Genomic DNA, 56,491 nt, shown 5'->3' with positions numbered 1-56,491 from the left:
AACAAAGCTTTTCCTGGGGCGCTTTCTGGTTCGGACCCTTCTGGCTCGCCGCGCGCGGCCTCTGGCTGTCGCTCGGCCTCTGGATCCTCGCCATGCTGGCCGTTTCGCTGCTGCTCGTTCTCGGCACATTCGGCTCTGTGCTTTTTTCAAGCTTCGCCATAATGCTCGCGATCTTTCTCGGCCTGGAAGGTTTTGGCCTTTGTGAGCGCCGTTTCCGGCGCCAGGGCTATCAACTCGAAAACATTGTCGCGGCGCCGGGGCGAGACACCGGCGAAAGCCGTTTCTTTTCGCTTTTCGACGCCGATCTGGAACAGCTTGGCGATGACGACGTGCCTCCCGCGCGTCCCCCGGAACGTCCGCCGGCAGCCCGCGCCGCCACCACCCTGGCCCATCAGGGAGAAACCGGACGCGATCTTCTCGGGCTGTTTCCGTCACGAGGGCGGCGCCAGTGAACGAAGCAAAAACAGCCGCGTCACGCCTCGGCGTCGCCATCGTCGATTATGGATCGGGCAATCTGCATTCGGCCCATAAGGCCTTCGAACGGGCAGCGAGCGAGACGGGCTATGCCGGAACGATCGCCGTCACCCATGATCCCGAGGCAGTGGCCCTGGCCGACCGCATCGTCCTGCCAGGCGTTGGCGCTTTTGCCGATTGCCGGCGCGGCCTGAATGCCGTCCCCGGCATGATCGAGGCCATGGAGCACGCGGTGCGGCGCGAGGGCAAGCCGTTTCTCGGCATTTGCGTCGGGATGCAATTGCTGGCAACGCGCGGGCTCGAACATGAAACCACGGCCGGTCTCGATTGGATCAAGGGCGAGGTGGCGGCGTTGGAGCCCACCGACAAGAGCCTGAAAATCCCGCATATGGGATGGAACACGCTGACGGCCTTACGCCCGCATCCTCTGCTGGCCGGCATTCCGCTTGGGGCTGAGGGGCTGCATGCCTATTTCGTCCATTCCTATGCCTTCCGGCCCCAGCGGGAAGCGGACCTTATCGCCACGACCGATTACGGCGGGCCGGTCACCGCCATGATCGGCGAGGCCAATATCGCCGGCACGCAATTCCATCCCGAAAAGAGCCAGACACTCGGCCTGGCCCTGATCAGCAATTTTTTGAAATGGCACCCATGATCCTCTATCCGGCGATCGATCTGAAGGAAGGCCACTGCGTGCGTCTTCTGCAAGGCGACATGCAAAAGGCCACGATCTTCAACGATGATCCCGCCGCCCAGGCGGCAGCTTTCGAGGCCCAGGGTTTTACCGCCCTCCATGTCGTCGATCTCGACGGCGCTTTCGCCGGCAAGCCGATGAATGCGGCGGCCGTCGACGCCATCCTCGCGCGTGTCAAAATGTCTGTGCAGCTCGGCGGCGGCATTCGTGACGAGGCGACGATCGAGGCCTGGCTCGGCAAGGGCATTGCCCGCGTTATCATCGGCACGGCGGCGGTGCGCGATCCTGATCTGGTGCGCCGCGCCGCGGCGCGTTTCCCGGGCAAGATTGCTGTCGGCATCGATGCGAAGGATGGTTTCGTCGCGGTCGAGGGCTGGGCCAAGACCGCGCAACTCTCGGCCGTCGAACTCGGCAAAAAATTCGAGGATGCCGGCGTCGCCGCGCTGATCTATACCGATATTGCCCGCGATGGTGGCCTAACCGGCCTCAACATTGACGCGACACTGGCTCTCGCCAAGGCTGTTCATATTCCTGTTATCGCCTCGGGCGGTCTCGCCTCGCTCGCCGATATCGAACGGCTCACCGCGCCCGATTGCGCGATCCTGGCCGGCGCGATCAGCGGTCGCGCCCTGTATGACGGGCGCATCGATCCCGCCAAGGCCCTCGCGCTGTTACGCAAGGACTGAAACATCAGAGCATCACGGATCATGGAATGAGATCCAATGCCTCGCCTTTTCATCAACCCGCGCTTGTCCATCGACGAGGCCGAACTGCTCTTCTCCTTCGCGCGGGCGAGCGGACCGGGAGGACAGAATGTCAACAAGGTCGAAAGCGCGGTCCAATTACGCTTTGATGTTTACAATTCTCCATCCCTCGACGAAACGGTCAAAGAGCGGCTCTCCCTCTTGTCCGGCAGCCGGATAACCAAGGATGGAATTCTCGTGATTTTCGCGCAGAATTTCCGTTCCCAGGAACTCAACCGCCAGGATGCGCAAACGCGCTTGCTCGATCTGATTGGCGCGGCGGGGAAAAAACCGAAACCACGGATCAAAACCAGGCCGAGTCTTTCCGCGAAAAGACAACGCGTCGATTCCAAAGTGAGGCGTGGAGAAACCAAACGGCTCCGCAGCGGGCCAATCGATTGAGGAAGGATCGGCTTTCTCATACCAACGGTCATAATAAATGACCGTTGGACCGCTCTTGAATTTTCGCTTTTTCAAAGCGATAGTGAAAATTCAAGAAAGGAACCAAAGGTCGTTCTTTACGACCCTTGGTATCACTGCGTGGGCGGGGGCTCGATCGCGGATCGTTTTCGGTTGTAGAGAATTGATCCGAGCAGCGACAAGCCGATGAGGCAGGCGCTGATCAGGCCAGTCACCACCTCAGGGATGTCATAACGGGCGGACAAGAGCATCACGCCCGCGAGCGCGAGAATGGCGTAGAAGGCGCCATGTTCCAGATAGCGATATTCGGACAAGGTGCCACGATCGACCAGCATCACCGTCATCGAGCGGACGAACATGGCGCCAATGCCAAGTCCAAGAGCAATCACAAACAGATTGTTCGTCAGCGCGAAGGCGCCGACCACCCCGTCGAAGGAAAAGGACGCGTCGAGCACCTCCAGATAGAGAAAGCCGCTCAATCCAACGCGCGCCACCTCGCCCGTTCTCCCTCCTGGCCCACCGAGCACGTTGCCGATCACCTCGACACCCACGAAGGTCACGAGCCCGAATATGCCCGCGACAATCAGTTCGGCGGCGTCCTCGGGCGCCAGCAGGCGGGACACAGCATAGAGCGCCAGCAGCACGATCGTATGAGTGATCGCGTCGAGATCGCCGAGCCGGGCCAGCCTTTTTTCGAAAAGGCCAATCCAATGCACTCGTTTGGAGGAATCAAAGAAGAATTTAAGGCTCACCATCGCGAGAAAGGCACCGCCGAAACCCGAGATGGTAATATGGACGTCGGTGATGATCTGCTCGTAATGACGCGGCTCGAGAATGGCGAGAAAGAGAGCGTCGAGCGGCCCGATATGAGCGGCGATGGCGACAATCATCAGCGGGAAGAGGATGCGCATACCGACGACGGCGATCAATATGCCCCAGATCAAAAAACGCCGCCGCCAAACGGGATCCAAGCCACGCAATACGGTCGCATTGACAATGGCATTATCGAAAGAGAGCGAAATTTCCAGAACACCCAAGACCAGCGCGATCCAGAGCGTCGACAAAACACCGCTGATCGTGCCGGTAAGAGACCAGCCGAGCCATCCTGCGAGAAAAAGGCAGAGGATCGTGAACAGAAGCGACCCTCGAAAATAGCGCATGATCACTCGTCGTTCTCTTCAGCAGGCCTCCTCAACGCCAGCGATCCCGCATCGCGGCAAGACCCCTTGCTCATCAAAAGACCTGTGGCTGGCAGGAAGCTGAAAACCTCAAAACGCCGTGCAATTCGGCGTGATTTCAACATGCTTTAAAGGACGGTGCGCCGAGAGGAAATCCTTATCATGCGTCACCCCCTTGATTACAGTCACTTTCGTCACGGGAAAATCGTAAAGCCGATGATATTTGCGCCAGGGAAAATTTACTGTTACAGAGCAGAGCCGAATAGAATACAGCCAAAATGATGATCGAAAAGGCATTGCTTTTCTCGCTCATCATGCGCGCTCTTGAGATGCGCGAGCAAGACTGCGAATGGGGCCAGCCGGGATGGAAAGCGCATTGATGACAGGGCGGCAAGCCTGCCCTTCCTTCTTCCCTTCGAGCCGCTGAAGGGTCCCCCCATGCTCAAGGCCCGCGTCATTCCCTGTCTCGACGTGAAAGACGGCCGTGTCGTCAAAGGCGTCAATTTTGTCGATCTGCGCGATGCCGGCGATCCAGTGCAATGCGCCATCGCCTATGATGCCGCCGGTGCCGATGAACTCTGCTTCCTCGACATTACCGCGAGCCATGAGGATCGCGGCATTCTCCTCGATGTCGTCGAACGGACGGCCGCCGCCTGCTTCATGCCGCTGACGGTCGGCGGCGGCGTCCGGACCGAGGATGATATCCGCAAGCTCCTCCTCGCCGGCGCGGACAAGGTTTCGATCATGTCGGCGGCGGTGACGGATCGCGATTTCGTGCGCCGCGCGGCGGAAAAATTCGGCAGCCAATGTGTCGTCGTCGCCATTGACGCGAAGGAAGTACGTCCCGGCGCCTGGGAAATCTTTACCCATGGCGGCCGCAAGCCGACAGGAATCGATGCCATCACCTATGCGCGGGATGTCGCTGAGCGCGGCGCCGGCGAAATCCTCCTGACGTCGATGGATCGCGACGGCACCAAGGCGGGTTTCGATCTTGCTCTCACCCGGGCGGTCAGCTCTGCCGTATCGATTCCGGTCATTGCCTCGGGCGGTGTCGGCACGCTCGATCATCTGGTCGAGGGCATTGCTCAAGGGGGCGCCCAAGCCGTCCTCGCGGCCTCGATCTTCCATTTCGGCACATTCACCATCGCCGAGGCCAAACATTACATGGCGCAGCATGGTCTACCGATGCGCCTCGACACCGGCGCGGCCATGCCGCCTGGTCCGTTCCCGGCTCCATCGCCTCCTGTATCGCCTGCTGCAACCGGATGACAGGATGAAACGTTTTACACTCGAAGATCTCGCGGCCGTCATTGCCGATCGTGCCAAGGCGACAGCGGAATCGTCCTATACCAAATCCCTCCTCGAAGGGGGACCTCCCCGTGCCGCCAAAAAACTCGGCGAGGAAGCGGTCGAAGTGGTGATCGCAGCGCTCGGTACGGACCGCGCCGCGCTCACCGCGGAAACCGCAGATTTGCTTTACCACCTTTTGGTCGTCTTGCATCTACGAGACATATCCTTGCAAGATGTCTTGGATGAACTCGGGCGGCGGACCAGCCGTTCGGGGCATGAAGAAAAGGCCTCGCGTGCTCACTAGCCAATTGCCCCGGATCGACGCGGCGGGAGAGGACGAGCTTAACCTTTCACCGCTTTCTCCCTACCATCGCTTCACCCGTGAGCAATGGGCAAGGTTACGCGCTGACACGCCGCTGACCTTGACACTCGATGATCTCGCGCGATTGCGCTCGATCGACGATCCGATCTCGCTCGAAGAAGTCATCGCGATCTATCTGCCGCTCTCGCGATTGCTGGCGCTTTATGTCGCCGCGACACAGGGCCTCTTCAAAGCGACCCAGCGCTTTCTCGGCGCCGGTGACGGGAAAGTGCCCTATATTATCGGTGTCGCGGGATCGGTTGCCGCCGGCAAATCGACGCTCTCGCGCGTCATGCAGGCCTTGCTCCTGCGCTGGCCCAACACGCCCAAGGTGCAGCTCATCACCACGGACGGCTTTCTCTATCCCAATCACATTCTTCAGCGCGAAGACTTAATGGATAAGAAAGGCTTTCCCGAAAGCTATGACGGCACCGCGCTTTTGTGTTTTCTTTCCGATATCAAAGCGGGCAAGCGCAATGTTCGCGCGCCGGTCTATTCGCATATTTCCTATGACATCATGCCGGGCGAAAGTGTCACCGTCGACCGTCCCGATATTTTGATTGTGGAGGGTCTCAACGTTTTGTTGCCCAATCGTCCGAACAAGGACGGCATGGCAATTCCCTTCGTTTCGGATTTCTTCGATTTCTCCATCTATCTGCATGCCGACGAAGATGATCTCGAACGTTGGTATGTCGCCCGCTTCATGCGGCTGCGCGAGACCGCTTTCCGCGATCCGCGTTCCTATTTCAAAAAATACGCCGATATTGATGACAGCGCGGCGGAAGCCGCGGCGCGCGACATCTGGCGCCGCATCAATCTCGCCAATCTGCGGGAAAATCTATTCCCGACGAGAGCCCGCGCCAATCTCATCCTGACCAAGGGACCGAGCCACCACATCGAAACGGTGGAATTACGCAAACTTTGAATTCGGGCTTTTTCCCGGCCATCTTGCTTACCCGCCACCCTTCCGCTGTCGCCAAACCCGCGACAACGTTTCCATACGGCTTTATCGGAACGGATGCTTCCATCAGGCGTTTGCCAGACGAGTCACTAGCGTCTGATGATGGAAGGAAAGACCATGAATCTTCATGAGATCGAAGGCGCGGCGCGCGGTTTTACCGGCAAGGCCGAGACTAAGTTTGGCGAAATTACTGGCGATCGGGATGCGGAAGCGCAAGGCCTGATCGATCAGGCGAGCGGCAAGGTTCAAGACCTTTATGGCCGCATCAAGGAAAGCGTGCAGGATGCTAGCGCGCAAGTGCCGGACTCCGTTTCCGAGACCGTCGAAAAAGGTCAGGAAATCTATAAGCATGGCGTCGAACAGCTCGGCAAGCGCGTGGGCACTCAACCCTTTGAGGCTTTGTTGCTTGCTGGCGCTCTCGGCTACCTTCTCGGTTGGGCGATGCATCGCCGCGCCTGAAGAGCTTCGCTCTTCCACATTGTCTCCCCATTCGTTCGCCCCGTCGGGGGCGTCACTCCTTAAGCGAAAGGCTTGAGTGACGCCCTAAGGCTCCATAACGCATCCCATTGATCCAAAAGTGGGCTCCACTTTCTGGTGCGATGATTGATGCCGTAAAAGGAACGGGTCATGTCGCGAGATACATGCTCGCATGCCGCCTTGCAGCGTATTTGCCTGCACTCTCTGAAACAGATCAAAGGTTTTGAACATGTAACCGAAATTCTCGTGCAATGGCGAGAGCCGGTTGGACGCGATCCATGCGGGCGCGAGAATTTGGGACAGAACCCATCCTCACGGGACGAGGCTGAGTATGAAGCGAATTGGACCTTGGCAGCGGTACGGCCGCGTGTCGATAATCAGGTCTTACGCTCGGCCAGGGCGATGATCGAATGGCTGCAGCAAACCTACCGGCTGGACGGCCCCCCAGACTCTCTACGCGAGAAAACCAGAAGGCAACGCCATAGTACGGCTTTTCCCAGGGATGTCCTCGACAAGGATTTCCCTGGGTGAGCAAAACTTACCAGTGCAGTCTTGCCGTCAACTGGAGAGACCGTCCAACCCCTGGCACGGCAAAGCCAGCGCCGGCGATCGATTCATAATTGGTCGTGTTGAGCACGTTGAAGAGATTGGCTTGCAGCGAGAAATTCTCGGTAACCTGATAGCTCGTCATCAAGTCCCAACGCCAATAACTCGGCACCCATCCCGCATGTTGGACATTCGTCCAGCGTGAATCCACGAAATACACGCTGGTGCCAATTTTCCAGTCAGGCGTCACTTGATAGGTTGTCGAGAAGGACGCCTGATTGCGCGGCACATTCTGAACGACATTACCGACAAAGTTCGCATATTGTTGGCTCTGGAGAAGCCGGCCATCGAGATAAGTATAGCCAGCAAAGACATTCCATCCAGGTGTCACTTCACCGGTGGCACCAACTTCGATCCCCTTGACCCTGGTTTTACCAACAAGCGCCACGGTGGGCGGGCTGGTCGTGGCATCGATCGTTTCGACGGCATTGTTCTGGGTGATCATGAATGCAGCGCCGGTCAGGCTCAACCGGCTGTCGAAGAGATCAATCTTGGCACCGACCTCATGCGATTCATTCGTTGTCGCGCCGAGATTCTGTCCACCATTGGTGATGGTTGTATATTCCGCAAGCGGATTTACCGATGTGCCAAAGCTATAATAAAGCGTGGCATTGGGAGCCGGATGGAACAGGGCGGAGCCATTCCAGCTTGCAAAATTATTGGTGGATGAAAGATTGAATGGAGTGGTGCCATTCTGGCTCAGCGATCCATCCGCCCGGCTGCTATTGGCGGTAAATTGCCAAGCCTTGTAGAAATCATAGCGGAAGCCGCCCTTCAGTTCGAAATAATCATTAAACTTGACCTGATCGGACACATACATACCAATGTCACGCGCCTCAGTGCGTGTCAAAGTTGTATTCGGCCCGAAATTATTGCCAAATGGATAAGGGTCTGGATAGAGAAGATTGATGCGCTGGTTGGTCGTGGCCGCTGTCGTGTTATTCGTCGCCTGCCTCGCATTGTAGCGATCTTCCTTACTGAGATCGAGGCCCATCTGGATTGTATGTTTGAGTCCCCAAGTCTCCTCATGTCCGACAACATTGGTCAGATTGCTGATCATGCTATTGATCGTATGATTTTGAAAATGATTATTGTCGATCGAATAGAGACTGCCGATCGGCACACCCGCGAGCGAGGTCAGAGCCGTTCCACCGACGGGCTGCGCGTAAATAGCTGAGGTGGAAGCCACCCATTGAGGCGCGCGGGCACGCAGGAACCGATCGACATTGGAAAAGCGCGTCCCATTGGTGAGCATCCAATCCTTGTTGAATTCATGCTCCAGCTTAGCGGTGACGATATGCGCATCGACCTTTTCGGTATCGTTGAAGCCCGGCGTCTGCTGCCCGTAATAGGTCCCTCTCGAAACCGGCGCGGGTTTGCCATAAGACGTGCCGAAGATGGACCCCGGAACGATCGGAATGCCATAATCAGGCACATTATCATCATGTTGATAGATGTAGGAGAGCGTCAACTTCGTTTGCTCGGTGAACCGAAAAGCAATCGAAGGGGCCGCACCGACACGTTTGGTCCCGATGAAATTACGTCCCGCCGTATCCCAATCGGTGCCGAGAATGATAATACGCGCCGCAATGTCACCAAAGGTTCTGTTGACGTCAATCGTCGAACGCACGCCCGGCGCCGTATTGCCGGACAGTGAAAAATCCGTGAAATTTGTGAAAACCGGCAATTTGCTCACGACATTGATGACGCCACCCGTCGAGCCGCGACCGAAGATGAACGAGGACGGACCTTTATACACATCGATATTTTCGACGCTGAAGGAATCGCGCGAATACCAGGCAGGCTCACGGATACCATCACGATAGATGTCATTGCGCGCCGAAAATCCGCGAATGTTGATATTGTCGCCCTGCGTGCCGCCCTCCGCGCTATTGATCGAAATGCCCGGCACATTGCGCAAGGCCTCGACCATGGTTGTCGTCTGCTGATCGCGCAGCAATTGCTGCGGAATGACATTGATGCTCTGCGCCGTATCGAGGATCGGCTCCGGCAGACGGTCGAGCCCCGTGGAGCGGGGATTGTAGGCGCTGCCGTTGTTGCTGGCATTGCCGGCTTCAACCTCGATCTGTTCAAGCGCGAGATTCGTGCTCTCCTGGGCGGTCGCGGCGCCACCGCCGAGCATGAGCGAGGCAAGCCCGACAACCGCGTTCTTGAGCGGCGGACGCGCCTTGGCCTTGATGTAAAGTTCTGTCGCCGGAGTATTTGCCGCGCTTCCCTCAAAAATCTCGAACTCGTCCCGTTTCATTGCGGCCTACTCCTTCAGGCTATGCCAACGGTCGGAGGCGCGACCGTCGGGAATGCTCGAAGCCGGCCCGCGCCGTGCATCCGCACGTGCCAACCAAGCTTTCGCGCATGCAACCAAGAGCCCCACGACTCTCGGGTATTCTTTGACTCTTGCGTATTCTTTTGGACTTAGAATAATTCTAATCGAATTACTTCCATACGATTCGATATCATAGAATTATACGTTACACAAACGGACTTATTCTTTTTCTATTCTTAATTAGAATAATTAAAAAACAGGCTCTACTTGCTTTTTGAAAGCCAGGCGCCCATAAGATGGTCATGCGGCGCGATCATGTTGGAGCCATGGCTTTTTCTCACTCTTCCAGACCTTCTCTCGCAGAGGCGTCCCCGATCAAAAAACGCCCCGGGACCTGGCGACCGCTCTGGCGCAAGATTCATCTCTACCTCGGTTTCGGCTCAGGATTGGTGCTCCTGGTCCTCGCGCTGAGCGGGATCACCTTGATCTTCAGCGATGATCTCGATCGTCTCCTGCATCCGGATTTTTACGCAACGACCGGCGCCGAAGCCGCGCTCACGCCCGACGTCTATCTCGCCGCCGCCACAGCCGTCGTGCCGGAGGGCGCGGCAACGCAATTGCGCTGGCCACGGACGACCGGCGCGCCGGTGACCGTCCTGGTTCGGGCGGAGCCCAAACATCGCGCAACTGATCAAGGCGCCGATCACACCGCCACGAAGAAAGATATGGACGCCGCCCCCTCCGGGGAACGTCGCAACGAGGCGCGCCAGTTTCTCGTTTTTCTTGATCCACCGACCGCGCGGGTCCTCGGCACCGTCAATTATCGCGAGCGTTTCGCCGCTATTGTCCTCAGTCTGCATCGCAGTCTTTTGGTGCCGCAATGGTTCGGGGCCGATATCGTCGGCTTCTCCGGCATCGGTCTCGCGATCCTCTGCGTGACCGGCCTGGTGCTTTGGTGGCCGCGCGGCCCTTTCCTTAAGGGTCTGTATTTCCATCGCGGCCGCTATCTGCGCACCAATTTGCATTATACGACCGGTTTCTGGGTCCTGGCGCCGCTCACCATCATGGTCGTGACTGGTTTGACACTGAGCTATCCGCGACAGGCGCGCGGCCTCGTCAATGTGTTCGCAGAGCTCTCGCCACGTCCGCCCGAGCGGCCTGGTCGCGATGCTCTGTTGCTGGCGCCGCATCTCGACCCCGCCGAGATTCTCGATCGAGCCCTGGCGCAGATCCGCCAAGAGGCCCCGGAAACGCTGCTGCGGCCCGTGTCACTCACTTGGCCATCCATGAGCGGTAAGGTGTGGCGCGTCCAACTAGATCTCGGGCAAGAAGAAAGCACTCTGCTGATCGATGATGCGACGGGCGAGGTCGCACGCGCCCCAGAAACACTCTCGGGTGAGGCTTTGCTGCTCTTCCTGCGGCGTCTCCATGGCGCGACCCATCACGGCCTCGTCTGGGAAGGCCTCGCTCTTCTCGCCGGCCTCGGCATCCCCCTGCTTCTCGTCACCGGCATTCTGATGTGGCTGCGTCGGCGCCCACACGCAGTGGAAAACCTGCCGGCCACGGCTGTCTGCTTGCCTGAATCCGAGCAAAGCGCAGCCTAATCCACAGTCTTATCTTTCGGCCTCATTCAGGGGCCAGCCGCATGTATCGTCATCGAGAGCGTTGCCTTTTCCGAGAAGAATTGTGACATGATCGTTCACATCCCCGCAGTTCTCAATGCCGAGCAGATCGCGCGCTGTCGCGCGGTCATGCAGACAGGTGACTGGATCGACGGTCGTGTGACTGCCGGCCATCAATCGAGACTCGTGAAGAACAATCTGCAATTGCCGGAAAGCAGTCCCGAACATCAAGAACTCGGCGAAATGATCGTGCGGGCCTTGTGGCATAATCCCCTCTTCATTTCCGCCGTCCTGCCGCATACGATCTTTCCACCCTTGTTCAACCGTTACGATGTTGGCATGGGATTTGGTACACATGTGGATACGGCCGTGCGACGGAACTTGGATGGCAGCTTGCGTATCCGTACCGATGTTTCGGCCACTTTGTTCCTGGCCGGCCCCGAAGATTATGACGGTGGCGAACTGACCATCGAGGATACTTACGGCACGCATAGCGTGAGATTGCCTGCTGGCGACCTCATCATCTATCCGGCGGATAGCTTGCATTTTGTTTCACCGGTGACGCGCGGTTCGCGCATTGCGTCGTTTTTTTGGATTCAGAGTTTGATTCGTGACAAGACGCAGCGAAACTTGCTATTCAATTTAGATACAGCAATTATGCGCCTGACCGAAGATGTAGCGGGCAACCCCGCGCTGGTCTCTTTGCAGGGCGTTTACCACAATCTGCTGCGTCAATGGGCTGAGATCTAAGCAAAACGCACGGCTCATAAGCAATCGCGACGCGTTTGCTCAAAGCGAAAATCCGGGAGGCTGCACAATCCGGTCGCTCGCTGATTCATTTAGAACGCAGGCATAATCAATTTGGCGTGAATGAGACCGGACCCGTGGAATGATGGAGACGAGGAAGGATATGCGATGACCGACTGTAGACATGTGCTTAACCTGCAGGAGCGCTTGCCGCAGCGCCCCGCGCGAACGAGGCGGGAGAGAAGAACAACGCTTCTGCCGCTGGTCTGTCTCACTCAATTCGCTCTCGTCTCGGCGCCCGTGCTGATCCTGGGGCCGAGCCTAGCGCTTGCACAAACCGCGTCTCAACAGCCGTCAGCGTCAAGCCCTTCTCCTCTGGCTCCCTCTTCTCAAACCGCGTCTTCTCAAGCCACGCCGGCCGCTGAGCCGGCGGCACCAGCGGCAACCGCCGCCTCCGAGGCTCCCGCTGTTGAACCCGGGAGCGTCGCCGCTGCCGTCGATCCTTCCAACATTCCGCATGATCTTTCGCCTTGGGGCATGTTCACGCATGCCGATATCATCGTCCAGGGCGTCATGCTGGGCCTCCTGTTCGCCTCCCTGGTGACCTGGACCATCGGCATCGCCAAATGCCTCGAACTCATGGCGGGCGACCGCAATGCCCGGCGTGGGCTCAATATTCTCTCCGGCGCGCAGAGCCTGCGTCTCGCTGATAGTGCTCTTGAAGGCACGCTCGGACGCGGCAAGGGCGTCGTGGCGAAGCTGGTCAGCGCCGCCATTGCCGAGGCCGAACGGTCCCAGGGCCTGCCGGCGGATGGTGTCAAGGAACGCGCCGCCGCGCTTTTGAGCCGGATCGAGATCCGCGCCAGCCGGGCGATGACACGCGGCACCGGCCTCCTCGCAACCATCGGCGCAACCGGTCCCTTCGTCGGTCTGTTCGGCACCGTCTGGGGCATCATGAACAGTTTCATCGGCATTTCGAAATCCAATACGACCAATCTCGCCGTCGTCGCGCCTGGCATCGCCGAGGCTCTTCTGGCGACCGCCTGCGGTCTCGTGGCCGCCATTCCCGCCGTCATCATCTACAATGTCTTCTCGCGCGCCATCGCCGGCTACAAAGGCATTCTCGGTGATGCCTCGACCGAAGTGTTGCGGCATCTCTCGCGCGACCTCGACCGTGCCGCCCTCAAGGATCAAAAGGACTGGCGCGTCACCAATCTGCGGCAGCCGGCGGAATAATCATGGGCGCGAAACTCTCGACAGGCGATAGCGACGATCTCGAGGAAAACCACGAGATCAATGTCACCCCCTTCATCGATGTCATCTTGGTGCTGTTGATCATTTTCATGGTCGCGGCGCCCTTGTCGACGGTCGATGTCAAGGTTGATCTGCCGGCCTCCTCGGCACAACCGGCGCCGCGACCAGACAAGCCCGTCTTCGTCACCCTCAAGCCGGATCAATCCATCTATGTGGGTGACGCGCAGGTGGCACGCGACAGGCTCGGCGCCATGCTCGATCAGACAACGCAATCGGATCATGAGCAACGCGTCTTCGTGCGCGCCGATAAAACCGTCCCCTATGGTGATCTCATGGAAATGATGAATCTGCTCCGCAAGGCTGGCTATTTGAAGATCGGTCTCGTCGGTCTTGAAACCGTGCCCAGCGCGTCGGCAGCTTCCGTTCCTGGAACTTCCGTTCAAGGGACCTCCACTTCGGGCACCGGAGCCGCGCCCGGAAGTTCCGGCGCACCGTCATCGGTGAAGTCGCCTCTTTGAAACCATCATCCCCGCGATGTCATAGGAAGATTTGATGAGTTTCATCTCGGACCGCCCTTTTCTGCCGCCTGAGGAGGAGGGCCTCGACACCAAGAAATGGGTCCTGGCCGGAACGCTGGTGCTTTTGGCGCATGCGGGTCTCGTCTTCTGGTTGACGCGTCCGCACGAAGATGACCTGGCCGCCGGTCAACTCGAACCGGCGGTCATGATCGATCTCGGGCCCGAGGCCATGGCGCCGCCGGTGGATACGCCAGCGGAAGTCGCGCCGCAGCAGATGACCGAGGCTGATCCAGAGGAGAACAAGGAAAAACCGGATCCTGATCCGGTCCCCGACCAACCGGTGCCACCGCCAGAACTACCACCCTTGCCGGAAACACCGGTCGTGCCCAAGGCGGAAGTGGTGATGCCGGCCAAACCGGTCGTCAAAAAGCCGCCGCCGAAGAAAAAAGACGTCAAGAAGGAGCATGCACCGAAAACCACGGCTCCGGTGCAGACCAATGCCAGAGCATCAAACGCGGCCGCCTCGGCGGCGACGGGCGCTGGCGGCTCATCCGCGGCCGCGAATGATTGGAAAAGCCGGGTCTTTTCGCAACTCGCCCGCAACAAACGCTATCCCGATTCCGAACGTCAGAATGGCGTGCAAGGTGTTGTGGGCCTGGCTTTCACCATTGATCGCTCTGGCAATGTGCTTTCCGCGCATGTCTCCCGCAGTTCCGGTTCCTCGGCCCTCGACAATGCGGCTGTGGAAATGGTTCATCGCGCAAGCCCGCTGCCCGCACCGCCCGATGACATCGGCGGCAGCCGGATCACCCTCTCGGCGCCGGTCCGCTTCAGCGTGCATTAGACCCGACATGAATTCAGGTGATTGTATCTGAACAGGTCTTAACACCAACGGTCACAGAAACTTGACCGTTGGTGTTCACGAGCAAAGAGCTTCTGATCTCTTTCCGCCTTTTTCATCATGCGCTCTGAATCAGGGTTTGCGGCTGGCTTTGCTTCGGCTCAAACAATTGCAAACACAATCGAATCGAAAGAGTGATCGTGAGAATTGAAAAGACGATCTGTGTCCCGGCCAGCCAATATTCGGGAGATGAATGGAAGACTGCCATATAATATTTCATGGCCACGGCTTTGCCTTCGTTAACTTCGACTCCCATTTGAAATTGGGCGTTTTGGAAAAATTTGCCGGCCCACGGCACAGCTGAGATTAGCACACTATAGACAGCATCGATTGTGTTGCGCCCAACGATGAGCATCAAGGGAAAGACCATCATAAAATATTCTGGGTTCACGTGATAAAATAAAGAAAAGAATATCAAAATGGTGGCGGAACTGGCGGTGATGACACGCATACTATCCGTCGGTCCAAAACCCTTGATGAAAATAATGAGAGCGGGAATCAGGGAAGCCGATAAGGCAAGCATTCCTGAAAAAGGACCATAATCCTGGAAGCTCAGATGCCGATAGGTTTTCAGGAGAATCCAGAAATTTGTCCCAAAATACGGGTCTGGGCGGAAGCTTACAAGGGGAAGCGGCAGGCCGTGCATGATCCGGTGAATGGACATCAGACCATAAACGAGAATGACCGGCGATAAACCGATCGCGCCATAAGCTATGATCCGCTTTCTGGAACAGAAGGCGAGCAGTGTAAAAATCTCAAGTATAATAAAAAGCTTGCCACATATGACGCCAAGCCCGCAGGAGAATAAGGCCAGCCTGTGTCGCCCGGATATGAAGAGAAGAATGGCAAGCAGCAAAAAGGCGGTGACGATCACCACATCCTGGGCCATGACGATTGATGTCATCCACCCCATCGGCAGAGCGAGAAAACCAAGCAGGCAAAGGCCAAAGCGTCCTGGACTGAATTCCAGCCTCATCATCAACCGATAGAAGAGGAAGCCGACCAGAATCTCGTAAACGACCATGGTCAAACGGAATGACAGGAAATCGGGCAGAAAAAATTGCAAGAGATAGGCGGGAAAGAGCTCCAGAAAAGGGAGAAACGGTGGGTATTGTTCGTAGCCAGGATATTGATAAGTCAAAATGCAAAATGGCGAGCGCATCATTGTCATATGCATGGCAACGTCATTGCCAAGTTCTTTTCCCCCCGTCACCCAAAATAATAAAGCGAGCAGAAGCAGTCGCGCCACCAAAAGAACCAAAAGAAATAGTGGGAGCGTCAGAAACGAAGTAAGAGCCTGACCAATCCTCATTGTCAGCTTGTTTCCCATTTCCTGGCCTTTGCAAGACATGTCGCAAAACTTATCGGCTATGGACGCTCTGCGTAAGCGTGGTCCACGGCGTCAGCAAGCAATTCTTGGTTGCAGCCGATGGGACATAACAATACCCCGGCACGCATTATATGTGACCACGCTATCGAGCATCCTGTGGGCCGACTGATCCTGACATTTGCGGATATGAATCTCAGGATCAGTCGGCCCGCGAGCGCATGTCTCGATCATTCGGCATTGGAGAGACGCTATAAGACCAAGGGTCGTAAAGAACGACCTTTGGTTCCTTTCTTGAATTTTCGCTTTTTCAAAGCGAGAGCGAAAATTCAAGAGCGGTCCAACGGTCATTCATCATGACCATTGGCATAAGACCAAGGATCGCAAAAAGCGATTTTTCGTGCTTCTTGAATGTCCCCTTTTTCAAAGAGATGACGAAATTCGAGAATGGTCCATCCGTCATGTCCATCACCGATCGCATAAGCCATGACAACGGTGCCAAATTCAACCCAAACGTGTCGCCCTTTCTGATCCAATGCTCAGAGTCACGCAGCATCTCGAAACGTCGTCATCCTGAAGTCCTGCATCATGTCCCGCAAAGCCTGGATCAAGACCTCCTGCATGGCGGCAGCACCAGAAGGAAAATTCTGCAAGATCGTCTGAAACACATGCCGGGAAATGAATAAGGCGCTGGTTGTTTCGCGCGCCGTGGCGGTGACAGGACGCGGGATCGGCATCAGCAGGGCTTTGGTGCCAACGAGCGTGCCACGGCCGACATGTGCGTGCATCGCGGCATCTCCCACTCCCCGGCTCAATTGCAAGGAACCGGTGGTGATCAGAAAACTGCCATGCGAGGGATCGCCTTGGCGGAACAGGATTTCACGCGGCAGGAAGAGACGCGCCTCAGCACATTGAGCGAGTTTACGCAAAGCCGCTCTATCAAAACCGGCAAAAGCCGGGTTCAAGGAAAGATCGTCAATCGTCTCATCGAGGCCCATTCCTCGCCGCTCCCGTTTCCGCTGGCATGACGCCTTCATCATACCCCACATCGTGCTCGCCCCTTCTGACAACGCATTGCGATGCCGCCGAGAGTGCGTGACACTTTTGGGAGTGAATGACACTGTTGGCGGCGATGCATCAAAGGCTGGATTGCCCGGCCTCATCATGACGATGATTGTCGGAGCTTTCCCATTTTCGAGCAAGCATGGAATGGCATCAAAACGACTGTTTGGAGCAGCGCTACAAGCCTCGCGCAAGCCCCAGACAACAGCGTTGGATCATCAAGGTCACGGCACCAATTTATAGCCGCCGGTCTCCGTGATCAGCAATTGCGCCTTGGCGGGATCTTCCTCGATCTTCTGGCGCAGCCGGTAAATATGTGTTTCCAGTGTATGCGTCGTCACATTGGCATTATAGCCCCAGACCTCGCGCAACAAGACGTCTCGGGTGACAACGGTCTGGCCGGCGCGATAGAGGAAACGCAAGATCGCGGTTTCCTTCTCGGTCAGCCGCAGCTTGGAGCCCTTCTCGTTGATGAGATGTTTGGCGCCCGGCTGGAATGTATAATGCCCGATGCGGAACATAGCCTCGTCGCTGCTTTCATGCTGACGCAGATGAGCGCGGATCCGCGCGAGCAGGACGGCGAAGCGGAAGGGTTTCGTCACATAATCATTGGCGCCGGCATCCAATCCTTGCACCGTGTCGCCTTCAGAATCATGGCCTGTGAGCATGATGACCGGATTTTTGAATCCCTCCTCCCGCATCTGCTTGACCGCGTCGCGCCCATCCATATCGGGCAAGCCAACATCCATGAGGATGAGATCCGGCGTCTCCTGATGGATCACAGCGAGGGCTGCTTGCGCGGTCTCGGCGGGCAGAATGGTGAATTCCTCATGCAAGGCGAATTGTTCGGAGAGGGCCGAACGGAGATCGCTATCATCGTCGACGATGAGGATCTTGAGAACCTGCGACATAGAGAGTGAGTCCTTAAAGACGGCGTCCGGGCGCTCCTCGAAATTCGCGCCTTTTTGACACGCTGAGCGACGTTCGTGCCCAGGCCAGTGCGCCATCGCTTGAGCCTGTCGTGAATGAACCTGTCGTGAAGCAGGTTAGAACATCCGACCCAAATCGCTTTCCCCTTCCGAGGCGGGTGTCCTAGACTTTTGTGGTCGCGTTTTGCCAATGCGATAAAAAATAATATGTCGAGATCTTGATCCTTGGCCAAAAAACATCGCTCTTTCAAGATCCTTTGCTGGAAGTCTCTCCTTTGAATCAAGATCTTTGGTAAAATAATTAGGAAGTTCACAGTGATTTGCCCAGGGGGTGGTCCGGCATGGCGGGCATGCGGCAGATAAAAGGCTCGATAGTTTCGCGGGAAACTTCCGCAAAGCGCCTTTCTTCAAGGGCGCTTTGCAACGTGAAAATGCCCCAAAGAGCCCCTCGCCGGACGGTCAAACCGGCGGGAAATGCCCTTTTGCGCCATTTCCGCGTAGGGCGTCCGGCCGCCGGCTCAAATCCCTCGCGCGGCAAAATTCTGGCGGGAGCGCTGGTTTTGCCCTGCGCCTTGGGCAAGACGGGGATCAAAGCCAGAAAGCGCGAGGGGGACCATGCCTCGCCGCTCGGGACTTATCGGCTGCTTGGTGGGTTTTTCCGGGCCGATCGCATGCCACGGCCGCGTAGTCTCGTGCCTTTGCGGGTGCTGCGTCCGGACATGGGCTGGTGTGATGATACTAGAAGTTTTCTCTATAATCGGCCCATGCGCCTGCCAGCCAAGGTGAAGAGCAAGCTCAGCCACGAAGTCCTCTGGCGCGAGGATCATCTCTATGATCTCATGATCATCCTTGATCATAATCAGTGCCCGCGCGTCCGCGGGCATGGCAGCGCAATTTTTCTGCATTGCGCCAGGCCGGATTTCGTACCAACAGAAGGCTGTATCGCTTTGCCCCTGCCGGTCCTGCGCAAGCTTTTGCCGCGTCTTTCACGCGGCTGTACGCTGCGAATTGGCCGCTGAATCCTTGCGGCGCGGAGCCATTACCGCGTCGAGATCGTAATTGTGCGCGGATCGATCGCCACATGGAAGCGCGACAGGAAACTCAAGCCGAGCAAACCATCAACATTGGCGCCATAGGCGCCGGCATTGTCAGACTGAACGACGACGATGGTGTTCTTTGCCTCGAGCGAACGGAGTTTGATCGTTTTCGCCTGCCCCCTCTTGCCATCGGTCATTCCATTGGCCGTATGCAGGCGCACCGCACTGCCTTCGTCGATATCGATATTGGCCTTGCGCGCGAAACTGTCCTTGAGTGAGACGAAACTCGCCCCTGTATCCAGAATGAATTGGCCCGGCACGCCATTGACCAGCACTGTGAGCTTAACGACGCCCTTGCCCGCGCTGTTTGGAAAAACCTCGACCCCGGTCTTCATGTTCGCCTTGCATTGCCCCTTGGCGGTATAAGTGGCGATCATCATTTGCGTCTGGGGCGTCTCGCGGCGCGGCGCATTCATCTCCACCCAGGATTGGACCGCCTGCGCGGCATCGCAAGGCTGCCCCAAAGCGTCATAGACCTTCGCCATTTTGAAATAGGGAGTGCTCACGACTTGTTCCTTGTTCGGAACGAGTTCGAGAGTCGAAATATAATCGTCGAGAGCCCCTTTGTACTCGCCCGCGCCATCCCGCGCGAGAGCGCGCAGAAAATAGCCGTTGTGACTGAAGGGTTCCATTTTGATGAGATTGGTGGCGAGTTCGGCCGCGCCCTTGAAATCCGAGAGCCCGAGCAGAATATTCACCGCAGCCTGGAGCGATTGTGCATAACCTCCACAGCTTTCCGAGAAATGTGCATGGGCATTGGCGGCTTCTCGTCTGTAGCCAACTTTCTGCAATGCATTGGCCAAGGCCACGATCGCCTGCCGGTCGCAGGGCTCCCGACTCAATTCATCCAGCGGTTTGCGCAGGATTTCGTTGGCCGCCACATCTGCCGGGAGATTGATCGACAGGCGGTTCAAGGTCGCCGCGACGGAGGCCGATTCGGCAAGAGCGGGCCATGCCGTGAAGGGTGACGAAAACAGAGCCAGAACACAAGCAAGGCGCCGCGTCCTCGCAAGCGTCCGGCTGGCGCGGAAACTGTCTGGTGCTTCCCATCTCATGCAATCGCTTCACATTTTAGCGCTGCTGTATTTTAGCGCCGTTTCGATATCCCAATGTATATAATACCAGACCAAAAAGAGGGTATCACTTTTTGGACACATTTATGCCTTTTTCAAAAAGGTAGAGTTTATCGCCAGGTTCCAATTTGACGCGACAGGCTCACGGAGGAATATCCGCCTCGGCGTTGAAGATATCGCCCCTCTCAACGCGCGCCGAAGAGCGCGCTCCCGATCCGCACATGGGTCGCGCCCAATTGGATCGCCAGTTCATAATCAGCGCTCATGCCCATCGAGAGATTGGTAAGGCCGTGGCGCTCGGCAATCTTGTTTAACAGAGCAAAATGCGGAGAGGCCTGATCATCGACCGGCGGAATGCACATGAGGCCGGAAATCACAAGCCCGAACTCTTTTTGGCATTGCTCGATGAAGGAATCAGCCTCTTGCGGCAGAACGCCGGCCTTTTGCGGCTCGGCGCCGGTATTGACCTGAATATAAAGGCGCGGATGCTTTCCGCTCTTCTGAATCTCTTCGGCGATGGCGCGGGCGATTTTCTCCCGATCCACCGTCTCGATACAATCAAAAAAACCCACCGCCTCGCGTGCTTTGTTCGATTGCAGGGGGCCAATCAGGTGAAGTTCGACGCCAGGATAAGCTGGGCGCAAGGCAGGCCATTTATCCATGGCCTCCTGCACCCGATTTTCCCCAAAAATGCGCTCGCCCGCCGAAAGAACCGGCTCGATCGCTTCCGCTGGAAAGGTTTTGGAAACGCAAACAAGGTTCACTGAGGACGGCGCGCGTCCGGCATCGCGCGCCGCGCGGGCGATATGGCCACGGATCACCGCCAGCCGTTCAAGCACGTTGTCGGGGAGAGGTTCCGGCGCCTGCGGACTATGCATGGCTCAAGCCCTCGCGATGAGCGGAAGGCCTGATCCTTGACCGGCTTTCCCAATAATGCTGTTTACCGGAACCAGCAGATTCATTTTCAAAAGATTGATCCTCGGCATGGACTCGGAGCGCTATAACGCCCGCGAAGCGGAACCCAAATGGCAGAAGATTTGGGAGGAGGCGGCCCTGTTCCAGACCGCTAATGCGGACACGCGGCCAAAATATTACGTGCTTGAGATGTTCCCTTATCCGTCCGGGCGCATCCATATGGGCCATGTTCGCAATTATACCATGGGCGATGTGATCGCCAGGTATAAAAGAGCGAAGGGATTTGGCGTTCTGCATCCGATGGGCTGGGACGCTTTCGGCATGCCGGCGGAAAATGCCGCCATGCAGAACAAAAGTCATCCCGCCGAATGGACCTATGCCAATATCGCCACCATGCGGGCGCAATTGAAATCCATGGGCCTTTCGCTCGACTGGTCGCGCGAGATCGCAACCTGTGACGTCGCCTATTATAAACACGAACAGCGTCTGTTCCTCGATCTGCTCGATATGGGCCTCGCCTATCGCAAGCAGTCCAAGGTCAATTGGGATCCGGTCGATTGCACCGTGCTCGCCAATGAGCAGGTGATCGACGGACGCGGCTGGCGCTCCGGTGCGCTCGTCGAGCAGCGCGAACTGACGCAATGGTTCCTGAAGATCGGCGATTTCGCCGAGGACCTTCTCTTAGCCCTCGAGACTCTGACCCGCTGGCCGGAAAAAGTGCGGCTGATGCAGGCGAATTGGATTGGCCGCTCAGAAGGGCTGCTGCTGCGTTTCGCCCTGGCGCCGAATGCCGCGATCGAGGCGTGCGAAATCGAGGTCTATACGACCCGGCCCGACACGCTCTTCGGCGCCAAATTTATCGCCATCGCCGCCGATCATCCGCTCGCCACGGCCTGTGCCGCAAGCGATCCGACACTGCCCGCCTTCATCAGCGAATGCCGGCGCATGGGCACATCCGTCGCGGCTCTCGAGACGGCCGAGAAGAAAGGCTACGATACCGGCCTCAAGGTTCGTCATCCCTTTGATGAAAACTGGCTCTTGCCTGTCTATGTCGCCAATTTCGTCTTGATGGATTACGGCACCGGCGCGGTGTTCGGCTGCCCGGCCCATGATCAGCGCGATCTTGATTTCGCCAATGCCTATGGTCTCGGCAATCAGCCGGTGGTCTGTCCACCGGATGTGAATCCTGATGAATTCGTCATTACCGATACGGCTTTTGACGGCGAGGGCGTGCTGGTCAATTCGCGCTTCCTCGACGGCATGACGATCGAGGAGGCCAAGGCCGAGGTCACGCGGCGGTTGGAAGCCGCCACGCTCGGCAATGCTCCGCAGGCCAAAAAGCGGGTCAATTTCCGCCTACGTGACTGGGGCATTTCGCGCCAGCGCTATTGGGGCTGCCCGATTCCGATTATCCATTGCGAGGCTTGCGGTATCGTGCCCGTGCCGCGCGCCGATCTGCCGGTCACGCTGCCAAAGGATGTGAGTTTCGACGAGCCCGGCAATCCGCTTGACCGGCATCCGACCTGGAAACAGGTGAACTGCCCGCAATGCGGGCGGCCGGCCCGGCGCGAGACGGATACAATGGATACATTCGTCGATTCGTCCTGGTATTTCGCGCGCTTTACCGATCCATGGAACGAGGCCGATCCAACGACGCCCGAGGCGATTTCCCATTGGCTGCCGGTCGATCAATATATCGGCGGGATCGAACATGCGATCCTCCACCTGCTCTATGCGCGGTTCTTCACCCGTGCGATGCAGGTGACCAGCCATATGGGCGATGTGAAGGAGCCCTTTTCAGGTCTCTTCACACAGGGCATGGTGGTGCATGAAACCTACCGCGCCAAGGATGGCGCCTGGCTGTTTCCCTCGCAATTACGGTTCGAAACACAGGGCAACGAACGCCGCGCCTTCCGTCTCGATACGGGCGAGGAAGCCTTGATCGGCCCGATCGAGAAAATGTCGAAGTCGAAGCGCAATACGGTCGATCCCGACGAGATCATTTCGACCTATGGCGCCGATACGGCGCGCTGGTTCGTGCTGACCGGCTCACCGCCGGAACGCGATGTGATCTGGACCGAGGAAGGCGTGCAGGGCGCCTCCAAATTTGTACAGCGGCTGTGGCGGCTGATCGGCGAATTGGCCGAAGCGGCGGGCCCCGAGCCTGTGCCACAACCCGCGCTCTTTGGCGAGGCCGCGGCGGCAATCCGCAAAGCGGCGCATGGCGCCTTGATCAAGGTCGAGAACGACATCGAACGGCTGCATTTCAACACGGCCATCGCGAGCGTGCATGATCTCGCCAATAAGCTCTCGGCGGCGATCGGAGCGATCGAATCCGAGGTGATTGGGGATGACCTGCGTTTCGCCTGCCGCGAGGCGGCCTCGATCATAGTGCGTCTCTTCGCGCCGATGATGCCGCATCTCGCCGAGGAATGCTGGACACGTCTTGGCTATGCAACCATGGTCGCGCAAAGCTTCTGGCCAGAAGCCGACCCGAGCCTTGTCGTCGAGGATGAGATCAGCCTGCCGGTTCAGGTCAATGGACGCAAGCGCGCCGATCTCACCATTGCGCGCGAGGCGAGCGAGGCCGAGATCCAGGCAGCCGCCGTGGCGCTCGAGGCCGTGCAGAAAGCCCTCGAAGGCAAGCCCGTGAAGAAGATTATCGTGGTCCCCCGGAGGATCGTGAATGTGGTTGCGTGAGAAAATTCGGCGGTGCGCCTCTCGGCTCCCGCGTCAGGCCTTAATCGCCGGGTTTGGCTCTCTCCTGCTGGCCGGCTGCCTGCAGCCGGTCTATGGGCCGCTGAGCGCGGGCGGTTCCGTCGAAAGTGAATTGCAGGCGATCCAGATCGATCCGATTTCTGATCGATTGGGCCATTATCTCGGCAATGAACTAATCTTCAATCTCAATGGCACGGGTTCTCATGTGCCACCGAAATATCGGCTCAAGGTCGTTGTCTTCGAATCCGTGCAGACGCCCCTGATCGATACAGTCAGCGGCCGTGCGAGCGCCGCCACGGTCGTCGTGAATGCCATCTATATTCTGACCCCTGTCGGCGGCGACGTGCCGATCACCAAGGGCACCGCCACCGTTACGGCGAGTTATGATCGCAACAGCCAGCGTTTCGCCAATCTGCGGGCGGCCCGCGACGCGGAGATTCGTGACGCCAAGGCGCTTGCCGATCAAATCCGCCTGCGCCTGGCCACAGCCTTTGCCGCCAAGGGATGAGCCAGACCAGTCCTGTCCCGATCGGCTCATCCCTCTTTGGGCTTATGCATAAAGGGTGATGAGGCTAAAGGGCGCAGGTTCGCCCGGGAACAGATGCGGCCAAAAGGCGCGACAAACCCATTCTGTCATGCCTGATATATTTGAAATTTAGGGGAAACTTTCATTTTTTGCGGCGTCCCGACACCCTTTTCCTGACTGGTTCACGGGGTTTTGTCGCCCCGCTCCTCCCCGTCCGCATGACCTTTCCCGCATCGTTGCAATAAGAGCGGAACCGTAAAGGCGCGTCCTGGTTCCCCTTTCGAACCTTCCCCGCCCTGCGGGCAGCGATGACGCCGCATGATGGCGTCATGCCATGACAGCTTCGAACAATAAACGCCGGAGAATGAACGACAGCCTGCCGCCACAACGTGTTCCAAGCGCCTTCCCAACCGATATGGAGTGTCCCCTTGACCTTTCTTCCTTTCGGCAAGAGTGCATCTGGTAAAAATGTCTTCCGCATCCTGCTGCTGGCCTGTGCTTTGACCGCGCTCAGCAGGCCTTCCGTCGCGGCCTCCCTTCTCGAACGCTATGACGCCAATGGCAATGGCGTCCTGGACGCGGAGGAAGCCAAGGACGCCGCCGAAGATAGTTTCGACGACATCGACAAGGACGATACCGACACGCTTGATCGGGAGGAGATCGGTTTCCGGCTCACCGACGCCGAATTCGCGGCCGCCGATCTCGATCATGACGGCGTATTGAGCGAATATGAATATATCGCGCTCGTGAAGAATCGCTTCGAAAAAGCCGACAAAGACCATGATGGCTCCCTGTCTCAGGCGGAACTCGCCACCAGGGCAGGACAGGCCTTTCTCCGCGTTCTGCAATAAGACGACGGGGCGCGGAAAGGGCTTCATGGCCCCTTCCGAAATTGTCTGTTTCCAACGGAATAGAGACAATTTCGGCGACCATGAACGGTCATTCCCTTTGGCCGTTCACGTTCCGGCTCTTGTCTTGAGAGTCGAGCCGATCTTTTCAAAACCACGCGCATCGGTCACACCCTTCCCATGCACGTGTGTTTGCCCATCAGAAATCCGGAATAGGCCGAATGGTCGCGATCAAATCCCATGAAGCGGATCGTTTCCTCGCTCGGCCGACAACCCATGTTTTTCTCTATCTGGTCCATGGCACCGACAATGGCCTCGTCGCCGAGCGCGTCAAAACGATTGTCGCGCGATCGGTCGACGACCCCAAGGACCCGTTCCAATTCCTGCGTCTCGACGGAGACGATCTCGCTGCCGATCCGCAACGGCTGGCCGACGAGGCGCATACAGTGCCGCTGTTCGGCGGCCGGCGAGCCATCCTGATCGGGGCCCGCGGCAAGGCTTTCATACAGGCAGTGGAACCGATTCTCGCTGTACCGCCACAGGATTGCACGATCATCGTCGAGGCCGGCGCCCTGAAAAAGGACAATGCTCTGCGCAAGCTCTGCGAGCGAGACAAAAACGCTGCCGCCATCGAATGTTATCCAGATAGTCAGCGCGACCTCCAGGCCTTGATCGAGGCGGAAACCGCAGCCACGCGTCAGACGATTCGCGCCGATGCCAAGGAGGAATTATTGAGCCTGCTCGGCGCCGACCGGCTGACGACACGCGGCGAACTGGATAAATTGCTGCTGTATACGCATGGAGAAGCGGAAATCACGCTTTCCCATGTCGAGGCCATTGTGGCCGATGCATCCAGCCTGTTTGTCGATGGTGCGATCAATGCCGCTTTCGCCGGCGAGGCCACAAACGCCGACAGGATCGCGCGGCGCGTCTTCGAGGAGGCGGGCGATGCCAATATGCTGCTCGGCATGGCCCTGCGCCAAGCCTTGAGCCTGCATCGTGCCAAACTCGACAAGGATATGGGTCTGGCCCCACGTGGTGGGGCGCCTTTTGCGGCGTCCTGGCGGATGGGCAATGCCGAGCAACATCTCTCACGCTGGAGCGTGGAACGGCTCTCCGAGGCCTCCACCCTGCTTGGCGAAGCGGTGCGGCAGGCGCGGCGCGAGCCCAAGCTCGCTGAAGCGATCGCTTTGCGGGCTCTCTGGAGCGTCGCCTTTCTGGCACGCGGCAAGACATTCCGGTAGAGCTGTGGCGCAGCCCTCTCCGCAAAGCTCCTGCCTGCCGCAAGCAATGGTGTAGCCGTAGTTTTCGCGGCCGGACGGCTAAGTTTGCGCTGAGTAGGGTTGCGCGTAAAAAACGCTTATGTTAGGTGAGCCTCGCTCGGGGGGTGGAGCGTAGTCGCGCTGACTTTTTCCCTCCTCGTCTTGTACGTCGAATCCGGTATTTTGCTCACGGCCCCTTTTGGTCATCAGTGGAGATCACCGGAACCGATCGTCGAGATCGGCCGAACCATCGGCCGGACATAAAGGGGCCAAGCTTTCGGTCCGAGGGGATGGGATCAGTGGCGGTAGAAGAGACAATCGTTACGGGAATGGCCGGGCGCTATGCGCAGGCATTGTTCTCCCTCGCGAAGGAAAGCGGTACGATCGATCAGGTCGCCAGCGATTTGCAGCGGCTCCGGGAGATCTATCGCGAAAGCGAGGATCTTCAGCGCTTCATTGGAAGCCCTGCCTTTTCTTCCGAAATTCAAGTCAAAGTCTTGAACGCCTTGTTGAACAAGGTCGAGATTACGGGCTTAGCCGCGAATTTTATCAAATTGGTCGCCTTCAAGCGTCGTTTGTTTGGCCTGCCCAAGATGATTGATGACTTCAATCATCTGCGGGATGTCGAATATGGCATCGTGCGCGCAACCGTAACATCGGCCGCACCCTTGAAGGATGAACAACTCGAGACGCTGAAAGGCGTCCTCGCCGCACAAGGCGGCGGCAAGAGCGTCGAGATCGCCGCCAAGGTCGATCCGGCACTCATCGGTGGCCTGATCGTGCAATTGGGATCGCGCATGGTCGATGGCTCCCTTAAGACGAAATTGAATGCGATTCGCACACGTATGAAAGAGGTCGGTTGATGGATATCCGCGCCGCTGAAATCTCCGCGATTCTCAAGAAAGAGATCGCCAACTTCGGAAACGAAGCCGAGGTTACCGAAGTCGGCCAGGTGCTGTCCGTCGGCGACGGTATTGCCCGCGTCTATGGTCTCGACAATGTCGAAGTCGGCGAAATGGTCGATTTCGAATCGGGCGTCCGGGGCGTTGCGATCAACCTCGAAGCCGATAATGTCGGCGTGGTCATTTTCGGTTCCGACCGCACGGTCTCCGAAGGCCAGACGGTCAAGCGCAGCCGCACCATCGTCCAGGTGCCGGTCGGCAAGGAACTGCTTGGTCGCGTCGTTGACGCCCTCGGCAATCCGATCGATGGCAAGGGACCGATCAACGCCGCCCAATCCGCCCGCGCGGATATCAAGGCGCCAGGCATCATCCCGCGCAAATCGGTGCATGAGCCGATGTCCACGGGCATCAAGGCGATCGACGCTTTGATTCCGATCGGCCGTGGCCAGCGCGAATTGATCATCGGTGACCGTCAGACCGGCAAGACCGCCGTGGCGCTCGATGCCATGCTCAATCAGAAGCCGGCCAATCTCGGCACGGATGAAAACGCCAAGCTCTATTGCGTTTACGTGGCCATCGGCCAGAAGCGCTCCACCGTCGCGCAATTCGTGAAGGTGCTCGAAGAGCAAGGCGCCCTGCCCTATTCGATCGTTGTCGCGGCGACCGCTTCGGATCCGGCTCCCATGCAATATCTGGCGCCTTTCGCCGGTTGCGCCATGGGTGAATATTTCCGTGATAACGGCATGCATGCCCTCATCACCTATGACGATCTGTCGAAGCAGGCCGTTGCCTATCGTCAGATGTCCTTGCTGCTGCGCCGTCCGCCGGGACGCGAAGCCTATCCGGGTGACGTCTTCTATCTGCATTCCCGCCTGCTCGAACGCGCCGCCAAGCTCTCCGATGAAAAGGGAGCGGGTTCGCTCACCGCTCTGCCGGTCATCGAAACCCAGGCGAATGACGTTTCCGCCTATATTCCGACCAATGTGATCTCCATCACCGACGGTCAGATCTTCCTTGAGACGGATCTCTTCTATCAAGGTATCCGTCCGGCGGTGAATGTCGGCATTTCCGTGTCGCGCGTCGGTTCCGCCGCCCAGACCAAATCGATGAAAAAGGTCGCCGGCAAGATCAAGGGCGAGCTCGCACAATATCGCGAAATGGCGGCTTTCGCCCAGTTCGGTTCCGATCTTGATGCGACGACCCAGAAGCTGCTCGCCCGTGGTTCGCGCTTGACCGAACTTTTGAAGCAGCCGCAATTCTCCCCGCTCAAGATCGAAGAGCAGGTCTGCGTCATCTATGCTGGCGTCAACGGCTATCTCGATGCTCTGCCGGTCAATCGCATTCGCGCCTACGAGGACGGCTTGCTCGCCTTGTTGCGCACGGCGCATGCCGATCTTCTGGATACGATCCGGACCTCGAAGGATCTTTCTGACGATTCTGCCGCCAAACTGAAAGCCTTGATCGAGGGTTACAGCAAGAACTTCTCGTAAGGTTCAGGCCCAGGTACGGCGCGTTTCGGCGCGCCGATCCGCGCCAGTCATGGTGCGGAAGGATACAGAATTGAGGACCCGCCTAGCCTTCCGGTGCGGCAGCGTTCTGAAACACGACACTGATCAGGCGGTAGTGCAATGCCCTCGTTGAAGGACCTGCGAAATCGGATCGCTTCCGTCAAGGCGACGCAGAAGATCACCAAGGCCATGCAGATGGTCGCGTCGGCGAAACTGCGGCGCGCCCAGCTCGCGGCTGAAGCGGCACGGCCCTATGCAGAGCGCATGGATGAGGTTCTTGCGAGCCTTGCCTCCATCGTCGGCACAGGTCCAGACGCCCCGAAGCTTCTGGCTGGTAATGGTTACGATCGGACGCATCTGCTTGTCGTCTGCACGGCGGAACGCGGTCTTTGCGGTGGCTTCAACGCCTCGATCGCCCGTCTGGCCCGCGACACGGCGGAGAAATTGATCGCCGAAGGCAAGAAGGTCAAAATCCTCTGCGTCGGTAAAAAGGGCTATGATCTGCTCAAGCGCCAATTCGGCGAGCAGATCCTTGAATTGATCGAATTGCGCAGTGTCAGGACGATCGGTTTCGTGAACGCCGAAGCGATCGGGCGCAAGATTCTCAACCTTTATAAGGACGCAGAATTCGACGTCTGCACACTCTTCTTCGCCAAATTCCGGACGGTTCTCCACCAGATCCCAACGGCACAGCAATTGATTCCCCTTGCTGTGAAAACGCAGGAAGACGCCCCGGCGGCCCCGCCTTCCCTTTACGAATACGAGCCGAGCGAGGAACAAATTCTCGCGACGCTTTTGCCGCGCAATATCACGATTCAGGTCTTGCGCGCCTTGCTCGAAAACGCCGCCTCGGAACAGGGCGCGCGGATGAGCGCCATGGATAATGCCTCCCGCAACGCCGGTGAGATGATCAAGAAGCAGACCCTGAAATATAACCGCTCGCGCCAGGCCATGATCACGAAGGAACTGATCGAGATCATCTCCGGCGCCGAAGCGCTTTGATTTTATGAGGATTGAAGGAACGAACCATGGCTGACGCAGCACTCAACGGGCCGACAGGGCATATTACCCAGGTCATTGGCGCCGTCATCGACGTGAAGTTCGACGGTCATCTGCCGGCGATCCTCAACGCGCTCGAGACACAAAACAACGGCAATCGTCTTGTGCTTGAGGTCGCCCAGCATCTGGGTGAAAGCGAAGTCCGCTGCATCGCCATGGATGTGACGGATGGCCTGATCCGGGGTCAGGCGGTCATCGATACCGGCGCTCCGATCAGCGTGCCCGTGGGTGAGGAATGCCTTGGCCGCATTCTCAATGTCATCGGCGAGCCGGTCGATGAACTGGGACCGGTCAACACCACCGCCCGTCGCGCGATCCACCAGCTCGCGCCTGCCTATGATGAACAATCGACCGAAGCGCAGATCCTCGTGACCGGCATCAAGGTCGTGGATCTTCTGGCGCCCTATTCCAAGGGTGGTAAGGTTGGTCTCTTCGGTGGCGCCGGCGTCGGCAAGACCGTCATCATCATGGAACTGATCAATAATATCGCCAAAGCGCATGGCGGTTATTCGGTCTTCGCCGGCGTTGGCGAGCGTACGCGTGAAGGCAATGACCTTTACCACGAAATGATCGAATCGCATGTCAATGTCGATCCGCATGAACATGGCGGTTCCGCCAAGGGTTCGAAATGCGCGCTGGTCTATGGCCAGATGAACGAGCCCCCGGGAGCCCGTGCCCGCGTCGCCCTTTCCGGACTGACCATCGCCGAGGATTTCCGCGACAAGGGTCAGGACGTTCTGTTCTTCGTTGATAATATTTTCCGCTTCACGCAGGCTGGTTCCGAAGTGTCCGCCTTGCTGGGCCGCATTCCTTCGGCGGTGGGCTATCAGCCGACGCTCGCCACCGACATGGGCGCCTTGCAGGAACGCATCACCACGACGACCAAAGGCTCGATCACTTCGGTCCAGGCGATCTATGTGCCTGCCGACGACTTGACCGACCCGGCGCCAGCGGCTTCCTTCGCCCATCTCGACGCCACGACGGTTCTTTCGCGCTCCATCGCGGAAAAGGGCATTTATCCGGCGGTCGACCCGCTCGATTCAACCTCCCGCATCCTGTCGCCGCTGATCGTCGGCGAGGAGCATTACAATGTGGCGCGTCAGGTGCAGCAATTGCTCCAGCGCTATAAATCCTTGCAGGACATTATCGCCATTCTCGGCATGGACGAATTGTCGGAAGAGGACAAGCTGACGGTCGCCCGTGCCCGCCGCATCGAGCGCTTCCTGTCGCAGCCTTTCCATGTCGCGGAAATCTTCACCGGTTCTCCCGGCAAGCTCGTGGCGCTCTCCGATACGATCAAGGGCTTCAAGGGCTTGATCGAAGGCAAATATGACCATCTGCCAGAAGCTGCCTTCTATATGGTCGGTTCGATCGAAGAAGCGGTCGAAAAGGCCCAGAAGCTCGCGGCTTCCGTCTAATCCCTTCGTTCGAGACCGCCTTTTTCCTTGAAGGGATCAAGGCGGTCCGTGCGATGATGGATTGGATCTTTAGAGGAATATGCCGGACGGCGGATTTTCGGGATTTCACCCTACCGCTGCGGGTTGATGAATAGATTCGGGAGCCGAGCATGGCCGCTTTCCACTTTGAACTCGTATCTCCGGAACGGCTGGTTTTTTCCGGTGAAGCCGATTCTGTCGTCGTTCCCGGTGTCGAGGGCGAATTTACGGTCCTCGCGGGTCATGCTCCCTTCATGACCACCTTGCGGCCCGGTCTGATTACCGTCAATGACGCCACGAGCAAGGAAAAGCTCGAATTTTATACTCTCGGTGGCTTCGTTGATGTTGGCGAAGGTGGCTTGACCATCCTCGCCGATGTGGCTCTGCCGATCGCCGAGGCAGATCAAGCGCGTTTCACCGCCGATCTCGCACAGGCCGAAACCGATATTCACGACGCGCCCGATGCCGATTTCCGTCTTGTCGCCATCGAAAGACGCGATCAGTTGGCCTATCTGAAGACACTTCTGCGCCCCTGAGTTTGGCTCTTCTGCCATCGACCCTAAGAACGCGCTTTCTGATGGGCCACTCTTAAGTTTTCGCTAACAGTCTGAAAAGGCGAAAATTTAAGAAAGGAGCCAAGGGCTATGATTCGCGAGCTTTGATATAAGGTTGGACATTCATCCCTTGATCGGAAAGCGATCAAGGGATGAATGTATTGGTAGTTCAAGGCGCTCGATTCAGATCATTCTCTCGAGAGCATCGGACTTTCAAAGTGAAACCTGCCTGATGCTCTATCGTTCTTCTGAAAGCACATCAGATTGGTCCCAAAAGTGGGAGCCACTTTGGGTCTGATGCTTTAGTATCGCTCGTTCATTCGAACGCCCGAGCGATGTTATAGGCCTTTATAATCGCATCAAATTTATCCCAAAGGGATAGCCACCTTCAGGTTTGAAGCTGTAAGGAGTCGTCATGGAAAAATTCACGACCCTGACCGGCGTTGCCGCGCCGTTGAAGATCACCAATGTCGACACCGACATGATCATCCCCAAGCAATATCTCAAAACCATCAAGCGGACCGGCCTTGGTGAGGGGCTCTTCTCGGAATTGCGCTTCAAAGACGATGGAACGGAAAACCCTGATTTCGTCTTGAACCAGCCCGCCTATCGCAAGGCGTCGATCCTGGTCGCCGGCGATAATTTCGGATGCGGCTCCTCGCGCGAACATGCCCCCTGGGCCTTGCTCGATTTCGGTATTCGCTGCGTGATCTCAACGAGTTTCGCGGATATTTTCTATAATAATTGCTTCAAGAACGGCATTTTGCCGATCAAGGTCACGCCTGAGCAATTGGCCCTTCTCATGGAAGATGCCGAGCGCGGTGCTAATGCAACGCTGACGGTTGATCTCGAAAATCAGACGATTCGCGGTCCGGATGGGGGCTCGATTCCTTTCAACATCGATCCCTTCCGCAAACATTGTCTCTTGAATGGTCTCGACGATATCGGCCTGACCATGCAGAAGGCGGATGAGATTTCGGCCTATGAGGAGCGTCAGGCAAAACAGCACGCCTGGCTGTAAGACCAAAGATCAACCGATGGTATGGTCTCAGCTTTAAGCTTTCCATGCGGAGAAGGAAAACCCTTCTCCGCATTTTTATTGTCATGATCAGAGATCAAAACCGTTCTGTCTGGCAAGATAGGCGAGATCCTTTTGCGGACGCGCGCCGATATGCTGGATGATTTCAGCTGCCGCCAAGGCACCAAGCCTTGCCGCTGTTGAATGATCCTTGTTCTTGCTGAGACCCGTCAAAAATCCCCCTGCGAAAAGATCGCCCGCGCCCGTCGTATCGACCACCTGATCCACGGGAAAAGCTGGGACAGCGAGCACATTTTCCGATGTGACCACCACCGAGCCATGTTCGGAGCGCGTCACGACACCGAGAATGTTCTCCTGACGCAGAGCCGCGATGGCCGTATCGAAATCAGAGGTCTGATAAAGCGCGTGCAATTCGGATTCATTAGCGAAGAGAATTTGGACGGATTTGTCGCGGATAAGCCCTAAAAACTCCTCGCGATAACGATCGACACAGAATGTATCGGACAAGGTCAGGGCCACCTGCCGCCCAGCGTCACGAGCAATGCGCGAGGCCTTCAGGAAAGCCGCCTTGGCAGCTGGCGGATCCCACAAATAACCTTCGAGATAGATGATAGCGGCGCTTTGCACTTGCTCTGCATCGACATCGGCCTCGGTCAGATTGGCCGAGGCGCCAAGATAGGTGTTCATCGTCCGTTGGCCATCCGGCGTAACCAGGACGAGGCACGTCGCGCTCGCCGGGCCATCCTCGGCGAATGACGTCGTGAAGGCGACCTTCGCGCCACGAATATCATGGGCGAATTGGGTGCCGAGCGGATCGGATTTGAGCTTGCCCACGAACCCCGTTTTGCAGCCGAGGCCGGCGGCGCCAATGATCGTATTGGCGGCCGACCCACCAGAAACAACGGTCACCGGTCCCATTGCGCCATAGAGGCTTGTCGCGCGCGCCTCATCGATGAGGGTCATCGACCCTTTGTGCAGGCCCTGAGCGAGGAGAAAATCATCATCGACTTGGCCGAGAACATCGACAATAGCATTGCCGAAACCAAGCAGATCCAATGTGGGAGAAGCCATCTATTCATCCGATCCGGGAGACATTCGAAACGAACTTGGCTCTCGCATCGGCAATGGCCCGGGTCAAGAAGGAGAATAGACCGCCCGCACGGTCGCGATCGGATCGACCGCTTTCGAGAATGGCCTTCGAACATATTCTCGCATGGGGCTCGAACGCTAAAATTCGAGAACCGGGAGCGCTCTTCGCGACTCCCGGGATCAGATGACGTTCTGCCGCGAGGCCTTTAAGGGAGAAAGCGCGCTCAAAACCAGCGGCGGCGAGCCTTCTGCTCCTCCTCGGGCAAATTCCTGAACTCGCGATTATAACGGCTGTTGGAGAAAAGGCGGAAGCCGAACAAAGCCGCCAGGAAAAGCCAAAAAGCGCGCATGTTCAATCCTTTCAAAAATTATCGACCGGGGCTCAGAGACACCTCTGCCGGTAAACAGACATCAGAATAAGTGTTTACCGATAATTTACCATAGGCGTGCCGAAGACGAACGCCGATCAGGCCGAAAACATGCCCTCTCAACGTCCCGCAAAGCTGAGGGGTTCCGTTGAAACGAAAGGTCGCGAAAGGTTGCTTGCGGAGATTGAATGACAAAGGCCGGCGGTGATCACCGCCGGCCTTGCCGTGAAGCCCGTAAAATAGAGAGAAGATCAAAGACCTTCGAACAAAGCCGTCGACAAATAGCGCTCAGCAAAAGACGGAATGATCAGGACGATATTCTTGCCTTCGGCTTCAGGGCGCAGGCCGACCTCGATGGCGGCGGCGACTGCGGCGCCAGAGGAAATACCGACTGGAATGCCTTCGAGGCGCGCCACGAGGCGAGCCGTCTCAAAGGCCGTCTGATTGCCGACGGTGACGACTTCATCGATCAGGGGCCGGTCGAGAACGGACGGCACGAAGCCAGCACCGATACCCTGGATCTTATGCGGACCTGGCTGACCGCCGGACAGGACGGGCGAATCCTCAGGTTCGACAGCGACGATTTTCAGGCTCGGGCGGCGGGGCTTCAGAACCTGAGCGACGCCGGTGATCGTGCCGCCGGTGCCGACACCGGAGACGAAATAATCCACATTGCCTTCCGTATCGTTCCAGATTTCCTCGGCCGTGGTCAGGCGATGGATTTCAGGATTGGCGGGATTGTCGAATTGGCGCGGAATCACGGCGTCGGGTGTCGCCTGCACCAGTTCCTCGGCCTTGGCGATCGCGCCCTTCATCCCTTGGGGAGCGGGCGTCAGAACGAGCTCGGCTCCGAGCAGGGCAAGCATCTTGCGCCGCTCGAGCGACATGGATTCCGGCATGACCAGAATCAGCTTGTAGCCGCGCGCGGCAGCGACGAAAGCCAGCGCAATGCCAGTATTGCCAGAGGTCGGCTCGATCAAAGTGGTCTTGCCGGGGACGATCTTACCGGCGGCCTCCAGGCTCGCGATCATATGGACGCCAATCCGGTCCTTCACGCTGGCGATCGGATTGAAGAATTCGAGCTTGGCGAGCAGATTGGCCTTAACGCCCTTTTCCTTGGCAATCTTCTGCAGCCGCACGAGAGGCGTATTGCCGATCGTCTCGGTGATGGAATCATAAATGCGGCCGCGTCCCGCGGTCTGAACAGGCGCATCAGGTTGTTTCACGGCTGGCTGTGCCATTTTACTGCTCCAGGGAGAGTGTCGCGGCCGGGCAAGAGAGGAAGCTTCTCGCAAAACTGCTTCTTGCCGAGCCGAAAGAAATCGATCGGCTAAACCGAACGGGCGTAGAGAATGGGTGTGGAGGTTAATCCACTCTTATCCTGTTTCACGAGAAGGGCGTCTCGAAAGCGACCGGCGGCGAGAGTGTGGACCGGGAGCAGGCATTTGGTCTTTTTGCGCGAACTTTTAAGCTCGCCCATGCGCCGGTGCTCCGCCAAATCCCCCTCCCTCTCCAACGGGGTCCCGAAGCCTCAAGGATGCCCTTTCGGCCTCGCATTTCGCAAGCAAGATGCTCTTATCCGAAGAAGAAAATTCCCTTGAGCAGGATATTAAGTCTACTAGTTTTGTCAATAAAAGCTTGGCTGCCGCCTCGCCCCCACGGGTCCCGTCTTTGATCTGATAAGCCATTGAATAATAATCAGATGGAGCTTTATCTGCTGGCTTGTCAGATCGTGTAATCGAAAGAATCATAGGACAATTGGCTGAGAATCTGGTCCATGCTGCGCGCCGGTTCAGAACAGCCGGCCGTGCCCACCTGGCGGGCGGGAACGCCAGCCACCGTGGTATTGGGCTCGACGGGCCGCAAAACGACTGAGCCCGCGGCAATGCGCGAGCAGGAGCCTATCTCGATATTGCCGAGAATTTTGGCGCCGGCACCGATCATCACGCCGCGCCGGATCTTGGGATGGCGATCGCCGCGTTCCTTGCCGGTACCGCCGAGCGTGACATTCTGCAGGATCGAGACATCATCATCGATCGAGGCCGTCGCGCCGACGACGAGACCCGTCGCGTGATCGAGGAAAATCCCCTTGCCGAAACGCGCCGCCGGATTGATGTCGGTCTGAAAGACATCGGATGATCGGCTCTGGATATAGAGCGCGAAATCCTGACGCTGATGGTTCCAGAGCCAATGCGCGAGGCGATGCGTCTGGATCGCGTGGAACCCCTTGAAATAAAGGAAGGGCTCGATCAGGCGCGCGCAGGCCGGATCACGATCGAGCACGGCGAGAATATCGGCTCGGAAAGCCTCTCCGATCGTCGGATCATCATCGGTCGCCTGGGCAAAAATTTCCGCGATGAGATAAGCGGGCACCGTCTCATTGCCGAGCCGCGCCGCAATGCGATGCGCCACAGCACTTTCGAAACTCGTCCGGTTGAGAATCGAACTGACGAACAGCGGCGCCAGAGCCCTTTCACGCGCGAAAGCTTCTTCGGCCTCCTGCCGCAGACGATTCCAGAGCGGATCATAAAGACCGGGGCGATCGGAATGCCCCGCAGGGACGCCTGAGTCGGAGATGAGAGTCATGTGGTTCATGGTCTGGCGATTCATGATCTTGCCCCAGGAAAAGCCCTGTCGCCAAGGCTGGCCCAGGCATGGGTGCATGCATGGAACATGACAGTTTCAGCCCGCATGATGTCATGCACCGGCTCCCGTCTGCCTGCGCACGAAACCATCGCTGGGCTGGACGGATAGTAGTCCATAAAAATACTAGATAAAAGCCTTTTGCTGGCCTTCCCGCGCGAATCCGTCCCTACCCGGTCCCATGCAAGACCGCGCTTTAAGACCGTCTCAGGCGATCGAGGGAGCAAAGGATGTGGGGTCTTTTTTCGCGGCTTCGTAAATCGCCAGAAGATATTCGCCATAACTGCTCTTCATCGAGCGTTTGGCAAGTTCATGGAATTGGTCCAGGGGGATATAACCCATCCGCAGCGCGATTTCCTCGATACAGGCGACCCGGATTCCCTGCCTTTGTTCAAGGATCTGGATGTAATGGCTCGCTTCCACGAGCGAGGCATGGGTGCCCGTGTCGAGCCAGGCAAAGCCGCGTCCGAGCATTTCGACGAATAATTGTCCGCGTTGGAGATAGGCCCGGTTGACATCGGTGATTTCGAGCTCGCCTCGGGCCGAGGGGGTGATCTTGGCGGCAATATCGACAACATCATTGGGATAGAAATAAAGGCCCGTGACGGCGACATTGGAGTGGAAGGTTTTGGGTTTCTCGACAATATCGAGCGCCTTTCCGGTCCGATCGAGCGTCACGACGCCATATTGCTCCGGGGTGGTGACCTGATAGCCGAAAATCGTCGCATCCGTGGTCCGAGCCACGGCCTGTTGGAGCATTTGCGGCAGTCCGTGGCCATGAAAAATATTATCACCAAGGATCAAGGCCACACGATCAGATCCGATAAAGTCACGGCCGATGATGAAGGATTCCGCCAGTCCGCGCGGTTCATCCTGCACGGCATAGGTCAAGGACATGCCGAGGTCCTTGCCATCCCCGAGCAGGCGCTCGAACAGCGGCGTGTCGCGCGGGGTCGAAATGATCAAGAAATCCTTGATCCCCGCCAGCATCAAAGTGGCCAGCGGATAATAGATCATCGGCTTGTCGAAAACCGGCAGCAATTGCTTCGAGACGACGCGGGTAATCGGATAAAGGCGCGTGCCTGACCCACCCGCGAGGATAATCCCTTTCATCTCCATGTCCTTCCATTGCACCGCAGATTCGACCCTATGGGGCTGATTAATGATTGTTTTCTACTTGATGCATGGAAAGGCGTCGATAGGACACGGCGAACCGGATGGAACGTCGCGCCCTATCATTTCAAATAGAGGAAGAATCGCCCCAAGACGGCATCCTTGGGGCGCTCCATCAATGAGCGAGAATCGCCAGAAGCAGGAGAGCGACAATATTGGTGATCTTGATCGCCGGATTGATCGCTGGCCCGGCCGTATCCTTATAGGGATCGCCGACCGTGTCACCCGTTACCGAGGCCTTATGCGCCTCACTCCCCTTGTAATGGGTGACACCATTCTTATCGAGAAACCCTTCCTCGAAACTTTTCTTCGCATTGTCCCAGGCACCGCCGCCTGAAGTCATGGAAATCGCCACGAACAGGCCGTTGACGATGACGCCCAGCAGCGAGGCGCCAAGCGCCGCAAAGGCCGAGGCCTTGGAGCCCGACACAGCGAGAACCACGAAATAGACGAACGGCGGCGCGAGCACCGGCAGCAGCGAAGGAATGATCATTTCGCGGATCGCGGCTTTCGTCAGCATATCGACCGCGCGGCCATAGTCCGGCCTTTCAGTGCCTTCCATAATGCCGGGCTTTTCCCGGAATTGCCGCCGCACTTCCTCGACAACAGAGCCCGCCGCCCGACCGACGGCCGTCATGGCGATGCCGCCGAAGAGGTAAGGTATCAGGCCGCCGAAAATCAGGCCGGCAACCACATATGGGTTGGAGAGATCGAAGGAGACCACGCCGACATTGCGAAAATAGGAAAAGACATCGCCATGTTTGGTGAAATAATCGAGGTCGTAGCTATAGGCGGCAAACAACACGAGTGCCCCGAGGCCGGCGGAGCCAATCGCATAGCCCTTCGTTACCGCCTTAGTGGTATTGCCCACGGCATCGAGCGCATCAGTGGCGCGCCGCACCTCCTTGGGCAGGCCCGCCATTTCCGCAATGCCGCCGGCATTGTCAGTGACAGGGCCAAAAGCATCAAGCGCGACAATCATGCCGGCAAGGCCGAGCATGGTCGTGACCGCGATCGCCGTGCCGTAAAGGCCGCCGAGTTGCGAGGTCGCGATAATGCCGGCGGCAATGACAAGGGCCGGCAAGGCGGTCGATTCGAGCGATACGGCAAGCCCCTGAATGACATTGGTGCCATGGCCGGTCACGGAGGCCTGAGCGATCGAAACCACCGGCCGTTTGCCGCTGCCTGTATAATATTCGGTAATAACGACAAGGGCACCGGTGACGGCAAGCCCGATGAGCCCGCAGAAGAACAGATGGAGCCCTGTGAGCGGCACGCCATGCACCGTGCCGATCGTGCCGAAACCGACCGTGGCGTAAGTGGCGAGAGCGAGCCCCGGAATGGTCAGGAGTCCGGTCGCGATCAAGCCCTTGTAGAGGGCGCTCATGATCGCCTCATCGAGACCGAGTTTCACGAAAGCGGTGCCGATGAGCGATGTGACGATGCAGGTCGCGCAAATCGCCAAAGGATAAAGCATGGCGCTCGCGAGCACCGCGTCGCCCCCGAAAAAGATCGCGCCGAGCACCATGGTGGCAACGACCGTCACCACATAGGTTTCAAACAGATCGGCCGCCATGCCGGCGCAATCACCGACATTGTCGCCGACATTATCAGCGATGGTGGCTGGATTGCGCGGATCATCCTCAGGAATGCCGGCCTCAACCTTGCCCACAAGATCGGCCCCGACGTCAGCGCCCTTGGTGAATATCCCGCCTCCGAGCCGCGCGAAGATCGAGATCAGCGAGGCCCCAAAGCCAAGCCCAACCAAAGCATTGACGACTTCGCGGCTATCTTGCGCGTGGCCCAAGGGACCCGTCAGCAGGTAAAAGGTCAAGGTCACGCCGAGCAGCGCCAGGCCCGCGACCAACAGGCCGGTGACAGCCCCCGCCTTGAAGGAGAGGTCAAGTCCCTCGCCGAGCGATTGTGACGCCGCCTGTGCGGTGCGGACATTAGCGCGCACCGACACATTCATGCCGATGAACCCCGCCGCGCCCGACAGCACCGCGCCAAAGAGGTAGGCCCAGGCGACCGTCCATGAGAGCAGAAGGCCAAGCACCACGAAGATCACGGTTCCGACAAGAGCGATGGTTGTATATTGGCGCTTGAGATAAGCGTTGGCGCCTTCCGCTATCGCTCCGGCAATCTCCTGCATCCGCAAGGAACCGGCTGGCTGTTCCAGCAACTGTTTCGATGTCACGATGCCATAGGCTACGGATAATAATCCGCCAAAAATGATCCACCACAAAGGATTCATGGATTCCTCCCTCGCCGCCCACCTGGCCCGATTTCCTGTGAAAGAATCAGGCATGGATCGATATGTTTCGGGTCAGCTTACAGAATCCACAGATCGCCGCAATTGCGATCATTTTCATCCTCCCAAAATGGGAGGCCTTGAAATCATTGGCAAAGCCCTAGTTTCACAGTGCTAATACCAAAGGTCATCGATCATGACCGTTGGTATAAAATGGCGTGGAATCACTCAGAAATGCTGGAAGGATCCCTGCGGGTATACACGCGGCACAGTTCCCGGTGCTTCGAAATGTGGCAGGGCATCGCCGCTCTCCGCCTCGCCGATCGGGCTGACACGCATACCCAGCGCCAGCGCCGATTCCTCGAATCCCACACATTCCCCCGGCGGCACGGCGCACAGGATTTCGTAATCATCACCGCCGGTCAGGATCGTATCGATCAGGCCAGGCTCGAGATGGAGGGCTTCCCGCGCGGCCCTGGAGAGCGGCACCGCGGCAAGCGGGACACGCACCGTAAGATGAGCGAGTCCCAGCAGTTTGGCGAGATCGCCCGCAAAACCATCGGACACATCCATCGCGGCGCGGGCGTGACGGCGCAAAGCCGGCGCAAGGCCCAGGCGCGGCTCGGGAACGAGATAACGATTGAGGAGATCGGTTCGCGCGGCGGGCGTCAGCGCGGCGATCCAGATACGATCTTGCGGCGCGTCGAGACGCACGCGCAGGCCAAGCGCAGCATCACCAATCGTCCCCGTAACATAAAGCCGGTCACCCGCCCGTGCACCGGGGCGTGGCACCATCGTGTCGCGCGGGACGTGACCGAGCGCTGTCAAGCTGAGGGTCAATGGACCGGGCGTCTTGACCGTATCCCCACCCAGCAAGGGAAAACGAAATTGCGCGCTATCCTCACCAAGCCCGCGTGCGAATGCGGCGAGCCAATCCGTCCCCCAATCGGGCGGCAAGGCAAGGCCGAGCAGAAAACCGCAAGGGAGAGCTGCCTTGGCGGCAAGATCAGACAGATTGACGCGCAACAGTTTGCGCGCGATCGTCTCCGGCGCATCGTCGGGAAAGAAATGCACACCTGCGACAAGCATGTCCTTGGTCAGGACGAGATCCTGGCCAGGAAGCGGAGTGAGCACCGCCGCATCATCGCGCAGGTTCAGGCCGGCGGGGCCCGCGAGCGGCGCGAAATAAGTCGCGATCAGCTCGTCCTCGGATAAGCGTGGCATGACAGTCTGTATTCTAAAGACGCGAGGCGGCGAATTCGTCGGCGCGATAACGGCGGGCCAATTCGTCGAGCACAGCATTGATCATGCCCGATTCCTCGCGGCCGAAAAAGGCACCGGCGACATCGACATATTCCTTGATCGAGACGCGGGCCGGAATATCGGTGCGTTTCTTCAATTCATAGGCCCCGGCCCGCAAAATGGCGCGCACGACCGGATCGACACGGCGCAGCGGCCAGCCATCGACCAAGGTTTTGTCGAGCTGGCGGTCGATCGGCTCTTGATCGGCGAGCACGCCACCCAGAATATCGCGGAAAAAGGCGATTTCCGCTTCCTTATATTGATCCCCCTCGATCTCATTCCCGATCCAGAAGGATTCGAATTCAGCCAAGGTCTCGTTCAGCCCCTTCTCGGTGACTTCCATCTGGTAGAGCGCCTGGACCGCGGCAAGGCGAGCGGCGGAGCGCTGTTCGGCATTAGCCATTACAACCCTCCCAAGGGTGGGATCGGGGCCATTAGCGCGCTCCCGAGGTCAGGACCGGGCGCTGAGCTTGAATCTGGGCTTGCTCGACGACTTGACCGAATTCCTGGCTGAACCGGTAGAGCGCCAATGCCGCGCGTGCGGCATCTCCCCCCTTGTCACCACTTTCGACCGAGGCACGTTCGAGGGCCTGCGTCTCGGTTTCAACGGTCAGGATACCATTGCCGAAAGGCAGTTTGCGCTCCACCACAAGCTGCGTCAGGGCTCGCGCGCTTTCGTTGGCGACGATTTCAAAATGATAGGTCTCGCCCCGGATGATGCAGCCAAGCGCGATCGCCCCCTGATAAAGGGCTGGCGCGCGATCCAGCGCAATGGCGAGCGCTATGGGGATTTCAAGCGCGCCCGGCACGCTCACGACATCGAAACGCGCTTGCGCTCGTGTCAGCGCCGCCTCGGCACCGGCACGCAGCTGCGCGGCAATATCTTCATAATAAGGCGCCTCGATGATCAGAAACCGCGCGTTACCAACGCTGATTCTCGCATCATCCATTTGGGCAAGGGCTCGCCGTGGCTCGGCCATCGTCGCACTCGGGGGTCAAAGATCAGATGAAGGATAAAGATCGGAGGACGAGACAGAACTCAAGACCGATCCGATTCGCGCGCATCGAGTAACAAGCCTTGTCTCTCCAAGCAAGCTCAAACGGCGCCTTCACACCGTAAGCTCAAACCCGCACCATCCCGCGCGCCAAACATGCCTCGGTTTGCGACAAGGTTTGTCTTTGTACCTTAACCCATTCTTGAAAGAAAAGGAGCAATTTTCGGCGATCCCCTCTGTCCCTGGTTGAAAGCATGCCGCTTCCCGTCTTGTCCTCAGGCGTTTTCTCTCACGTCATGCGGACCCGCCGCACGACCTTCCGCATCCTGCTCTTCGTCATCGGCGGCATAGCGCTCGTATCCGCCTTGCGGGCCACGGCCGATGCAACCCCCGGCCACCTCCTCATCATTCCCACGGAGGATGGCTATGGCGTCGAAACGTGCCTGACGAGTGATGCAGCCTGCGGCCGCGTGGTGGCCGATGCCTGGTGCCAGGCCAATGGGCACGCCAATGCGGAAGCTTATGGACGCGCGGGCGATCGCATCAAGGATCTCGCCTCGTCGCGCGACGAGGCGCAATTGAAAAGCCTGCGGCCGGACAGCCTCGTGGTCTCCTGCACGGATTGAGACCCGCCCATAGGAAGGCTACGCAAATACCGCTCGGCTCAAGGCCTCGGATTTGCTAGGGAAAGGCAAAGCCCGACGGATCACGATGCCCCGCGTTCAAGGAACCTTTTTTGAACCGGCTCGGCGTCGCGATCCCTCTCACGGACGATCCTTTTCTCTCGCCGGACGCACCAATGCGAAAATGGGATGTGTTTTTCCTCGCAACCAAGATCACCAAAGGATTGGAGCTGGATTTCTTCGAAAATCCGCAAACCGAGCAAGAACCGGCGCTCGAACCCTATGATCGACTGGTCTTTGATGTCGTCGCCCGCAGAAGCAAATTCGAGGGAAGCGTCGTCACGGCGATCAGCAAGGACGAGGCGATTATCGAGGCGCAAGGCGTCAAATGGCGGATCACTCGGCCCACGGCTGAAGAGGCCGTGCATCCCATCCAGACCTTGATGAAACCGCGTATCTGGATCGTGCGGGAAGAAGTTCAATAGAGCGGGCCTGAAGGGACAATCCCTTCTGATCCGCTCCTTTCAGGTCCGATCCATTCAGATCATCACATTCACCCGATCGGGTGCCTAAAGCGCACGCTCAATTCAGCGATCAAGCGCGCACATAGATCACGGCACGGGATGCGGTGTCGTCGCGGCCAGCGCCGGCAGAACCGGGATGCTGACATCGGGCTGCCGGCCGGTCAGGGAATTCAGAAAATCGACGATTTTGCCGGTTTCCGCATCGCTCAGGGTCACGCCAAGCTGGCTCTCCCCCATGATCTTGACCGCCTCTTTCAGATCCCAGACCTTGCCGCTGTGGAAATAGGGCGCAGTCAAAGCAATATTGCGCAAGGTCGGCACTTTGAACGCATAATCATCGTCTTTTGACTTGGTGATCGCGGCACGTCCCAGATCATCCGCTGGCCGAACGTCCGGGGCCGGCGCTTTCACCACGCCGAAGGGCGCATACATGCTGCCGCCGATATTCACCCCATTATGGCAACCGGAACACCCCTTATCGACGAACAGACGCAAACCATTCTTCTGGTTCTGAGTCAGCGCCTTATCATCACCCGAAAGCCAGCGATCGAAGGGCGCCTCAGGGGTGAGCAGCGTCGCCTCGAAAACCGCAATGGCCTTTTCGAGATTCTCATAGGTGATCGAATCGGACGTGCCCGGGAAAGCCGCCTTGAAGGCGGTCACATAGCCGGGAATCCCCTTCAAAACGTCGATGGTTTGCGGCTTGGTCGACCCCATTTCCACCGGATTGAGGATCGGGCCACCCGCCTGTTCAGCGAGATCGGCGGCGCGGCCGTCCCAGAACTGAGCCAGATTGAAAACTGAGTTCAGCACCGTCGGCGCATTGCGGCCACCTTGCTGCCAATCATGCCCCAAGGATTTCGGACGGTCGTCGGTCCCACCAAGCCCCAGATTATGGCAGCTCGCGCAGCTCAGCGAATGGCTGATGGAGAGCCGCGGATCGAAATAGAGCATTTTGCCGAGGGCCAATTTCTCCGGCGTCGCCGGATTATTGGGCAGGCCCGGCGCTTTTGCAGGAATCGGGGCGAACTGGTCCTTGATCTCGTCGCGCAGAGGGTCGGCCATGGTGGTCGCGCCCGACAGCACCAGAGCCGCCAGAGACATGAACATCGGTAAACGCATCTTCATCCATTCTTCCTAATTTTCATCCACCACGCAAAGCAGGTGCCATCTTGCCGGACACATCAGAGCTCTGTGACCGACTGATCTCGATATCGTCATGCGCAGAAGCACGTTCGAAAGCAGCATCGTCAAAATGATCCGCCATGACGAAGCCACGGCGGGATGATGACGAGGTGACCATCGAAACCTTGAGTATCAAATGAATTCCCCGGACCATGAACAAGGCATAGTGCGTTCGATCCGGACCTCAAGGAAACTGTCTCTCTGAATATGCGGGAAGAAGGAGAGCAAGTTCGAACTCACATCCATTCCGCATCCAGATTTAATATTTTTATATTTGGCATCACCACGCCGAATCGATCACATTCGCCGCCCGCAACAGTGACATCATGATGACACGCGGCACGGCGTCGGGGTTACCCGCCTATCGAGCAAGATCGGTGTCGTCGGACCAGAAGGGAGCGAAAGTGTAAACCGCGTTCAGAACGGTCGGCGCCTTGCCACGCCCAGGGTAAGCGCATCCACGGCGACGTTCAAGCCGTAGAAAATGAGCAAGAGCCCCAAAGCAGTTTCGCCGCCATCAGATCACAAAAAAAATATATCCTATTGTTTTAAAACATTATTTCTATTTCAAACGCATGAGGCATCGGGAACAAGGACCCTGCTCCGGCCTGCTCCTGCGCAGCATGGGCCTTCGAGATTCACGCAAAGATGATCATGCCATGGAGGCAAAATGGCCAAGCTCCCGCTGGCTTCATGGATTTGCTAAAACTTTTATCCCTGCAATCTCTGTGCATAGACATTCCTGATTAGTTTTGTCATACAAAGAAAAACAAACATGTGCATTTATCAGATCATCGGGCTTGGTGGCTAATTTGGCCGCCGATGAAGAAGCCCATTCATCTCCTTCATGAAGGCGGATGCTCGTCTTCACGCACGTTAATACTCGCGATCTATTTGCTGATTTCGCCCGATAAACTGTCGATCGCTTCATCCTTGCCGGGAGACGCTCATGACGAACGAGAGACAGGGGGAAACCCCGGATTTTTTCACTAATCCCTTCACCGCTTTCTGGCCCACCGGGGCCAAGAATGGGTTCTCCATACCCGCGTTCCCCTCCGAGCTTTTCCCTTCGTTTTTGTCCCCGCGCGCTGTTCCTTCGCCTGTTTTTGCCCTGCAGGGTAAATCCTCGCCCGCGACGTCCTGGATCGATGCCTTCGGCCTGAAGCCGTACCAAGACTATTGGCAAGACGCCTGGCAGCGGTCGATCCTGTTTCTCGACATTCTGAGGCAAAGGGGCGACCAATATCTGGAACGCAGTCAGCGCGACGTGCCCCATGTCCTGAGCTTCGGGGCGGAATTGATCCTCGATGGACGCACTTTCGAGCGGCCGGTCAATTATGGGCTTGTGCGCATCATTCCGCCGCAAGGCGTCACGGTCGATCCCACCAAGCGCCCTTTCATCATCTTCGATCCGCGTGCCGGGCATGGCCCGGGGATCGGTGGCATGAAGCATGACAGCGAAATTGGTGAGGTGCTGAAAGCCGGCCATCCCTGCTATTTCGTTGGCTTCCTGCCGCAACCGGTGCCGGGCCAGACCATCGAAGATGTCTGCCGCGCCGAGGCGCTCTTCGTGAAGAAGGTTGCCGAGCTGCATCCGGACTCGGATCGTAAGCCGACGCTGATCGGCAATTGCCAGGCTGGCTGGCAGATCGCCATGATGTCCGCCCTCAATCCCGATTTGCCGGGACCGCTTTTGCTCGCCGGCGCGCCGCTTTCCTATTGGGCGGGCGTCCACGGTCGCAATCCCTTGCGCTATCTCGGCGGCCTCCTCGGCGGCACCTGGATGACAACGCTCGCGGGTGATCTCGGCAATGGCATTTTCGATGGCGCGGCACTCGTCGCCAATTTCGAACGCATGAACCCCGCCAATACCTATTGGAAAAAGAATTATAACGTCTATTCCAAGGTCGATTCCGAGGCGCCGCGCTTCCTCGATTTCGAATCCTGGTGGGGGAATCCCATCACCCTCAATGCTCAAGAAATGCAGTTCATCGCCGATGAACTCTTCGTGGGCAACAAACTGACCTGCGGCGAAATCGTCACCTCGGATAATGTGCGCGTCGATCTGCGCAATATCAAATCGCCGATCATCGTCTTCTGTTCCTGGGGTGATGACATTACCCCGCCGCAACAGGCGTTGGGTTGGATCACCGATCTTTATGACAGCCGCGATGAAATCGTCGCCAACGGTCAGACCATCGTCTACACATTACATGACAGCATTGGTCATCTTGGCATTTTCGTTTCGGGTAAGATCGCGACGAGAGAGCATGGCGAATTCACCCAGGCGATGGATCTGATCGATCTCATACCGCCCGGCCTTTACGAGGCGGTCATTGCCGACGTCGGTCAGGAAACGGCCAATCCCGAATTGATCGAAGGGCGCTATCTCCTCGTCCTGCAGCCGCGCAACCTGGATGATATTCGGGCTCTCGGCGGCAATGATCTCGCTGATGAGCGGCGCTTTGCCTCCCTCGCCCGCCTCTCGGACGTCAACCAGGGTCTTTATCGGACTTTCGCCTCGCCGGTCGTGCGCTCGCTCGTCACCAAGGAAAGCGCCGATTATTTGCGGCGCCTGCACCCCAACCGTTTGCGCTACGCCTTTTTCTCGGACCGTAATCCTTGGTTGCGTCCAGTCAAAGCTTTGGCCGAGCATGTCCGGGCCAATCGTCATCCCGTCACGAAGGACAATCCCTTCGTTCTCCTGGAACAGGGTCTCTCCAACACGATCATCAGCACGTTGGAAAATTACGGCCATTGGCGCGACACGTTGGAAGAAAATTTCTTCCTCACCTTCTATGGGTCCCCCACACTGCAAGCGCTTCTCGGCCTCGGCGCCGATCCCACACGCCCGCCGCGTCAGCTTGGCCGTGAAGTGACACGGGAAGCCATCGCCAATGCGAAGAGAGCCGCACTCGAATTCGCCTTCGACAAGGGCAGCACGGTCGAAGCTTTCGTGCGCGCCAGCATCTATATCCACCAACCGATCCCCAGCATAGACGAACGTGTTCTTGCCGCATTGAAGGAAGTGCGTCAGCTTCTGCCAACGGACAAGCTGACGTTTTCACGGTTCAAGGATATCGTGAAACAGCAACATCAGATCGTCCTGCTCGATGAAAAGCGGGCGTTGGCCACCCTGCCGCAGCTGTTGCCAGCGAGCCGCAAGGAACGAACTGATCTGTTCGAAGCTATCCAACGTCTCGTTCTCGCCGGCGGTCAGCTTCCAGAGGAAGCTCAGAAGCGCCTATTCGAGATCAAGACGCTGCTGAGCGGCGCAAAAGATCAAACAGAGGATCGGATTTCGGCGGCGGAATGATCCGCCGCTTGCCCCTCTCCTCCCGCCTGTATTCCCGGCCCCGGAACCGAAAAGAGATAATATCCATTTTGCCCTTGTCCGCGCGGCTCTGATCCGCGCGGACTGATTGTTCCTGCCTCGATTGGAAAAGTCGCGCGGTTCTGCCGGACTTGCCTCAATCACAATCGACTTATCCCCTTCCAAAGACCTATTCGGAGGCGAGATGTTTGACCCCTCAATCATAACACTGAACGGCAAGAAGGGGCTGGTGACGGGCATAGCCAATGAGCATTCGATTGCTTACGGTTGCGCCAAGGCCTTCCGTTTTCTCGGCGCCGATCTCGCCATCACCTATCTGAACGACAAGGCCAAGCCTTATGTCGAGCCCCTGGCCAAGGAGCTGGAAGCCGCCCTCTTCCTACCGCTCGACGTCAGCGTTGAAGGGCAGCTCGAAGCGGTTTTCGAGGCAGTTGAGAAACAATTCGGGCAGCTTGATTTCGTTTTGCATTCCATGGCCTTCGCTCCGAAAGAGGATCTGCATGGACGCGTGGTCGATTGCTCGCGCGAGGGCTTTCTCAAGGCCATGGATATTTCCTGCCATTCGTTCATCCGCATGGCGCATCTGGCCGAACCCTTGATGCCGAATGGCGGCACTTTGTTCACCATGACCTATTACGGCGCCCATAAGGTCATCGAAAATTACAACATTATGGGACCGGTCAAGGCGGCGCTCGAGGCGGTCGCGCAGTATCTTGCGGCCGAACTTGGACACAAAGGCATCCGCGTGCATTCAATTTCGCCGGGCCCCGTCAAAACCAGAGCCGCCTCAGGCATTACCGATTTCGACAAGCTCCTCGAAGAAGCCGCCGAGCGCGCACCCGCCGGACGTCTTGTCTCGATCGATGATGTGGGCCTCGCGACAGCGGCGCTCGCCACAGATGCCGCCCGTCTCCTCACCGGCGACACGCTTTATGTCGATGGCGGCTTGCATATTCTCGGCGTGGGGTAATCATGACACAGAATGAAAGCAAAGAGAGTGTTTCCGTCAATGGCAACACTCATGAAAAATATGAAGCACTGATTGCCCGCTGCAAAGATCTCGAACCGGTCACGATCGCGGTCGCGCATCCTTGCGATCATACCTCGCTCAAGGGCGCGATCGATGCCGCCAATGCCGGCCTGATCCATCCCTTCCTTGTTGGGCCGGCCGATAAGATCCGCCAGGTCGCCGCGGAGGCATCGATTGATCTCGGCCCCTACGAAATCGTCGATACGCCCCATAGCCACGCGGCCGCCGCCCGGGCCGTCGAGCTCATCCGCGAAGGCACCTGTGAATTGCTCATGAAAGGCAGCCTGCATACAGATGAATTGATGAGCGAGGTGGTGAGCCGAGACAAGGGCCTCAGAACCGAGCGGCGCATCAGCCATGTGTTCATCATGGATGTGCCAACCTATCCGAAACCTTTGTTCATCACCGATGCCGCCGTCAATATCGCGCCCGATCTCGAAACCAAGCGTGACATCTGCCAGAATGCCATCGATCTGGCGCATGTTCTTGGCGTGAAACAGCCGAAGGTCGCGATCCTTTCCGCCGTCGAGACGATCAATCCCAAAATCCCCTCGACCATCGAAGCCGCCGCGCTCTGCAAGATGGCCGATCGCGGTCAAATCAAGGGCGCTTTGCTCGACGGTCCGCTGGCATTCGACAATGCCATCAACAAGGAAGCGGCCGAAACCAAGGGCATCAATTCTCCGGTTGCGGGGGACGCGGATATTCTCATCGTGCCCGATCTCGTGTCCGGCAACATCCTCGCCAAGCAATTGACTTTTCTAGCAAGTGCCGATGCGGCCGGCATAGTGCTCGGCGCCCGCGTCCCGATCATCCTGACCAGCCGGGCCGATAATGTGCGCACCCGCCTCGCGTCCTGCGCGGTGGCCGCTCTCATGGCCGCCGCGAGACGCAGCGGGACGAAAGAAACGGCGGGCAAGCCCACCGTCTGATCACATCACCCTCGATATTTGATCATGCCATACCAAAGGTCGTGAAGAACGACCTTTGGTTCCTTTCTTGAATTTTCGCTTTTTCAAAGCGAGAGCGAAAATTCAAGAGCGGTCCAACGGTCATTCATTATGACCGTCGGACCGCTATCAGGAATGATGTTTCAACTGCCGCAACAGCCGCAATGTATGCAGGCCGATCATACGTTCCTCATCCGTCGGAATGACAAAGATCGGCACACGGCTCTCTTTGCCATCGATCCGCCGGCCCTTGTTGCCTTGCCTTTGATGACTTGGGGCCGGCGCTTCATTAGCAGCAGGATCAAGAGCGAGACCAGACCAGCGTAAATGCTCGATGACGCGGGCACGCACTTCCGGTGCGTTTTCGCCAATGCCCGCCGTAAAGACAAGGCCATCAAGCCCATAGATGGTGACCGAGAGACTCGCCATGGCCTGGGCCACGCGCAAGCAGAAGAAATCAATCGCCATTTTGGCTTCGGGGCGATCGCTTGCAAGCAAAGCACGGACATCATTGCTGATGCCGGAGAGACCCAACAGGCCACTTTGCTTATAGAGCATCGTGCCCACTTCCGCCGGCTTCATGCCTTTCTGCTCGATCAAATGCAGCACGACACCAGGATCCAGCGTTCCCGACCGCGTGCCCATGGGCAAGCCGTCAAGCGCCGTAAATCCCATCGTCGTTTCGATGCTCTTGCCCTCATGGAGACAACAGACGGAAGCACCTGAACCCAGATGGGCAATGATCACACGGCCATGGGCAGTGTCCGGCGCGATATCACGCAGCGCCGCATGCACATATTCATAAGACAGACCGTGGAAACCGTAGCGCCGGACCCCCTCGTCATAAAGCGAGCGCGGCAATGCGAAACGATCCGACAATTCCGGATGGCCAAAATGGAAAGCGGTGTCGAAACAGGCGACCTGCGGAAGGTCGGGACGGCGCTGGCGCAAAACGCGAATCGGATCGAGATTGCCGAGCTGATGCAAAGGCGCCAGCGGAATGAAGGTTTCGAGCGTCGCCATCACCTGATCATCGACCAGAACCGGTCTGGAATAGACAGAACCACCGTGCACGACACGATGACCGATGCCAATGATCACATAGTCCTTGATGTGTGGCGTGAGCCAATCAGCGATCGCTGTTTGCGCCTGCTCCGTGGTCGAAATCTCCGCCACGGCATAATCATGCTCCACCAATATGGTGCCTGCGTGATCCTTGACCTTGAGACGGGGCTGACTGCCGATTCCATCGAGCGCCCCGCCCATGACGAGGTCAAGATCATCGCCATTGACGCTATAAAGCTTGAATTTAATGCTGGAGCTGCCAGCATTGACGACGAGAAGAGCTTGGGTCATGAAATCGAGACTCCCACCGGCTGATGTTTCGTAAAAGGCCGAACAGGCCGAAGACGCGAGAGGATTCGCGCTATTTCAGGAGATTCCTCATTCTTGGAGTTCCGACCCAGCCCGTCAAGATCGCACATTCATCACGCCTTGAGCCTCACCACCGAGTTCCGCGCGACGAGACATAAGCAGGGCTTGTCAACCGGTCGGATCGACTATTGACTAAAGTCATGACCGGCAAACACATATCCTCAGCCCTTGTCAGAATTGAAGATGATTCCTGTTGAAAACGGATAGCCTCCCTTCCTGCTGATCATGGAGCTTTTTCATGACATCCAGACGTGAGCTTCTTTCCGCGACGCAAAGCGTGACATTGATGACGATCGCGGCAAAATCCCATCCGATGTCCTCCAGAAATGCGCGCCCATCAGCACACTCGTCAATGCTCCGTGTGCTCATTCTGCTGCTCAGCGCGCCGCAGGTTTGCGCTGTCGCGGCACCAGCGGCGAAAGAGGCAGCTCCCATCCTGGAAGTGGCCGCGACATCACCCACCCATGCCTGGAATGGTGTCGCCGTTGCCAATGATGGCCGGATCTTCGCCAGTTTTCCGCGTTGGGACAAAACAACGCCCAGCGTGGCCGTCATCGGACCGGATGGCGCACAGACGCCTTATCCCGGCGATGGCTGGAATGAGTGGAAGCCGGGTGAGGATCCCGCTCGCCATTTCATTTCGATCAATTCCCTCTTTATTGATCGAGACGCAAACCATCTCTGGGTGGTCGATCCCGCGACCCCGCATTTCGGGGGTATCGTCCAGGGCGGGCCGAAACTGGTCGAAATCGATCTCGCGACCGATAAGGTCGTGAATGTCTATTCCTTCGATCTCGCCAATGCGCCGGCAAACAGCCATCTGAATGATGCACGCGTCCTCGGTGATCATGTTTTCATCACCGATTCCGGCACCGGCGCGCTGCTGGTTCTTGATCGGACAACCGGACATATCCGAAGACTCCTCGCCAAGAGCCGACTCACCAAAGCCGATCCCTCGATCATTCCCCATGTGGATGGCCATCAACTCGCCGGCCCGACCGGCAAAATCCCGCAGCTCAATGCCGATCAGATCGAGCTTTCCGCCGATCGCAAGACATTGTTTTTCATGTCTCCCTTCGGCCCCAATCTCTACCGCGTGGCTCTGGCCGATCTTCTCGATGAATCACTGAGCGATTCAGACCTCGAACAAAGGGTCAAGGTCGCTCGTCATGTCACGCCCGTCGGCGGTCTCGTCATCGATCGCAACAATGTGCTCTATCTCTCGGAGGTGGAGACCCATTCCATTCGCGCGGAGGCCCCCGATGGTCATACGCTCTGGACCATCAAGGATCGGCGGCTCGATTGGCCGGATGCCTATTCCATCGGGCCCGACGGGACGTTCTACATTGTCGCGGCGCAGGTCGATCAGCTTCCAGGCTTCAACCAGGGTCATGACGGGCGCAAGCCACCCTATTATATGTTTCGTTTCAAGCCGAAAGCGCCTTGAACAAGGACAGGATCCATCATGAACAAACCTGCTTGCCAGCCGACGTTCTTCATCCCGCATGGCGGCGGGCCCTGCTTTTTCATGGACGATCCCGCTGGCACCTGGACCCAAATGGCCGCATTTCTCCGTGGCCTGCCCAAAACCCTGCCGGAGCCGCCGCGCGCCATTCTGGTGATTTCGGGCCATTGGGAAACGCAAGGTTTTGCGACAACCGACAGCGCTAAACCGGATCTGCTCTTCGATTATTACAATTTTCCACCGCATACTTATGAATTGCGCTATCCCGCGCCCGGCGCCCCGGCGCTTGCCGAAAAAGTGGCCGATCTCTTGAAACAGCAGGGGTATCAGACCACGCTCGACAAGACACGCGGTCTCGATCATGGCGTCTTCATTCCCTTGAAAGTCGCATTTCCCGAGGCCGATATACCGGTGGTGGAATTGTCACTCGATAAAGGCCTCGACCCGGCTCTGCACCTTGCCGTCGGCCACGCTCTGGCGCCGCTCCGAGATGAAGGCGTGCTGATCCTCGGCGCAGGGATGAGCTTTCACAATATGCGCGGCTACGGCGATCCGAAGTTTACGCAGCCTTCACAAGCGTTCGATCAATGGCTGCTCGAAACCGTGACCGCTCCCGCCGATCGGCGCGCGGAACAGCTCACCCATTGGGCCGAGGCGCCCGCCGCCCGTCTCTCGCATCCGCGCGAGGAACATCTCCTGCCCCTCATGGTTGTAGCCGGGGCCTCCGACAAACCCGGAACGCGCGTCTATTCGGAAACGGTGATGGAGACGGCACTTTCCGGCTTCCGTTTCGATTGACATCAGCGGCTTCAAAAATCATTGGCGACCCAGCGAAATTCAGCTTAAGCTAGGTAACCTTTAGTTTACTATGTTGACGTTCTCATGCCGCCTGCATCCGCTGGAATGCGCGCCGCCGTTCCTTTGCTGCAGCGAGGGGAGAAGGCGCCGGTTTCAAGCCTTTTGAAACACACAGGTGTCTTGAGCATAAGCGTCATTCTATCCGGTTGTTCACTCGATGGCGCGGCGGCTTTCGAAATTGCCGGCGCCTATTTCCCCGGCTGGATGTTTTGCGCGACGCTCGGCATTTTCGGCGGCTGTTTCCTGCGGCTGTTGTTCATTCGCCTGGGGCTCGATGAACGTATTCCCTGGAAACTGTTCTTCTATACAGCGTCGAGCCTCATCCTGACGCTGCTGTCCTGGCGCCACTGGTTCGGGCCCGCCGCATGAAAGCCGCAGGTGCCCCGAAACGCGGTTTGCTTATCCGCATCATCGTCCTGGCCGTGATCGGCTACGGCCTTTTCCTCGCGTGGCAGGCCTATCGGCAAGACAGGGATTTTCCCTATTCCGATGATGCCTCGCTCGATGCCGAGGTCGTGCATGTCGCAGCCTCCGTCGGCGGACGGCTGCTCAACCTTCCGGTGCATGAAAATCAAGCCGTGCGGGCGGGTGATCTCCTGTTCGAACTTGACCCCGTACCCTATCGGCTGGCGGTGGAACAGGCCAAAGCCGATCTCGATCTCGCCAAAGCCGCGCTGGCGACACGTCGCCGGGTGATTACAACCGAGACCGCCGCCGCCAATATCGCCAAGGAACAGACGACCCGCGCGAAGACCAATTATGAATTGGCCGTGCGCACGGCGGAACGGCTGGCACCGCTCGCCGCGAAGAATTTCGTTCCCAAACAGCAATATGACAATGCCGAAGTGGTGCGGCGCGACGCGGCGACGAGCCTGTCGCAGGCACAGCGCCAGGAGGCCGCGGCTATCGCGGCAATCGGTGATACATCGGGCGAGGAAGCCGCCATCCGAGCGCGCGAGGCGGCGCTCGCCATTGCCGAGCGCGCCCTTGAAAATACAATCATGCGCGCGCCGCATGCCGGACGCATCGCCGGCCTCAAGGTCACCACAGGCGAATTCATCGCTCCGGCACAATCCCTGTTCACCTTGATCACGACCGATGAATGGTTCCTGATCGCCAATTTCCGTGAATCGCAATTGCCTGTCATCAAGGTCGGTGATTGCGTGACAGGCTATTCCATGATCGACCGGACGAAGCCCCTGCATGGGCGCGTCCAGGGCATCGGCTGGGGCGTTCTCGAAGCAAGCGGTCCGATTCTGCCACGCCAGCTCCCCTTTGTGCAGCGCTCCTTGAACTGGGTACGCGTGGCACAGCGTTTCCCGGTCCGCGTGCATCTTGAGGAGCCGCCGGAGGAACTCATGCGGATCGGCGCCAGCGCCAGCGCGCAGATCCGCTATGGCGCCGCCTGTCAGGGACAAGAAAACGAGGGGAATGATGCCGCGGCACATTCTTGAAAGAAAGGCGCTCTGAGTGGCGGCGCCTAGCCTTGCAAGTCTTCTCACGCCTTTTCCCGGCCGGCTCGCTTTCGCGGCCCGGCTGGCCTTGACCTGCGCCCTGACGGTTCTGATCGCCGAAACTTATGAAACGCTCGAAATCGCGCTCTCAGCCTATATCGTCTTCTTTCTCACCAAGGAGGACCGGGTTTCGAGCATCATCATGCATATTAGCGGGCTGATCCTGATCACATTGATCATTGGCCTCATCTTCCTGCTCGCTATTCTGGTGATCGACCAGCCGGTCTGGCGCGTCACCACCATGGCCTTGATTTCGTTCCTTGTCCTGTTCCTCGGTTCGGCCTCGAAACTGCGGGCCATCGCACCGATCCTGGCGCTCGTCGTCGCCTATGCCCTCGATCTTCTCGGCCTCATTCCACAAGGTGAGCTGGCAACGCGGGCGCTGCTGCATGCCTGGCTGTTGATCGGCGTACCGGTGTTTGCAGGGCTCATCGTCAATCTCGGCCTCGGCACGCCGCCCCGGCTGCTCGCCGAACGCACCTTTGTCGCGCGCCTGCGAGCGGTCGCCGCCGTGTTGCGCGGGACCGGCAGCACTGCGCAGGAAAGGCTCGAAAGCCTGCTGCATGACGGCAATGCCGCCCTCGCGAAATATCTGAATTTCGCCAGGATCGAGCATACATCCACCGCAAAGGATCTCGCCGCCCTGCAAGCGGCGGCGGCTTCAAGCTTCCGGCTGATGGCGCTTACCGACAGTTTGGCGGCTTTGCCCAGTCCCCCGTCCTCTCCCGAAGATAGGGACAAGCTTGCCGCGACCGCCGAGGCCATGGCGGCGATTTTCGAGACGGGCCGCTATCCGATTGACATCGAAGCTTCATTGCCGAGCGATGCCGCCCCGGTTCTCGCTGATATGGACGGGACCTTGCAGCATTTCACGCTCGCGCCGCCAGAAGCCAAGGCCCAAAAGCCCAAACCCAAACAAAAATCGGGCTTTTTTCTGCCTGACGCTTTCAGCAATCCCGCTCACGTCC

Annotated in this window: 55 protein-coding genes (2 of these 55 running past the window's edge); 35 read left to right on the top strand and 20 right to left on the bottom strand. The window is 57.9% G+C overall.

Annotated features, from left to right (window positions below; all coding sequences use genetic code 11):
- The 4 genes in view from BIND_RS01240 to arfB are tightly spaced (at most 36 nt apart) and all read left to right on the top strand, a layout consistent with a single transcriptional unit that may run on beyond the window.
- Positions 1–452: the 3' portion of a DUF2628 domain-containing protein gene (locus BIND_RS01240; RefSeq protein WP_012383262.1), read on the top strand. 112 nt of this gene lie to the left of the window's left edge; the window shows 452 of its 564 coding nt (coding positions 113–564); its start codon lies beyond the left edge, outside the window; the stop codon is at positions 450–452.
- Positions 449–1,129, top strand: coding sequence for an imidazole glycerol phosphate synthase subunit HisH (gene hisH / locus BIND_RS01235; RefSeq protein WP_012383261.1), 681 nt, complete (start codon positions 449–451; stop codon positions 1,127–1,129). Before BIND_RS01240 ends, hisH begins: the two co-directional genes overlap by 4 nt.
- On the top strand, positions 1,117–1,854 hold the full coding sequence (gene hisA, locus BIND_RS01230; protein WP_041777864.1) for a 1-(5-phosphoribosyl)-5-[(5-phosphoribosylamino)methylideneamino]imidazole-4-carboxamide isomerase: 738 nt from the start codon (positions 1,117–1,119) through the stop codon (positions 1,852–1,854). The genes hisH and hisA overlap by 13 nt, the downstream gene beginning before the upstream one ends.
- Positions 1,855–1,890: 36 nt before the next feature.
- Positions 1,891–2,313, top strand: coding sequence for an alternative ribosome rescue aminoacyl-tRNA hydrolase ArfB (gene arfB / locus BIND_RS01225; RefSeq protein ID WP_012383259.1), 423 nt, complete (start codon positions 1,891–1,893; stop codon positions 2,311–2,313).
- Positions 2,314–2,444: 131 nt separating this feature from the next.
- Here arfB and BIND_RS01220 read toward each other — a convergent pair whose 3' ends face one another.
- The gene (locus BIND_RS01220; protein ID WP_012383258.1) at positions 2,445–3,491 is read right to left on the bottom strand and encodes a DUF475 domain-containing protein; all 1,047 of its coding nucleotides are present in this window, start codon (positions 3,489–3,491) and stop codon (positions 2,445–2,447) included.
- Between the two features lie 456 nt (positions 3,492–3,947).
- On the opposite strand from BIND_RS01220, the gene hisF reads away from it, so the two are divergent.
- The 5 genes from hisF to BIND_RS01195 all read left to right on the top strand — a co-directional run bounded on the left by hisF (position 3,948) and on the right by BIND_RS01195 (position 7,129).
- On the top strand, positions 3,948–4,778 hold the full coding sequence (gene hisF / locus BIND_RS01215; protein ID WP_012383257.1) for an imidazole glycerol phosphate synthase subunit HisF: 831 nt from the start codon (positions 3,948–3,950) through the stop codon (positions 4,776–4,778).
- 4 nt (positions 4,779–4,782) lie between these two features.
- Positions 4,783–5,103, top strand: a complete 321-nt coding sequence (locus BIND_RS01210; RefSeq protein WP_012383256.1) for a phosphoribosyl-ATP diphosphatase — start codon at positions 4,783–4,785, stop codon at positions 5,101–5,103.
- Positions 5,093–6,085: a type I pantothenate kinase gene (gene coaA, locus BIND_RS01205; protein WP_012383255.1), complete on the top strand. Its 993-nt coding sequence runs from the start codon at positions 5,093–5,095 to the stop codon at positions 6,083–6,085. The genes BIND_RS01210 and coaA overlap by 11 nt, the downstream gene beginning before the upstream one ends.
- A gap of 153 nt (positions 6,086–6,238) precedes the next feature.
- A complete protein-coding gene (locus tag BIND_RS01200; RefSeq protein ID WP_012383254.1) occupies positions 6,239–6,580 on the top strand; it encodes a CsbD family protein in 342 nt (113 codons plus the stop codon).
- Positions 6,581–6,748: 168 nt separating this feature from the next.
- Positions 6,749–7,129 carry a hypothetical protein gene (locus tag BIND_RS01195; protein WP_012383253.1) on the top strand — a complete coding sequence of 127 codons (381 nt, stop codon included), beginning with the start codon at positions 6,749–6,751 and terminating at the stop codon, positions 7,127–7,129.
- Between the two features lie 7 nt (positions 7,130–7,136).
- Here BIND_RS01195 and BIND_RS01190 read toward each other — a convergent pair whose 3' ends face one another.
- On the bottom strand, positions 7,137–9,470 hold the full coding sequence (locus BIND_RS01190) for a TonB-dependent receptor (protein WP_012383252.1): 2,334 nt from the start codon (positions 9,468–9,470) through the stop codon (positions 7,137–7,139).
- 314 nt (positions 9,471–9,784) lie between these two features.
- Between BIND_RS01190 and BIND_RS01185 the strand changes: the two genes are divergently transcribed.
- From BIND_RS01185 to BIND_RS01165, 5 genes are all read left to right on the top strand, one after another.
- Positions 9,785–11,092, top strand: coding sequence for a PepSY-associated TM helix domain-containing protein (locus BIND_RS01185; protein ID WP_012383251.1), 1,308 nt, complete (start codon positions 9,785–9,787; stop codon positions 11,090–11,092).
- An 87-nt stretch (positions 11,093–11,179) separates the two neighbouring features.
- Positions 11,180–11,860 carry a Fe2+-dependent dioxygenase gene (locus tag BIND_RS01180; RefSeq protein WP_012383250.1) on the top strand — a complete coding sequence of 227 codons (681 nt, stop codon included), beginning with the start codon at positions 11,180–11,182 and terminating at the stop codon, positions 11,858–11,860.
- 165 nt (positions 11,861–12,025) lie between these two features.
- Positions 12,026–13,093, top strand: a complete 1,068-nt coding sequence (gene exbB, locus BIND_RS01175; RefSeq protein WP_012383249.1) for a tonB-system energizer ExbB — start codon at positions 12,026–12,028, stop codon at positions 13,091–13,093.
- A 2-nt stretch (positions 13,094–13,095) separates the two neighbouring features.
- The gene (exbD, locus tag BIND_RS01170) at positions 13,096–13,629 is read left to right on the top strand and encodes a TonB system transport protein ExbD (protein WP_012383248.1); all 534 of its coding nucleotides are present in this window, start codon (positions 13,096–13,098) and stop codon (positions 13,627–13,629) included.
- Positions 13,630–13,663: 34 nt separating this feature from the next.
- Positions 13,664–14,473, top strand: coding sequence for an energy transducer TonB (locus BIND_RS01165; protein ID WP_012383247.1), 810 nt, complete (start codon positions 13,664–13,666; stop codon positions 14,471–14,473).
- 115 nt (positions 14,474–14,588) lie between these two features.
- On the opposite strand, the gene BIND_RS01160 is transcribed toward BIND_RS01165, so the two are convergent.
- The 4 genes from BIND_RS01160 to BIND_RS01145 form a co-directional block, all read right to left on the bottom strand.
- Positions 14,589–15,860 (bottom strand): hypothetical protein, encoded by a 1,272-nt coding sequence (locus BIND_RS01160; RefSeq protein ID WP_012383246.1) that lies wholly within the window; start codon positions 15,858–15,860, stop codon positions 14,589–14,591.
- A 344-nt stretch (positions 15,861–16,204) separates the two neighbouring features.
- A complete protein-coding gene (locus BIND_RS21560) occupies positions 16,205–16,345 on the bottom strand; it encodes a hypothetical protein (protein ID WP_158304345.1) in 141 nt (46 codons plus the stop codon).
- Between the two features lie 57 nt (positions 16,346–16,402).
- Positions 16,403–16,855 carry a Crp/Fnr family transcriptional regulator gene (locus BIND_RS19905; RefSeq protein WP_012383244.1) on the bottom strand — a complete coding sequence of 151 codons (453 nt, stop codon included), beginning with the start codon at positions 16,853–16,855 and terminating at the stop codon, positions 16,403–16,405.
- 288 nt (positions 16,856–17,143) lie between these two features.
- A complete protein-coding gene (locus BIND_RS01145; protein WP_012383243.1) occupies positions 17,144–17,830 on the bottom strand; it encodes a response regulator transcription factor in 687 nt (228 codons plus the stop codon).
- 449 nt (positions 17,831–18,279) lie between these two features.
- Between BIND_RS01145 and BIND_RS01140 the strand changes: the two genes are divergently transcribed.
- Complete coding sequence (locus BIND_RS01140; protein ID WP_148210696.1) at positions 18,280–18,867, top strand: L,D-transpeptidase family protein; 588 nt, start codon at positions 18,280–18,282, stop codon at positions 18,865–18,867.
- Between the two features lie 20 nt (positions 18,868–18,887).
- Here BIND_RS01140 and BIND_RS01135 read toward each other — a convergent pair whose 3' ends face one another.
- A complete protein-coding gene (locus BIND_RS01135) occupies positions 18,888–20,000 on the bottom strand; it encodes a retropepsin-like aspartic protease (RefSeq protein ID WP_012383241.1) in 1,113 nt (370 codons plus the stop codon).
- Positions 20,001–20,203: 203 nt separating this feature from the next.
- On the bottom strand, positions 20,204–20,896 hold the full coding sequence (locus tag BIND_RS01130) for a YggS family pyridoxal phosphate-dependent enzyme (protein ID WP_012383240.1): 693 nt from the start codon (positions 20,894–20,896) through the stop codon (positions 20,204–20,206).
- 106 nt (positions 20,897–21,002) lie between these two features.
- On the opposite strand from BIND_RS01130, the gene leuS reads away from it, so the two are divergent.
- From leuS to leuD, 10 genes are all read left to right on the top strand, one after another.
- A complete protein-coding gene (gene leuS / locus BIND_RS01125) occupies positions 21,003–23,633 on the top strand; it encodes a leucine--tRNA ligase (protein ID WP_041778283.1) in 2,631 nt (876 codons plus the stop codon).
- The gene (lptE, locus tag BIND_RS01120; RefSeq protein ID WP_012383238.1) at positions 23,620–24,159 is read left to right on the top strand and encodes an LPS assembly lipoprotein LptE; all 540 of its coding nucleotides are present in this window, start codon (positions 23,620–23,622) and stop codon (positions 24,157–24,159) included. Before leuS ends, lptE begins: the two co-directional genes overlap by 14 nt.
- 446 nt (positions 24,160–24,605) lie before the next feature.
- On the top strand, positions 24,606–25,028 hold the full coding sequence (locus BIND_RS01115; protein ID WP_012383237.1) for an EF-hand domain-containing protein: 423 nt from the start codon (positions 24,606–24,608) through the stop codon (positions 25,026–25,028).
- 218 nt (positions 25,029–25,246) lie between these two features.
- Positions 25,247–26,269, top strand: coding sequence for a DNA polymerase III subunit delta (gene holA / locus BIND_RS01110; RefSeq protein WP_012383236.1), 1,023 nt, complete (start codon positions 25,247–25,249; stop codon positions 26,267–26,269).
- A gap of 308 nt (positions 26,270–26,577) precedes the next feature.
- Positions 26,578–27,150 (top strand): F0F1 ATP synthase subunit delta, encoded by a 573-nt coding sequence (locus BIND_RS01105; protein ID WP_012383235.1) that lies wholly within the window; start codon positions 26,578–26,580, stop codon positions 27,148–27,150.
- Complete coding sequence (gene atpA / locus BIND_RS01100) at positions 27,150–28,679, top strand: F0F1 ATP synthase subunit alpha (protein WP_012383234.1); 1,530 nt, start codon at positions 27,150–27,152, stop codon at positions 28,677–28,679. Before BIND_RS01105 ends, atpA begins: the two co-directional genes overlap by 1 nt.
- Positions 28,680–28,817: 138 nt before the next feature.
- On the top strand, positions 28,818–29,699 hold the full coding sequence (locus tag BIND_RS01095) for a F0F1 ATP synthase subunit gamma (RefSeq protein WP_012383233.1): 882 nt from the start codon (positions 28,818–28,820) through the stop codon (positions 29,697–29,699).
- Between the two features lie 26 nt (positions 29,700–29,725).
- Complete coding sequence (gene atpD / locus BIND_RS01090) at positions 29,726–31,174, top strand: F0F1 ATP synthase subunit beta (RefSeq protein ID WP_012383232.1); 1,449 nt, start codon at positions 29,726–29,728, stop codon at positions 31,172–31,174.
- Between the two features lie 149 nt (positions 31,175–31,323).
- A complete protein-coding gene (locus BIND_RS01085; RefSeq protein WP_012383231.1) occupies positions 31,324–31,728 on the top strand; it encodes a F0F1 ATP synthase subunit epsilon in 405 nt (134 codons plus the stop codon).
- 433 nt (positions 31,729–32,161) lie between these two features.
- Positions 32,162–32,767: a 3-isopropylmalate dehydratase small subunit gene (leuD, locus tag BIND_RS01080; protein WP_012383230.1), complete on the top strand. Its 606-nt coding sequence runs from the start codon at positions 32,162–32,164 to the stop codon at positions 32,765–32,767.
- Between the two features lie 87 nt (positions 32,768–32,854).
- On the opposite strand, the gene BIND_RS01075 is transcribed toward leuD, so the two are convergent.
- The 9 genes from BIND_RS01075 to ribH all read right to left on the bottom strand — a co-directional run bounded on the left by BIND_RS01075 (position 32,855) and on the right by ribH (position 42,591).
- Positions 32,855–33,856: an adenosine kinase gene (locus BIND_RS01075; RefSeq protein ID WP_012383229.1), complete on the bottom strand. Its 1,002-nt coding sequence runs from the start codon at positions 33,854–33,856 to the stop codon at positions 32,855–32,857.
- A 242-nt stretch (positions 33,857–34,098) separates the two neighbouring features.
- A complete protein-coding gene (locus BIND_RS22140; protein ID WP_012383228.1) occupies positions 34,099–34,224 on the bottom strand; it encodes a hypothetical protein in 126 nt (41 codons plus the stop codon).
- 269 nt (positions 34,225–34,493) lie between these two features.
- Complete coding sequence (gene cysK / locus BIND_RS01070) at positions 34,494–35,483, bottom strand: cysteine synthase A (protein ID WP_012383227.1); 990 nt, start codon at positions 35,481–35,483, stop codon at positions 34,494–34,496.
- Between the two features lie 484 nt (positions 35,484–35,967).
- A complete protein-coding gene (gene cysE, locus BIND_RS01060) occupies positions 35,968–36,828 on the bottom strand; it encodes a serine O-acetyltransferase (RefSeq protein WP_050764084.1) in 861 nt (286 codons plus the stop codon).
- A gap of 264 nt (positions 36,829–37,092) precedes the next feature.
- Positions 37,093–37,998, bottom strand: a complete 906-nt coding sequence (gene rfbA / locus BIND_RS01055; protein ID WP_012383224.1) for a glucose-1-phosphate thymidylyltransferase RfbA — start codon at positions 37,996–37,998, stop codon at positions 37,093–37,095.
- Positions 37,999–38,173: 175 nt separating this feature from the next.
- Positions 38,174–40,312, bottom strand: coding sequence for a sodium-translocating pyrophosphatase (locus BIND_RS01050; protein WP_012383223.1), 2,139 nt, complete (start codon positions 40,310–40,312; stop codon positions 38,174–38,176).
- A 225-nt stretch (positions 40,313–40,537) separates the two neighbouring features.
- Positions 40,538–41,533, bottom strand: coding sequence for a thiamine-phosphate kinase (gene thiL / locus BIND_RS01045; protein ID WP_012383222.1), 996 nt, complete (start codon positions 41,531–41,533; stop codon positions 40,538–40,540).
- A gap of 13 nt (positions 41,534–41,546) precedes the next feature.
- Complete coding sequence (gene nusB, locus BIND_RS01040) at positions 41,547–42,014, bottom strand: transcription antitermination factor NusB (protein WP_012383221.1); 468 nt, start codon at positions 42,012–42,014, stop codon at positions 41,547–41,549.
- Between the two features lie 31 nt (positions 42,015–42,045).
- Positions 42,046–42,591 (bottom strand): 6,7-dimethyl-8-ribityllumazine synthase, encoded by a 546-nt coding sequence (ribH, locus tag BIND_RS01035; protein WP_012383220.1) that lies wholly within the window; start codon positions 42,589–42,591, stop codon positions 42,046–42,048.
- A gap of 269 nt (positions 42,592–42,860) precedes the next feature.
- On the opposite strand from ribH, the gene BIND_RS19900 reads away from it, so the two are divergent.
- Both BIND_RS19900 and BIND_RS01025 read left to right on the top strand, forming a co-directional pair.
- Positions 42,861–43,232 carry a hypothetical protein gene (locus BIND_RS19900; protein ID WP_012383219.1) on the top strand — a complete coding sequence of 124 codons (372 nt, stop codon included), beginning with the start codon at positions 42,861–42,863 and terminating at the stop codon, positions 43,230–43,232.
- 110 nt (positions 43,233–43,342) lie between these two features.
- Complete coding sequence (locus BIND_RS01025) at positions 43,343–43,714, top strand: hypothetical protein (RefSeq protein WP_012383218.1); 372 nt, start codon at positions 43,343–43,345, stop codon at positions 43,712–43,714.
- 126 nt (positions 43,715–43,840) lie between these two features.
- On the opposite strand, the gene BIND_RS01020 is transcribed toward BIND_RS01025, so the two are convergent.
- Positions 43,841–44,881, bottom strand: a complete 1,041-nt coding sequence (locus BIND_RS01020; RefSeq protein WP_012383217.1) for a cytochrome-c peroxidase — start codon at positions 44,879–44,881, stop codon at positions 43,841–43,843.
- 16 nt (positions 44,882–44,897) lie between these two features.
- Positions 44,898–45,074, bottom strand: coding sequence for a hypothetical protein (locus tag BIND_RS21555; RefSeq protein ID WP_158304344.1), 177 nt, complete (start codon positions 45,072–45,074; stop codon positions 44,898–44,900).
- A gap of 813 nt (positions 45,075–45,887) precedes the next feature.
- Between BIND_RS21555 and BIND_RS01010 the strand changes: the two genes are divergently transcribed.
- From BIND_RS01010 to BIND_RS01000, 3 genes are all read left to right on the top strand, one after another.
- Positions 45,888–48,254 (top strand): DUF3141 domain-containing protein, encoded by a 2,367-nt coding sequence (locus tag BIND_RS01010; protein ID WP_012383216.1) that lies wholly within the window; start codon positions 45,888–45,890, stop codon positions 48,252–48,254.
- Positions 48,255–48,456: 202 nt separating this feature from the next.
- Positions 48,457–49,242, top strand: a complete 786-nt coding sequence (gene fabI / locus BIND_RS01005; protein ID WP_012383215.1) for an enoyl-ACP reductase FabI — start codon at positions 48,457–48,459, stop codon at positions 49,240–49,242.
- A gap of 2 nt (positions 49,243–49,244) precedes the next feature.
- Positions 49,245–50,234, top strand: a complete 990-nt coding sequence (locus BIND_RS01000) for a bifunctional enoyl-CoA hydratase/phosphate acetyltransferase (RefSeq protein ID WP_012383214.1) — start codon at positions 49,245–49,247, stop codon at positions 50,232–50,234.
- A gap of 147 nt (positions 50,235–50,381) precedes the next feature.
- Here the strand turns inward: BIND_RS01000 and BIND_RS00995 are convergent, their stop codons facing one another.
- Positions 50,382–51,608 carry an acetate/propionate family kinase gene (locus BIND_RS00995; RefSeq protein ID WP_012383213.1) on the bottom strand — a complete coding sequence of 409 codons (1,227 nt, stop codon included), beginning with the start codon at positions 51,606–51,608 and terminating at the stop codon, positions 50,382–50,384.
- A gap of 316 nt (positions 51,609–51,924) precedes the next feature.
- Here BIND_RS00995 and BIND_RS00985 point away from each other — a divergent pair, with 316 nt between their 5' ends.
- The 5 genes from BIND_RS00985 to BIND_RS00965 all read left to right on the top strand — a co-directional run.
- Complete coding sequence (locus BIND_RS00985; protein ID WP_012383212.1) at positions 51,925–53,133, top strand: L-dopachrome tautomerase-related protein; 1,209 nt, start codon at positions 51,925–51,927, stop codon at positions 53,131–53,133.
- Positions 53,134–53,151: 18 nt separating this feature from the next.
- Positions 53,152–53,949, top strand: a complete 798-nt coding sequence (locus BIND_RS00980) for a DODA-type extradiol aromatic ring-opening family dioxygenase (protein ID WP_012383211.1) — start codon at positions 53,152–53,154, stop codon at positions 53,947–53,949.
- Between the two features lie 84 nt (positions 53,950–54,033).
- Complete coding sequence (locus BIND_RS00975) at positions 54,034–54,378, top strand: YtcA family lipoprotein (RefSeq protein ID WP_081433706.1); 345 nt, start codon at positions 54,034–54,036, stop codon at positions 54,376–54,378.
- Positions 54,375–55,463 (top strand): multidrug transporter subunit MdtN, encoded by a 1,089-nt coding sequence (gene mdtN / locus BIND_RS00970; protein ID WP_012383209.1) that lies wholly within the window; start codon positions 54,375–54,377, stop codon positions 55,461–55,463. Before BIND_RS00975 ends, mdtN begins: the two co-directional genes overlap by 4 nt.
- A gap of 16 nt (positions 55,464–55,479) precedes the next feature.
- A protein-coding gene (locus BIND_RS00965) for an FUSC family protein (RefSeq protein ID WP_012383208.1) crosses the window boundary here: on the top strand, positions 55,480–56,491 show its 5' portion. The gene runs 971 nt beyond the window's last position; the window shows 1,012 of its 1,983 coding nt (coding positions 1–1,012); the start codon lies at positions 55,480–55,482; its stop codon lies off the right edge, out of view.

This window comes from Beijerinckia indica subsp. indica ATCC 9039 (assembly GCF_000019845.1).
Taxonomy (GTDB): Bacteria; Pseudomonadota; Alphaproteobacteria; order Rhizobiales; family Beijerinckiaceae; genus Beijerinckia; species Beijerinckia indica.
Note: the sequence above shows the minus strand (reverse complement) of the source record. Positions and strands in the feature narration are given on the sequence as shown.

What these genes read in the sequence shown, in the direction of transcription:
- BIND_RS01000 (WP_012383214.1), top strand. Translation starts at nt 49,245, where the DNA reads ATGACACAGAATGAAAGCAAAGAGAGTGTTTCCGTCAATGGCAACACT.
- BIND_RS01210 (WP_012383256.1), top strand. Translation starts at nt 4,783, where the DNA reads ATGAAACGTTTTACACTCGAAGATCTCGCGGCCGTCATTGCCGATCGT.
- BIND_RS21560 (WP_158304345.1), bottom strand. Translation starts at nt 16,345, where the DNA reads ATGGCTTATGCGATCGGTGATGGACATGACGGATGGACCATTCTCGAA.
- leuD (WP_012383230.1), top strand. Translation starts at nt 32,162, where the DNA reads ATGGAAAAATTCACGACCCTGACCGGCGTTGCCGCGCCGTTGAAGATC.
- rfbA (WP_012383224.1), bottom strand. Translation starts at nt 37,998, where the DNA reads ATGAAAGGGATTATCCTCGCGGGTGGGTCAGGCACGCGCCTTTATCCG.
- mdtN (WP_012383209.1), top strand. Translation starts at nt 54,375, where the DNA reads ATGAAAGCCGCAGGTGCCCCGAAACGCGGTTTGCTTATCCGCATCATC.
- arfB (WP_012383259.1), top strand. Translation starts at nt 1,891, where the DNA reads ATGCCTCGCCTTTTCATCAACCCGCGCTTGTCCATCGACGAGGCCGAA.
- thiL (WP_012383222.1), bottom strand. Translation starts at nt 41,533, where the DNA reads ATGCCACGCTTATCCGAGGACGAGCTGATCGCGACTTATTTCGCGCCG.
- lptE (WP_012383238.1), top strand. Translation starts at nt 23,620, where the DNA reads ATGTGGTTGCGTGAGAAAATTCGGCGGTGCGCCTCTCGGCTCCCGCGT.
- BIND_RS01020 (WP_012383217.1), bottom strand. Translation starts at nt 44,881, where the DNA reads ATGAAGATGCGTTTACCGATGTTCATGTCTCTGGCGGCTCTGGTGCTG.
- BIND_RS00985 (WP_012383212.1), top strand. Translation starts at nt 51,925, where the DNA reads ATGACATCCAGACGTGAGCTTCTTTCCGCGACGCAAAGCGTGACATTG.
- holA (WP_012383236.1), top strand. Translation starts at nt 25,247, where the DNA reads ATGGTCGCGATCAAATCCCATGAAGCGGATCGTTTCCTCGCTCGGCCG.
- BIND_RS01160 (WP_012383246.1), bottom strand. Translation starts at nt 15,860, where the DNA reads ATGGGAAACAAGCTGACAATGAGGATTGGTCAGGCTCTTACTTCGTTT.
- cysE (WP_050764084.1), bottom strand. Translation starts at nt 36,828, where the DNA reads ATGACTCTCATCTCCGACTCAGGCGTCCCTGCGGGGCATTCCGATCGC.
- atpD (WP_012383232.1), top strand. Translation starts at nt 29,726, where the DNA reads ATGGCTGACGCAGCACTCAACGGGCCGACAGGGCATATTACCCAGGTC.
- BIND_RS01220 (WP_012383258.1), bottom strand. Translation starts at nt 3,491, where the DNA reads ATGCGCTATTTTCGAGGGTCGCTTCTGTTCACGATCCTCTGCCTTTTT.
- BIND_RS00975 (WP_081433706.1), top strand. Translation starts at nt 54,034, where the DNA reads ATGCCGCCTGCATCCGCTGGAATGCGCGCCGCCGTTCCTTTGCTGCAG.
- BIND_RS01085 (WP_012383231.1), top strand. Translation starts at nt 31,324, where the DNA reads ATGGCCGCTTTCCACTTTGAACTCGTATCTCCGGAACGGCTGGTTTTT.
- atpA (WP_012383234.1), top strand. Translation starts at nt 27,150, where the DNA reads ATGGATATCCGCGCCGCTGAAATCTCCGCGATTCTCAAGAAAGAGATC.
- leuS (WP_041778283.1), top strand. Translation starts at nt 21,003, where the DNA reads ATGGACTCGGAGCGCTATAACGCCCGCGAAGCGGAACCCAAATGGCAG.
- BIND_RS01075 (WP_012383229.1), bottom strand. Translation starts at nt 33,856, where the DNA reads ATGGCTTCTCCCACATTGGATCTGCTTGGTTTCGGCAATGCTATTGTC.
- BIND_RS01185 (WP_012383251.1), top strand. Translation starts at nt 9,785, where the DNA reads ATGGTCATGCGGCGCGATCATGTTGGAGCCATGGCTTTTTCTCACTCT.
- BIND_RS01190 (WP_012383252.1), bottom strand. Translation starts at nt 9,470, where the DNA reads ATGAAACGGGACGAGTTCGAGATTTTTGAGGGAAGCGCGGCAAATACT.
- BIND_RS01135 (WP_012383241.1), bottom strand. Translation starts at nt 20,000, where the DNA reads ATGAGATGGGAAGCACCAGACAGTTTCCGCGCCAGCCGGACGCTTGCG.
- BIND_RS22140 (WP_012383228.1), bottom strand. Translation starts at nt 34,224, where the DNA reads ATGCGCGCTTTTTGGCTTTTCCTGGCGGCTTTGTTCGGCTTCCGCCTT.
- BIND_RS00980 (WP_012383211.1), top strand. Translation starts at nt 53,152, where the DNA reads ATGAACAAACCTGCTTGCCAGCCGACGTTCTTCATCCCGCATGGCGGC.
- hisF (WP_012383257.1), top strand. Translation starts at nt 3,948, where the DNA reads ATGCTCAAGGCCCGCGTCATTCCCTGTCTCGACGTGAAAGACGGCCGT.
- BIND_RS01105 (WP_012383235.1), top strand. Translation starts at nt 26,578, where the DNA reads ATGGGATCAGTGGCGGTAGAAGAGACAATCGTTACGGGAATGGCCGGG.
- BIND_RS19900 (WP_012383219.1), top strand. Translation starts at nt 42,861, where the DNA reads ATGCCGCTTCCCGTCTTGTCCTCAGGCGTTTTCTCTCACGTCATGCGG.
- BIND_RS01130 (WP_012383240.1), bottom strand. Translation starts at nt 20,896, where the DNA reads ATGCATAGTCCGCAGGCGCCGGAACCTCTCCCCGACAACGTGCTTGAA.
- BIND_RS19905 (WP_012383244.1), bottom strand. Translation starts at nt 16,855, where the DNA reads ATGGGCCTCGATGAGACGATTGACGATCTTTCCTTGAACCCGGCTTTT.
- BIND_RS01050 (WP_012383223.1), bottom strand. Translation starts at nt 40,312, where the DNA reads ATGAATCCTTTGTGGTGGATCATTTTTGGCGGATTATTATCCGTAGCC.
- BIND_RS01140 (WP_148210696.1), top strand. Translation starts at nt 18,280, where the DNA reads ATGCCCCAAAGAGCCCCTCGCCGGACGGTCAAACCGGCGGGAAATGCC.
- ribH (WP_012383220.1), bottom strand. Translation starts at nt 42,591, where the DNA reads ATGGCCGAGCCACGGCGAGCCCTTGCCCAAATGGATGATGCGAGAATC.
- BIND_RS01165 (WP_012383247.1), top strand. Translation starts at nt 13,664, where the DNA reads ATGAGTTTCATCTCGGACCGCCCTTTTCTGCCGCCTGAGGAGGAGGGC.
- BIND_RS01200 (WP_012383254.1), top strand. Translation starts at nt 6,239, where the DNA reads ATGAATCTTCATGAGATCGAAGGCGCGGCGCGCGGTTTTACCGGCAAG.
- BIND_RS00995 (WP_012383213.1), bottom strand. Translation starts at nt 51,608, where the DNA reads ATGACCCAAGCTCTTCTCGTCGTCAATGCTGGCAGCTCCAGCATTAAA.
- exbB (WP_012383249.1), top strand. Translation starts at nt 12,026, where the DNA reads ATGACCGACTGTAGACATGTGCTTAACCTGCAGGAGCGCTTGCCGCAG.
- BIND_RS01095 (WP_012383233.1), top strand. Translation starts at nt 28,818, where the DNA reads ATGCCCTCGTTGAAGGACCTGCGAAATCGGATCGCTTCCGTCAAGGCG.
- BIND_RS01195 (WP_012383253.1), top strand. Translation starts at nt 6,749, where the DNA reads ATGTCGCGAGATACATGCTCGCATGCCGCCTTGCAGCGTATTTGCCTG.
- BIND_RS01180 (WP_012383250.1), top strand. Translation starts at nt 11,180, where the DNA reads ATGATCGTTCACATCCCCGCAGTTCTCAATGCCGAGCAGATCGCGCGC.
- cysK (WP_012383227.1), bottom strand. Translation starts at nt 35,483, where the DNA reads ATGGCACAGCCAGCCGTGAAACAACCTGATGCGCCTGTTCAGACCGCG.
- fabI (WP_012383215.1), top strand. Translation starts at nt 48,457, where the DNA reads ATGTTTGACCCCTCAATCATAACACTGAACGGCAAGAAGGGGCTGGTG.
- BIND_RS01010 (WP_012383216.1), top strand. Translation starts at nt 45,888, where the DNA reads ATGACGAACGAGAGACAGGGGGAAACCCCGGATTTTTTCACTAATCCC.
- BIND_RS01145 (WP_012383243.1), bottom strand. Translation starts at nt 17,830, where the DNA reads ATGTCGCAGGTTCTCAAGATCCTCATCGTCGACGATGATAGCGATCTC.
- exbD (WP_012383248.1), top strand. Translation starts at nt 13,096, where the DNA reads ATGGGCGCGAAACTCTCGACAGGCGATAGCGACGATCTCGAGGAAAAC.
- nusB (WP_012383221.1), bottom strand. Translation starts at nt 42,014, where the DNA reads ATGGCTAATGCCGAACAGCGCTCCGCCGCTCGCCTTGCCGCGGTCCAG.
- hisA (WP_041777864.1), top strand. Translation starts at nt 1,117, where the DNA reads ATGGCACCCATGATCCTCTATCCGGCGATCGATCTGAAGGAAGGCCAC.